We start from the raw sequence: 57,671 nt of genomic DNA, 5'->3' as shown, positions 1-57,671 counted from the left end.
CACTGTCTTATCGCCAACCGCAGCTTGCCATTCAACACGATCAAGGTCTTCTTGCGATGGGAATAGCGCAGGGCTATCTTTGAACTTCTCGTTAGACGCTTTAACGGCCGTTAGGTAGCCTGTGTCACGAGAAATTTGCTCAGCAATTTCAGGGCGAAGTAGGAAATCAATCATCTTATGAGCTGCTTCTACGTTTACCGCACCAGAGCTAATCGCAAAGTTATCAACCCAACCGATACCGCCTTCTTTAGGGAAAACCAGTTTGATTGGTAGACCTTCGTTTTGCGCTGCAGCAGCAGAACCGTTCCACAGCATACCAAGACCCACTTCACCAGACATGTAAGGCGCGCCTGGGTTGTCTGAGTTAAATACTAGAACGTTTGGCATAAGCTTTTGTAGCTCAGCGTACGCTTCGTCGATCTCTTTTTCGTTGGTTGTGTTACCAGAGTAACCTAACTTACGCAGTGCGATGTGGAACACTTCACGAGTGTCGTCCATCATCATCAGTTGACCTTCAAGCTCTGGCTTCCATAGATCAGCCCAGCTTTGGAAATCTTCTGGATCGTACATGTCAGTGTTAACAGCAAGACCTGTGATCGCAACTACGTGTGGAATAGAGTAGTCGTTATTTGGGTCGTACGGCTTATCTAGGTAGTTAGTATCTAGATTCTTAAAGTTGTCCAGCTTAGTTTTGTCGATCTTTTGTAGCATACCTTCGTCACGCATCTTAGATACGAAGTAAGTCGACGGCACAACTAGGTCATAGCCTTTGTTGTGTGTTTTTAGCTTTGCGTACAGGGTTTCGTTCGACTCGTAAGTCGAGTAGATCACCTTGATACCAGTTTCATCAGTGAACTGTTCTAGAATCTCACTGTTGATGTAAGGTCCCCAATTCATGAATACCAATTCTTTGTTATCTTTTGCAAATGATGGTGCAGATAACATTGAAAGCGCACATGCACTACCAGCTAATAGAGTAGCCCATTTTTTCATTGACGTTAGCTCCAAACTAAACGTTGCCCGAAGGCAGTAGATAGAAAAACAGAATGGCAATTTACCATTCTGTTTATGATTAACACTTTTTTTGAACTTGAAGTCTCTTAACTTCTTAATCAAGCCAGTCTCTATATAGAGTAGGAGACTTACTTGATTTTTTCTCTCGCTAATGACTGAGAAATGATCACCAGTATTAACGACACCACTAACATCACTGTTGCTAGGGCGTTTACCTCAGGAGAGATACCCACTTTAACCATTGAGTAAATCTTCAGTGGTAAGATTTCATACGTTGGGCCGGTTACGAAAGAGCTAATGATTACATCGTCCAAAGACAGAGTGAAGCTCAATAACCAACCCGCAGCAACCGCTGGCTTAGCAAGAGGCAGAATGATCTGTTTTAGAATCGTCCATTCACTTGCACCTAAGTCTTTTGCTGCTTCTAGCATCTTCACATCAAAGCCATTCAAGCGACTGTATACCGTTACTACAACAAACGGTAGACAGAAGGTAATGTGAGCAGCAAGTAGGGTAAAGAACCCAAGTTGAACACCCATTACCAAGAATAGCGCAAGAAGCGAAATCGCCATTACGATATCTGGTGACATCATTACGATGAACAACATGCCATTTACGATGCCTTTACCTTTAAATTGGTAACGGAATAGGGCTACTGCTGTAAGGCTACCGACAATCGTTGCGGCTGTTGCTGAGAACACCGCTACATTGATCGAGTGCCACGCAGCCTGCATTAGGCTGTCGTTGTTAATAAGCGCGTCATACCATTTAGTCGTGAAGCCACCCCATTTCATACCAAACTTATTGGCATTAAATGAGTTCGCAATCAATACGATAATAGGTAGGTATAGAAAGGCGTATACCAGCGCCATAAAGCTGAACTTAACTGTGCGACCCATTAGTCTAGCTCCACTTTCTTGTTCAATAGCTTACCTGCTCGGTAGTAGGCATACAGCATCACAGCCATTGCCATGGTCAGTGCGATACTCGTCGCTGCACCAAACGGCCAGTCTCGAGCGTTGAGCACCTGGCTCTTAATCACGTTACCAATCAATAGGTTCTTAGCTCCGCCTAATAGGTCAGAGATGTAGAACATACCTAACGCTGGCAGCAGTACTAACAAACAGCCGCCGATAATGCCCGGCATTGTTAGTGGCAGTACCACTTTCAATAGCGTTTGCAGTTTGTTCGCACCTAAATCTTTAGCCGCTTCTAAGTACGTATCGTCCAGTTTTTCAATCGCTGAATACAGCGGCAGAATCATAAACGGAAGTAGGATGTACACTAAACCGATCATTACTGCGGTTTCTGAGTACATGATACGTAGCGGTTTATCAATGATATCTAGCGTTAACAAGCTTTTGTTCAAGACACCTTGCGTACCCAGTACAATTTTTAATCCGTAGGTACGAATCAAAGAGTTAGTCCAGAATGGCACTATCACTAGGAACAACATGATTGGACGCCACTTCGTAGGCATTTTTGCCACGATGTAAGCGAACGGGTAACCAATAATCAAACAAAGTAGGGTTGCGACAATTGCCATATAGAAAGAGTGCATCAACACTTTAAAATACAGCGGGTCAGCCAAACGCACGTAGTTATCGAGAGTGAAGGTCATCTCGATCAAGTTCGCTTCATCACGAGTAAGGAAGCTAGTACCAATGATCATGATGTTTGGAATCATCACGAACAGCACTAACCAACCTGTGATTAAAGCAACAATTGCGTTTTGTAAATTAAACTTCTTGCTCATCTTCTAATACCACTTCCCAGCTCTCAACCCAAGTTACTGCAACTTTTTGGCCCAGTGAGTGATCAACATCAGGGTCATCTTCGTTGAAGAATTCGCTAACCATGACACGCATACCAGATTCAAGTTCTACGACTGAATCTAATGTCATGCCTTTATAGGTTCGCTCGACAATGTGGCCAACAATACCGCGTTGCTCAGACTCTTTAATTTCTTCGATACGAAGATCTTCAGGGCGAAGCAATACTTGCAGTTTTTGACCCGGTGTTACGTCTTTATCGTGATAGATAATGGACTCTTCACCTTCGATTGTCGCAACAATGCGTTTTTCATCTTGACGAGATTTCGCTGTCGCTTCGAATACGTTAATTTCACCAATGAAACGCGCTACAAATAGGTTCTTAGGCTCTTCGTAGATCTCTCTTGGTGTTCCGTCTTGTTCAATCACGCCATCACGCATAACAATAATACGGTCAGACATAGACAGCGCCTCTTCTTGGTCATGCGTTACAAAAATGAACGTGATACCAAGTTGGCGTTGTAATTGTTTCAGCTCGATTTGCATCTGTTTACGCAGTTTGTAATCCAGAGCAGATAGAGATTCATCCAACAAAAGAACTTTAGGCTTATTAACGACAGCACGAGCGATTGCAATACGTTGCTGTTGACCACCAGATAGCTGGTGTGGCTTTCGTTGTGCCATTTGTTCTAGGCGCACCATTTTCAAAGCATCCATTACACGAGGTTCAACCTCGCTGTTTGGAACTTTCTGCATGCGTAAGCCAAATGCCACATTGTCGAAAACAGTCATATGTGGGAATAGGGCATAGCTTTGGAATACAGTGTTTACATGCCTTTGTTCAGCAGGAACTTGGGTTACGTTTTGTTCAGCTAATAATATTTGACCACTATCTGCCGTTTCAAAACCCGCAATCATTCTTAGTACGGTTGTTTTACCACAACCTGATGGGCCTAAAATCGTGAGAAACTCACCATGATTTACGTTTAAATCCAGATTGCCGATGACTTCCTTACCATCGAAACTTTTACTGATGCCAGTTAGCTGTACTACTGGCTTTCCTACTGATTTTTTAGCGTTCAACGTCTGTTTTTCTCCACCTTGGTTCTATTTGAGACCTGTTGCTATACACCTTTAAGGCGCGCATCATAATCACCAAAAACGTGAATTCAAAGCATTTTTTACCTTTCGAAGATAAAAAATTTCGCAGGTAAAAGTAAACATCCTTTACCATACTGTTATTTACTGGGATTACACCCCAACAAGTGTCTAATTATTAACCATTAAGACGCAAAAGCAAGCCTTGTTACAGAATCATATTTTAGTTTGTATCCGACATATGAGTATAATGAAGGTAATTTTTTATCAATAAGTTAGGTGGTTTCGCTTAATCGGCGCACCTAGGTATCAATATGAACAACGACATCGAAAAAGATTTTAATTTGGGCGGTAGTATTAACCGTGCACTTTCTGGCGATTATGAGCTCAAAGCAACGGCTGTATTCCAAGAAGCTTGGAAACATACGATAAGTCACTTTCTTTCGTTTTCCCCTGCGATTATTGCTTTGATGTTTGTGCAACTCGCTATCTTTTATATCGCACTTAAACTACAGCTTGGTGATCCCGCGGTTATATTGGATGCGGTTATCGACCCAGAGTCGTTTACACCACAAATCGTTGAATCGATTTTTATTGCGAACTTTAGCTATGAAGTGATCAGTGCACCTATCTATGCTGGTATCTGTTTAATGGCCATGAGCCACGCTGCTGGTCTACAAACCAAAGTACGCCACATTGGTAAAGGTTTGCAGTTTACGGTTCCCGTTATCCTAGTGACTTTATTTAGCCTAATGCTTCAAGGCATCGCAGGTATGATTCTGCCGTTCTTATCTATCTACTTCTCACTTGCGTTCAGTCATTCGATTCTGCTGATTTGTGATAAGAAAGTGCCGCCAATGCAATCGCTTCTGCTTTCATTAAGAGCGGTAAACAAGAAGATCTTCGTGGTCGCGTCTATTTACCTAATGGTTATGTTGATGTTCATCGTGGCTGCGATGATGTACGGCATTGGCTTAATCTTCGTTCTTCCATTCTTCTTCCACGTGAAAGGTATCCTTTACCGTGAGATGTTTGGCATCAAGTTGAAACTGATTGCTTCAGATCGTCCAAAGAGCGACGACGACCACAACGGTAGCAACAATAAAGACCCACAGGTATTCGATGCATAACAACTCTAAATTAAGCGCAAGTAAATCACTTGCGCTAAAAGTGACAGCATTAGCCTTAGTTGGCTCGATCTCGTTAGTTGGCCCAATGCTTTACCAACAAGAAGAAGAGCGCAGGCGAGCGGGGCAAAAGGCTTCAGACTCAGAGCAAAACTTTGGTGACTTGACCGTCTCTTCTGATAAGCCAGATTTCGCAGCGATTGAAGATGTAAATAAAAAGAAAGACACCTTCTTTTCTTATCTTCGCCCAAGTATCAACATCGAAAACAAGCGAATCACCAAAGAACGTGCGTTTCTAACCAAGCTTTCAGAGACGGGGTTGAACAATGTTGACTCTGAAGACGCGTCATACGCAAAGAGACTAGGGAAGCTGTATAGCCTGCCTGTACCTTCATCGGGCTTAGATGACGCTTGGCTGAAAGAAATGTTGAATCGTGTAAACGTGCTACCTGAAGCGCTTGTGTTAACTCAGGCGGCCAATGAATCAGCTTGGGGTACATCTCGTTTCGCCACTAAAGCAAATAACTATTTTGGACACTGGTGTTACACCAAAGGTTGTGGCCTTGTTCCGCTACAACGTAACGAAGGTAGCTCGCATGAAGTCGCAACATTCTCTTCAAGCCAAGAATCCGTACATCGGTATTTCATGAACCTTAATCGTAATCGTGCTTACGCCGATCTAAGAGTGATTCGTGCAAAACTTGATGCGCAAGGTGATGATCTTTTAACAACCGCAACGGCGACAGAGCTCACCAATGGCTTGTTAAAATATTCTGAGCGAGGTTCCGACTATGTGACTGATTTACAAGCTATGATCCGTCACAACGAGGTATACTGGAAAAAGTAACTCATTTTGATACCAACTTGGTTGCCTTCGATAGTCGGCTTATACCAGTAATATCACAAAAAGAGCAGCTCATTGGCTGCTCTTTCTATTTATAAACGCTCAACTTCGACAAGATTATAATAATGAAAAAGACAGCACTCGCTTTATTAGCCTCATTAAGCCTTGGGGTTTCTCTTCCTGCTTCAGCGCAAGAATACATGTTCACGTATTCTAAGCTTTATACTCAGCTGAAAAACAACACCAAAGAAGGGCATGATGATGTCAAAGTTGCGGTCTTCTTTGTTGATCAACAAGCTCAGCAAACCTGTCACATCAGCAAAGCTTGGATGGAAAAAGAAGAGCACTACGAAGAGCTAAAAGTCTCTCCGGCCAATGAACTGCTTCTACCGGTAGATCAAAACCTACGCTCAGCAAACCCTCTTATCTTTGTACAAACTCAAGAACAGGAATGTGCGTATTCTTTTGTGGTGATGACTCAAGAGCCTTTAGCTGGCACAGTAGAAGTTGCACAGATAGAAAACCTATTGCCACAGATGCAGGCTATGCTTGAAGACGTCAGCGGTATGTTCTCTGGTTGGTTCACGCCAGATATCCAAGGGTTAACGCTAGAGTTCGCTAATAAGCTGGAAGGCAACATCGAGCTTTCAAATGGCAAGCAACTACCAATCAAAGAAGGACGTGCGAAATTCACCTTAGAAGAACTGAATGGAAGTGACAGCATCACGTTGCCAGAACCAACAGTTCGCGTATTGCCGTACATTCCCGCGCAATAATTTTTAACAGAATCATTGTTAGTGAAGTAAAAGCTTAGCGAAATCATCCCCCTAAGTTTTTGCGACATATCTTAAAGCAGCCTCATCGAATAAGATCAGGCTGCGTTTCTTTATCTATGATACCAACCGAGAGCTTGTGAAGCCGCGTTTCTCTGCCGTTTAGGCGCTTATCGAACAATAAAAGCAGAATCTTTCTATTACTCAGCTTGTTTATCCGGCCGTTACTATTTCAACATCAAATAAAAATCCGTATAATCCACGCCCTAAAACAGTCCCACTAGCAATCTACAGTCGGTAATACGACGGTGTGAGAGTCGCAATGAACCAAAACGATAATAGAAAAGAAACACTTGAATTCAACAAACTTCAGAAACGTCTGAGAAGAAATGTTGGAAATGCCATCATCGACTACAACATGATCGAAGAGAATGACGTAGTAATGGCATGTATTAGTGGCGGTAAAGATTCATTTGCGATGTTAGATATTTTGCTACGTTTACGTGAAGCAGCACCGATCAAATTTGATGTTGTGGCAGTAAACCTAGATCAAAAACAACCTGGGTTCCCTGAACACATTCTTCCTGAGTACTTTGAAACGCTGAACATTCCTTACTACATCGTAGATAAAGACACGTATTCAGTGGTTAAAGAGAAAGTGCCAGAAGGTAAAACAACGTGTGGCCTATGTTCTCGTCTTCGTCGTGGTACTTTGTACTCATTCGCAGAGAAGATTGGTGCAACTAAGATCGCTCTGGGTCACCACCTAGACGACATCGTTGAGACCATGTTCCTAAACATGTTCCACGGTGCACGCTTAAAGGCTATGCCACCAAAGCTTCGTTCAGATGATGGTCGTAACGTTGTTATTCGTCCACTGACTTACTGTCGTGAAACGGACCTAATCAAATACGCAGAACATAAAGAGTTCCCAATCATTCCTTGTAACCTATGTGGCTCTCAAGAGAATCTACAGCGTCAGAACATTAAAGCGATGCTAATTGATTGGGATAAGAAAACGCCAGGTCGTGTTGAGAAGATCTTCAAGTCAATCCAGAACGTAAGTCCAAGCCAACTGGCTGACCGCGAGCTGTTTGACTTCGTGAACCTTCCACTAGACCGTAGTGAAGACCGCAAAGCGTACGAATTCGAAGAAGCTGAAATTTCATCTTCTAACATCGATGAGTCAATGTTCATCGACGTAACGAACGTATAATAAGAATAATCGTTGTAGAGCAATAGATGCGCCTACAACAGACAAACAAAAACGCCTCAAGCAATGCTTGAGGCGTTTTTTTATAAGTTAAACTATCCCTGACCTAACCTTTCGAAAGGTTAGGGTCTAGTGGGCTGACGTAACCAGACGGTTTAAGAGCCAACACATCACAGTTAATCTTATCGATAACATGTTCCGCGGTATTACCAATAAACACGGCAGACAAGCCAGTACGACCCGTTGTACCCAGAATCACCATCGCAGCGTTATTTTCAGAAGCGACGCGAGGAATAACATCTTCTGGCAAGCCTTGTTCAACCACAGTTTTTTCTTCACACATACCGTGCTTCTGGCGCAATGCTTTCATTGCCGTTAAGTGATGGCCACGAACCGCATCGGTATAAGACGTTGGATCAAACTCTGGCAGTTCAATGGTAATATTCGCAGGTGTCACAGGGTAGGCATTCACCAAGAACGGTTCCGCATCCAAACGACCGGTGATCTCTAGCAATCTGTCGACCATCGTATCGTTAAGCTCTAAATGAGCTTCTGTTTCAGAACCTACATGAACTGAAGCAAAAATCTTCGCGTGATCTGGCCAGAAATCGTTTTTAACCAATAGCACTGGGCTAGGGCACTTTCTCAACAGATGCCAATCGGTTGGAGTGAAGATGACAGATTCCAAAGTATCGTGTTTACGCGTACCTTTGATTAAGATGTCGTGCTCGCCGCTGTAAACCTCAGCAATGATCGCTTCGTACGGGCGGTTATGCCAAACCACTTGTACATTAAATTCAATAGAATCATCTAGGTAAGGTTCTGCGACTTTATTCATCCAAATTTCGCGTTGGTGAATTACGCCTTTGCGCATTGCGTCTCTTTCATCGATAGAGAGCATAGATGTCATTTCATACGAGAAGTCGTATATCGACAAAAAGAAAGTGATGTGGCTTGTTGAGGTGCTTTTCTTAGCAAGTTGGATAGCACGAACTAGAGCAGGTTGCTCATCGTGATTAATGTCTGCGACAACTAAAATTTTGTTATAGATACTCATAACTAAGCCTACTTTTCAGACCGAACATATAAATAATGTAGCGTAGTTATGGAGAGATTAAGAGAAATATAAGAGGTTTTAAGAGAGAAACATGATGTAGCTCATTATTGAACTACATCATTGATATCTAGACTATTCTTTTGAAACGCCAGCAAGTTCCATCAACGCATCGTGATCTTCGATAGTGATATATTTGCCTTTAACGCTCAAGATGTCTGCTTTTTGGAAGCGACCTAGAAGACGGCTGATTGTTTCAACAGTCAAACCAAGGTAGTTACCAATATCGCCACGAGTCATCGTTAGGCGGAACTCACGCGGGCTGAAGCCACGTTGAGAGAAGCGAGTCGAAAGGTTGTAAAGGAATGCAGCAAGACGCTCTTCCGCGTTCTTCTTAGACAGAAGCAGAATCATTTCTTGGTCACCTTTAATCTCGTTACTCATCAGGCGCATAATTTGCTGACGCAATTTAGGCATTTTTCCTGATAGGTCATCAAGAATCTCATATGGGATTTCACATACCATAGAAGTTTCTAGCGCTTGTGCAAAACTAGGGTGTTGGTCACCAGTAATCGCATCGAAGCCAACAAGATCGCCCGCTAGGTGGAATGCAGTAATCTGCTCATCACCTTGCTCGGTAATCGTGTAGCTCTTGATCGTTCCAGAGCGAATAGCATATAGAGATTTAAGCTCGTCACCGGCTTTAAATAACTCTTGGCCTTTTTGAATAGGCTTTTTTCTCTCAATGATCTGATCAAGTTGATCGAGTTCAGATTCATTCAAAGTAAACGGAATACAGAGCTGGCTAATACTACAATCCTGGCAATGGATCGCACAGCCACCAGACTGAACACGTTTCGTCACAGGCTTTTCAGAAATCATAACAATCTTTCACTATTTGATATACGTCAATATTTTAGCATTCCTTTATCCAGTTGGGTAGTAAAAAAACCGGATTTAAAGAATGGCTATACGGTATAAATAATGAGCTGTAGTGCCATATAACCGGTATAGAAACCGTAAATGAGGATTAAAATTGCGCCTAGTTGGCGAAATAAGTCAGCTTGTTGCAGTTTCTTGAGGAAATTAGCACCCATACCAACCGTCAGCATCGCTGGGAGCGTCCCTAAACCGAAAGCAAGCATAATACCTGCACCGTTGTACCAACTTCCTGATACGGCCGCCCACGTAAGCATTGAGTAAACTAAGCCACATGGTAGCCAACCCCAAATAAAGCCAAACGGCAAAGCGTGGCTAGGGTGCTTCAAGGGTAGAAATGATTTACCTAAAGGAGAGATATAACGCCATAGCTTCTGTCCGACTTTTTCAAAGAACAACAAGCCGAACCACCATTTACCGATATACAAACCTAAGACGATCATAAAGGCAGCAGCAAATAATCGCAGCCAACCTAGCAGAGCGTTAAAATCGCTTAGCTGACCTATCGAAGAGATTGCACCGCCAATCACACCACCAATCACGGCATAACTCAGCAAGCGCCCTAGGTTATAAAGTAGGGGAATAACAGGGGAAGGTTTACTGTTGCCAATCGAAAGAAGCGACGCAATACCACCACACATTCCCATGCAATGGCCTGCGCCGATCAATCCAACAACAAAGGCTCCGATCCAATCAGGCGTCATCGTTCTTTTTGTCTACGTTAGTTTGGTTTTCGCTGTTAGCTTTCTCATTCTTGACAGGTTTACTATCAGAATGGTTGTGAGCCTTTGCGTCTTCATCAAACAGTATATTGTGACCTTGACGTTCTAGGTCTTCAAACTGTTCGCTCTTCACCGCCCATAGAAAAATACCAACAGCGATGCACACCAGTACAATCGCAATGGGGATCAGGATGTATAAACTTTCCATTATTTACCTTGCTCTTTTAAAAGCCTTAACGAGTTAGACACAACAATAATAGAGCTGGCAGACATGCCCACAACGGCAATGTATGGAGCAACCAAACCCGCGACAGCCAATGGAAGGATAAGTAAGTTATATCCTAATGACCAAGCTAGGTTTTCACGAATTATCTTACGTGTTTTTAACGCCAAAGTACGCGACTTAAGTAATCTATCGAGCTTATCACCCAGTAACACCATATCCGCAGAAGCTTTCGCGACATCCGTACCGCCGCCCATAGCAACTGAAAGGTGGGCACCCGCAAGAATAGGGGCATCGTTAATACCATCGCCAACCATCATGGTAATATCACTTGCATCTCGAGAGTTCAGGTAAGCAAGCTTATCTTCAGGTTTTGCGTTAGCAACAATGTCTGTAATACCGATCTCTTCAGCAACAGGCTTCGCGTTAATCAAAGAATCGCCAGTAAGCAGAGTTGTTTTGATGCCTGCTTCTTTAAATTGCTTAATAAACTCTATGCTTTCTTTACGAATGGGATCTTCATAAGTGAATGTCGCGATATGACGACCCGCCATCGACAAGTAAATGCCGTTGCTTTCCGATGGTTGAGCTTCACCTAGAATGAATTCACTACTACCAATCGCAACTTCTTGGCCATTCCACTCACCAGTGATACCTGAACCAATCACGTTATTAACTGACTCTACTTCGATCTCATCAGAAAGATGAGTCTTGAACGCTTTAGCGATAGGGTGGTTAGCGTGTTGTTCCAGGCTCGCCGCTACTTTGAGACAAGTGTCTTTATCAAGTTCAGCGAAGGTTTCAACTTGGCTGATACGAATATCACCCTCAGTCAATGTACCTGTTTTATCGATGATCAAGTGATTCACTTTGCACAAGGTTTCGAATACGTGGCCTTTGCGCAGCAAAATACCGAAGTTACCCATGCGAGACGTTGAACAAGTAATCGCCGTCGGTGTTGCCAGTGACAGAGCACAAGGACACGTTGCTACCAATACCGAAAGCATGATCCAGAAAGCGTCTTCTGGTCGTGTTTGGTGCCAGTAAAACCAAGTACCGAATGAGATGATTAAGATCACCGCAACAAAGTATCGAGCCACAACATCAGCAATTTCTGCAATGCGGGGTTTAGACAATTGCGCTTCGTCTTGCAGGCGAACGATATTGGAAATAACCGAATCCGCTTTTGACGTCATTACTTCCAATTCAAATGATTCATCACCATTCAATGTACCAGCAAAGACGGTATCGCCTTCGTTTTTGACCACATGGATAGATTCGCCAGTCAGCATCGATTCATCGATATGAACTCTGCCAGACAATACTTTGCCATCGGCAGGAATGTGCTCACCCGGTAGAACGCGAATTTGGTCGCCAACTTTTAAGGTTTTGACTGGAACTTGTTCGCCATCTAACGTTGTTGCCATAGCAGGAACGAGCTTAAGCAGGTTACCACTAGCAGCGGCGGCTTTACGACGAGCGCGCATTTCAAGGAAACGACCAAGCAGTAGGAAGAAGGTAAACATCGAGATAGATTCGAAGAATACTTCACCTTTCTCTGTCACCGTTGCGACCAAACTTGCAACGTAGGCAAACAAAAGAGCGATCGACACAGGTACATCCATACCCAATGTTCGACCTTTGAGGCTACGCCACGCGTTGATATAGAAAGGCAATGCAGAGTAGAGCAGAACCGGTGTTGCAAAGATTAAGCTCACCCAACGGAAGTAGCTTTTGAATTCGGGCTCAAGGTTACCAAAGACTTCAAGATAAAGCGCAACAGCCAGCATCATGACCTGCATGGTTGCTAAACCAGCAATGCCAAGACGATAGAGATAATTCTTCATCGATCGATGATAGGCGGCTTCTTGTTGATCAGCCTCAAAAGGTGCGGCTTTGTAGCCTAAGGTATGGATTGCAGACAACAGCTCGCTCAGTTTCGTCTGAGTGTTGTCCCAACTGAGCAGGGCGCGGTTAGTCGTGGTATTAACACGAATACTAACAACCCCTAACTTTGAAGAGACTTGCTTTTCAATAAGCCAAGCACAAGCAGCACAAGAGACACCTTCTAGTGACAATGTCACTTCAGAGGTGTTTTCAGAGTTACGGACGAACTCCAATTGAACATCTTCGTTGTCGTAATGACTGAGTGCCAGAAGTTGCTCTGGCACGAGATCCGCTTTTTCAGCTGGAGCGGTACGATATTGGTAGTAAGAGACCAGACCGCTATCAACGATTGTCTGGGCTACGGTTTCGCAACCCGGACAACACATAGGTCGTACCGATCCTAAGATTTCTACTTTAAAATCCGTTTCCGCTGGTACATCTTCACCGCAGTGATAACAGGATTCACACATAAGATTTAGTTCGTTAGTTGAGTAGGAGTATCAATAGGGAAGTTCATGCGACCTTGCACTAACCATTCAGAATCATGCGGAGAAAGCTCGATAAACCATGGACCTTGCATTTCATGATCCAGAGTCAACGTGTAGTTGCCTCTCGCATCAGCGGTCAGTAGCTGAGTAAAATCACGGTCAGGCAGCGTTCGGTGCACGAACATTGCGCTAATAGCAGGGAAGTGGTCTAGTTTGCCTTTGTCGAGAGTAATGATAACTGAGTTACCTTTCTCGCTAACTGAAGCTGATAAGCCAAGCTCTTTAGCAACATTTACTTTCGAAATGTCGACATTAATACCTTTACCTTTTTTATAGTAATCTTCAGTGACAACGTTAACTGAATGGTTGGTAAGTATCGCGACTCGAACCAATGTTAGCATAGAAACGCCAACGGTTAGGAAGATCAAAAACCACGGCCAAAACTGCTTATACCAAGGTTGTTCCATATTATTATTCTCAATATATACAATGAAATAAAACTAATTTTTACAAACACTTAAGGTTATAACTGTAAAAGAAAGACAGCCCCTTAAGAAGGGGCTGTTATTATTATGTTACTCTTTATCTGAGTTGCTGAGGCTCCAGACGTAGGCAGAGACGAGCTGAACCTTATCCTCACCGAGGATGTCCTTCCAAGCCGGCATTACACCAGAACGTCCGTACATGACTGTTTCCGTCACATCAGCGCGAGAATCGCCAAATAGCCAGTCGCGGTCAGTCAAGTCAGGTGCGCCAACAGCAGGGTTACCCTTACCATCAGTACCGTGACAGGCTGCACACACTACAAAGCGCGCTTTACCAGCCTCTGCTTCACGTGCGTTTACGCTACGACCAGAAAGGCTAAGCGTGTAGCTAACTACTTCTTTTACGCCTTCTTCGCCAAGAGCGTCTTTCCAACCTGGCATTTGACCGACACGACCATGCATGATGGTAGTAACGATAGCTTGTGGTTCACCACCATATAGCCATGCGTCATCAGTTAGGTTCGGGAAACCTTTCTGACCACGTGCATCAGAGCCGTGACACTGAGAACAGTTTTGTAGGAATAAACGTTGGCCCACTTTGATTGCATCGGCATCTGATGCAATGTCAGGGACAGAACGTAGACCGTTTTCGTCGTGAGCTAGCTTTCTGAAAGCTTCACCAAAGTAGGTGTCAGCATCATCAAGTTCTTTCGCGTATGCGTCTAACTGTTTGTTTGCTTGCGCAGCAGCGATTGCAGAGCGAGACTCTTCTACGCTACGAACTGTTTGGTTTGAACTCGTCCAACCTAGTAGACCTTTAAAGTTGCCAAGGCCTGGGTATAGAGCTAGATAAACAGCTGCAAACACAATTGTGCTAACGAAAAGGTATGTCCACCATTTAGGTAGCGGGTTATTAAGCTCACGAATACCATCGTATTCATGGCCCATATCCTGACCTTCTTCTACACCTGTTTTATCGTTGGAACACCAACGAAGTAAGGCTGCACAGCCAATCAATGTACCGATTGTGATTACTGTTACCCAAATACTCCAGAATGTACTCATTACTTCGTCACTCCTTGATTTTTATCTTTCGCAGGTGCTTCATCAGCGAACACTAGGTTTGCATCTTCGTCGAAGCGCGACTTACGATTTTTACCGAAAGCCCACCAAACGATGCCGATGAAACAAGCAAAAACAGTAACAGTCCAAACACTTTGAAATGTAATAATGTCCATAATTATTCCTTATTTCATTGCGTGGCCAAGCGATTGAAGGTAAGCGATGATTGCATCCATCTCTGTTTTTCCTTCAACATCTTGTTTAGCGTTAGCAATTTGTTCGTCTGTGTAAGGAACACCAAATTGATTACGGAAGATTTCAAGCTTCTGTTTAGTCAATTTGCCATCAAGTACATTCTCAGCAAGCCATGGGAAACCAGGCATGTTTGATTCAGGAACAAGTTCGCGAGGGTCGATAAGGTGAACACGGTGCCACTCATCAGAGTAACGATCACCAACACGCGCTAGATCAGGACCAGTACGCTTAGAACCCCATAGGAATGGGTGTTCCCAAACACTTTCGCCAGCTACAGAGTAGTGACCGTAACGTTCAGTTTCAGAGCGGAAAGGACGAATCATTTGGCTGTGACATACGTTACAACCTTCGCGAATGTAGATATCACGACCTTCCATTTCCAGAGCAGAGTAAACACGTAGATTTTCTACAGGTTCAGTAGTCTGCTTTTGGAAAATAAGTGGGGTAATTTCTACTAAAGCACCAAAACTGATAGCAATAACGATAAGAATCGCTAGTAGGCCAACGTTCTTCTCTACCAACTCATGGCGATTATTTGAATTTGAGCTCATTCTAAATCTCCTTAAGCCGGTTGAGGGATAGCTTTAAGGCTATCTTTAGGTGCAGAAACAGTTTTGTACGTGTTGTATGCCATTAAGAACATACCAGATAGGAAGATGAAACCACCTAAGAAACGTACAAAGTAGAACGGGTAAGATGCTTCTACAGATTCAACGAAGCTGTAAGTTAATGTACCGTCAGAGTTAACTGCACGCCACATTAGACCTTGCATCACGCCAGAGATCCACATTGCAACAATGTAGAAAACCGTACCAATCGTTGCTAACCAGAAGTGAACATTGATTAGAGATACAGAGTACATACGCTCTTGACCAAATAGTTTAGGAACTAAGTGGTAAACCGAACCGATAGAAACCATTGCAACCCAACCTAACGCACCAGAGTGAACGTGACCGATAGTCCAGTCCGTGTAGTGAGATAGTGCGTTAACCGTTTTGATTGCCATCATTGGGCCTTCGAAAGTCGACATGCCGTAGAATGATAGAGAAACGATTAGGAAACGTAGGATTGGGTCGTAGCGAAGCTTATGCCACGCACCAGATAGAGTCATAATACCGTTGATCATGCCACCCCAAGATGGAGCAAACAGAACCAAAGACATAACCATACCTAGAGATTGAGTCCAGTCAGGAAGTGCAGTGTAGTGTAGGTGGTGAGGACCAGCCCAGATATACAGAGACACGAGAGCCCAGAAGTGAACAATCGACAAACGGTAAGAGTAAACAGGGCGACCAGCTTGTTTAGGAACGAAGTAGTACATCATGCCTAGGAAACCAGCTGTCAATAGGAAGCCTACCGCATTGTGTCCGTACCACCATTGCACCATTGCATCGATCGCTCCGGAATAAATCGAGTACGATTTAAACGCAGAGACAGGAACAGCTAGGCTGTTAACGATGTGCAACACGGCAACCGTGATAATGAAGGCTCCGAAGAACCAGTTTGCTACGTAAATGTGCGATGTCTTACGTTTAATCATGGTTCCGAAGAACACGACCGCATAAGCTACCCACACAAGAGTAATAGCAATATCGATTGGCCATTCAAGTTCTGCGTATTCTTTACCAGAGGTTAAACCTAACGGTAAAGTAATTGCAGCGGACAGGATAATCGCTTGCCAACCCCAAAAGGTAAAGGCTACGAGAGGGCCACCAAAGAGACGCGTCTGACAGGTACGTTGTACAACATAATATGATGTTGCAAACAGCGCACTTGTACCGAACGCAAAAATAACCGCATTAGTATGCAGGGGACGTAAACGACTGTACGTCAACCACGGCGTATCAAAGTTTAGCTGTGGCCAAACTAATTGAGCGGCAATCAAAACACCAACGCCCATACCGACAATACCCCACAAAATTGTAACTAGGGTAAATTGACGGACGACCGTATAGTTGTAGTTTTGTTCAAGCTGCTTTTCTTGGCTCATTTGCATGCTTCCAATTTCTTATTTACTACACTTTACTTCCAACACGACTCACGTCGTAATGCCACCCAAATTAGAAAAGGAAATTCAGCCTATTCAGGGCTTTATTTCCACTTGCTGATTTTAAAAAAAAGTGGCATTTTCAACGCGACACTATACTTGAATTAACAAATCAATGACAGAGTAGTAACCTTACGCTTGGTCTGGAATTGGATTTTTATTTAAAAACTTTGAACTTTGTAACAAGGAGTAAAGATTATAATGGCGGCACAAAAGCTAACAAAAGGCAGGCTTGTTCAAATTATCGTCATGTTGGTTATTTTAATAGCTGCATTTACTTGGAGAACAGTAACATACGATAATAACGAAACAGTAAACTGTATAGTTTCAAAACCTTGTAAATTTGGTATTGATAATCATAATGTTTCAGTTTCAAGCAATAACCTAGGGTATTCGATCGAAACATCTAAAACTGGCAAATTTATCATTAGCTATAATGAAAGCGGAATTCTGGAAGAAAAAGGACCATCAAATTGGCTGTTACAAACTAGTGATAAGACCTCCTCAATAACGGTTACATTTCCACAACAGGTGAGCACGTTTTCTGTAAACCTTTCTAAGGAGTAACAGAGAGAAACTGGGGCACACCTCGGTTCTTTTGATAGAAACATGTACCAAATCAGTGAAACACAATGCATTAAAGTGTTATAAAGAGAGCATTAATAAAGTTACCCAGAATCTATGAAATTTCTATCAAAAGTCTCTTACTCCCTAGACGATAAAATCGCAGTAGATGAGTTGCTCAGCGGGGTGGAAAACCCTGACGATATTGCTTGTCTTATTTGCTACTGCACAGAAGAGTATTCGACACTCGCTGTGCAGAGATATTTCGTAGATGCTCTCCCGAACACTCCCATACATGGCTGTACTACTTGTCACGGCATTATGACCGAAACTGGTTTTCATTCTGGTCCAGTCATTGGCGTCCTCATTATTCATGACTCGGGGATCAACGCCTATGGTACGGGAATCGAACATTTCAGCGACTCCATAGACCGCAGTACCTTCAGCGCGATAGACAAAGCACTCAAGAACGCCAACCGAGAAGGTGAAATTCCTGATCTTATCTTGCTGCATTCCACACCGGGTAACGAAGAAAAGGTGATGGCGGCTATCGATAAGAAATTTGGTACTGAAGTGCCAATTATTGGTGGCAGTGCTGCAGACAACCAGGTTTCCGGAAATTGGAGTATCTTCACCGAAGAGTCGCTGTCTATAAATGGTGTGTCTTTAACGGTAGTGTTTGCGTCTCAGTCCATCTATTCCTCTTTCAGCGCGGGTCATACGCCTACGCGGTATTCAGGCACCGTTTCCAAAGTAAGAAACCGAATTTTGTTGGAGATAGACCACAGGCCAGCCGTCACCGTTTACAACGAATGGACTAATTTCCACTTAGATGGCAGTGATGATGGCTACATATTCGAAAAGTCGTCAGTCTACCCATTAGGCAGGAAAGTCGGCTCTTCTTACGATTACCCATATTTCAAATTGTCTCATTCGATCAGAGAGACGGAGTGTAATGGGATTGAGCTGTTCACAGACATCAGTGAAGGCGACACCATCTACCTGATGCAAGGGTCTAAGCAGCAGTTGATTAGCCGCGCCGCGAATATCATTCACTCCTCATACTACAACGACATGGATCTTGAAGAGAAACTAGGGGCGATCAATATCTTTTGTGCAGGCCCAATGTTGAACCTTAAACAAGATATGGATGAGGTTTGTGACCAAATAAATCAAGCACTTAATGGGCTCCCATACATATGTCCATTTACGTTTGGTGAACAAGGCAGGCTCTCTGGTGGCGAGAATGCACACGGGAATTTAATGGTATCGTCTGCAACGTTTTATAGGTTGAAAAAGTAATGGGTTCTGAAGGTCAAGAAGCGCTGCAAGAAGCACGTATTGAACTGCAAAAACTAAAAGCCCGTGAGCGAAAGCTGGCTGAAGAGAACAGGGTGATCTTATCAACCATCTCTGCGATCAGTAAGGCAAGTAACATATCTGAGATATTCTCCAGTCTCGAGTTCGTGCTCAAAAAATACATTAAGTTTGATGACTTTATCGTGGTATCAAGGGTAGGGAACGAAGGCAGTTTCAAAACCCTGCTAAGCAATAACAAAGTCTTCGAACAGATGAATTGGAGTGATTGTGGCAAGTTATCTCGAGTGATCAATGGAGAATGCGCCATCCTTTTTGAACCCAAGTCTCTGGGTGAATTCAATTCCTTACATCCCATTATCCTCGATCAAATCAACTCTGTTCTAATTACTGGTATCGATAGCGGACTAACACAATCCGTCATCATCTTTATCCACTCGAATACCAAGCACTTTAGTATTGAAACTAAGGCCACACTAAACCGTTTTCGACCGTTGATAGAGCGTGCTGTTTTCGATATTGAGAACAAAGAAAAGCTTGAAGCAACCGTTCGAGAACGTACCGCAGAGCTTGTCACAGCAAGAAAAGACGCAGAAAGAGCCAACAAGGCCAAGTCTGAATTCCTCGCGATGATGAGTCATGAATTAAGAACACCGCTAAATGCCATAATTGGCCTAATAGACACCCTAAAATCCACATCATTGAACGAAGAACAACAGTCTATACTGCTTAATATGAGCACATCATCTGAGCTATTGCTGGCAATTATCAGTGACGTATTGGATTTTTCTAAGATTGAATCTGGGTGTTTCTCGTTGGCTCCTCAATGGAGCAACGTAAGAGACACTGTAACTTTTGTATTATCTGAACAAAAGAAGACAGCAGACGATAAAGGTTTGCCGCTAACAGTAACTAGCGATATCCCTGAAGGTGAACTTCATTACATCGACCCAAGTCGCTTGGCACAGATCCTATTTAATTTGATCGGTAACGCGATTAAGTTCACTGAGCGTGGGCATGTCCATGTTTCTATAAAGTACCAGCAGAGCTCTTTCTATATAACGGTGGAAGACACAGGGATTGGCATTAGCTCGCAACAACTTTCGTCGCTGTTCAGTCCATTTGTGCAAGCTGATAGCACAATCACACGTAGATTTGGTGGCACAGGTTTAGGCTTGGCCATCACTAAAAGACTGGTTGAACTGATGCGCGGGCGCATATCGGTAGAGAGTGAGCCTGGAAAAGGCTCCAAATTCGAAGTACAGTTGCCAGTGCTTACTAGAGTTACGAATAATCTGGCTAACAAAGAAGACGAATCTTCACGAGAGTTAAGAAGCCGTTATTCCGTGTTAGTTGTCGAAGACAATCCAACGAATCAAATGGTGATAAAGTTAATCCTTACAAGACAAGGCCACGAGGTTTTCATCGCAAGTAATGGTGAAGAAGCGATTGGCTTTATTGAAAGAGGCAACGAATCAATAGACATTATCTTAATGGATGTGTCGATGCCGGTCATGGATGGATTAACCACAACCAAATACATGAGAGACGCAAACATCAAAACACCAATCGTTGCGCTAACAGCACACACATCAGTAGAAGACAAATGTTCGTGCTTAGATGTCGGCATGAATGATTTCGTGACCAAGCCAGTAAGAACTAAAGAGATCACAGAAGCAATTGATCGATTAATGCTTGAAGTCTAATAAACGTATTCTTAATCGAAGATTAGGAAATATGTTTATTAGGTATTTTATGGTAAATAGCCTTACTGTTAAATAGAACATCGATTTGGTAGATAAACAAGAGGCAGGGCATCGCACAAAGATACCTGCCTTATAAACACCAAACACCATTTAACATAATATACATAATACGCACCAAAAAGGAGATTGAAATCTGAGAGGTTTCAGGGCCTGTTACTCGCGTAATTTTACGTACAGCGCCGCATGAATCTATCTATTTAATTACTGGCTGGCTTTGACTCCGCGTTAATTGGATTAAATCGTGATGGCTTTATCACATGTCTGCTCAAACTTAATTAAGACTTCTAATTACGGATGCCTCTCCAAAGTTAGTCCAGAGTCTCTGCTGGTTGAGTGTTAAAAGCTATTACCCTGATTTTGCTTACCAAAAGAACCTAGATGATTAACGCTTCCACTAACTCTCGGTCTATTGTCCGTACTACCAATAAACTGAAAAGACTTGGTTACTCTTGTTCGCTAGATTTAACGGTCCCAAAAGACCAAGCGAACTCCCGAATCATCTAGTCTTGTTTACCTATGTTGGCTTGTTCTTCACCAAATTGAATCAACTATCAACGTCATCAGTAACATCCGTACTCGTTTTTCAAACCACTAACTTTGAATTTTCTGATGCCCAACGGTCATTGTTACCAAACTGCGTTGCCATCCAAAACGAACTTCTATAAACGACTTGGCTAATCGTAAGTTACAGTGCAACATAAATTCTATTAACCTCTGTCTGGACTATATTAACTTGTCTCATAACTGCGATAATGACACTTCTATTACCAACAAGTCTTTAAAATCAGATCTTTAGGCTAGTTCTCAATTAGTTAGAGTATCTTTTGTTTGTTAACATATTCTGGAACAGAATAACTTATTATCTTAGAAGGCTTTACATGAAAATCAGTACAATCGCCCTATCGCTATTCACCGCTTTTTTTGGCATCAGCTCGCAGGCGCTTGCTAGTGAAAACGAAAACTCACCTAGAGAGCATGGTCATTTTTATGCTGGTGTTGATATCGGCTTTTATAATGAAACTGAATTAGAATATCGTGGCAGCGCCATTGAAGATTCATCTGATCTATCAGACTTTAGCTATAACTTGGTTGGAGGCTACGAATTCAATACACATGATGTCGTCAAACTGGGGCTAGAAGCCGAGTACCGAAAAATCGGAAAAGTTAGCTATAACGACTTAATGGATATTGAAGGCCATGCTTTCTTCGTAAACATTAAACCAAAGTTTATTGTTGAAGGTGACGTATTAGATCTGTATGTATCTTTATTAGCCGGTGTTGGCTCTATGGATATGGAAGCGAAAGCTTTTGGAGTATCAGACTCTAAGTCTGAAGCAGCCTACCAAGTTGGTGCTGAGCTTGGTGCGATGGTAACAGACAACATCGATATCCATATTGGTTACCGCTATGCAAACGTTGAAATTGAATCCATCGATGTGTCACCTCAAACCGCTTACCTAGGTGCAAGGTACCACTTCTAAACTTGATTCACTCGTAGGCTCAATACTACTAAAGCCGTCCTTTTAAAGCTCGGCTTTAATTTTGATCACCTATTTCCCTACTCGACCTCTACTTTGACAAGACAATTCAACCATAAATAAAGTTACGTTGTATCTTCTGTAAAAAGTTACAACTTGAAAGCTTTGCCCTAACGCAAAATAAACCACTTTAACAGGCTACTATTTCGTGTTTAAATTTTGATCTATCAAACAGTTATACGAATAAATTTGGTGATTAAGCAATCAAATGCTATGCATTCAATCCTTAAAAATAAATTAAAGTGTTAACATCAGGCAATTTTGTAAACTAGGTGTTTGATATGTTGCCTAAACTTTATAAGTTCAGATCACTCCACGACAGAAACATACAATCTATTTCCGAGTGTTCGTTGTGGTTTGATTACGCTAAAACTTTTAATAACCCTTTTGAATCTAACCACGCATTCAACAAAGAGCTTCAACAAAACTTTAAGATCATGTGTTTCTCTCAGTCGAACGACCACCCAATACTATGGTCGCAGTATGGTGACAACTTTAAAGGCATGTGTATCGAGTATGATCTCAACTGCTATAACGGTGAGGCCAATCTCAACTGTTTTGAAGTCCAGTATGAAGACGAACCGAATATGTTCCGCCCGGCATCGCTAAGAGGTTTACAAACATCAAGACTGGGAGCTGAGATATTCAAAATTAAGCATTCTAATTGGCGTTATGAAAAGGAATACCGCTGGGTATTACCTGATGACGAGATGATCGGAAATAAACTCTACCTTAATAGAGAGTGCCTAAGCTCGGTGATTCTGTCAGAGCACGCTCCTGCCGACAGGAAATTGAAAGTTCTGATGACTTGCCAGCGCCTTGGTATCCCTGTTAAACACGCAATAGCAAAGCAAGAGTCGTTTACCTTCGAAGTGGTCAGTTAAGTAGAGTGTAATCCTACTGTTTAGCGCCAAAACAAGACATTCACATAAAGTTACAGCGCAACAAAAAAGAGAGCGACATTAATGAGACTCTCTCTTTTTATTACATGTTCACCGTAAGCTTTCCCAATCCTTTATCTTGCATCTGCTCAATCGTCGCGATAGACATTTGAACAGTTGAAAACCAATAAGGTCGGTGCTTAACGTTAAATAGTTCACTATTATCTAACGCCTCGAAAACAGAATATTTTCTACCTTGAGCCAAAGCTGCACCATAAACCGTTCGCTCAAGTACTGGAATGTCATTCACTTCCTCTAGAAGTGCCCTCTTGATGAACTGATTTCCAGGGCTCCAATCTATAAATTCAACGAGGTTTTTTAGTAGCTTAAGCTCTAGCTGCTCGACCATTGATTCAAGAAACTGTGTGTTTGGCATCACCTCAGTACAAGCATAATATTCGTCATGCTTGTCACTTGCTTCACGATAACCAAGCATCGTTTTTACCAATGCGTCTTCAAACGTTGAAGAAAAGTGGTTACAAATTAAAAAAAAAGGCAGAACTCTCAACACACCAAGTAAAATGCCTACGTTAGGATCTTTAACCGACGTTTCTTGAAGTCGAATTCGAGTCGCATTTGACGTCACGACCAAGTGTTGCCAAACCTTAGGTGTGATGTGTTTAATGTTGCCATCATTCCACTTAATCAGCTGTTGACTCATTAACAATGGGAACAATAAACGACAATTTTCTATTCCTATTTGTCGTGCTGCAACTTTTGGATCGAGAATTACCTTAGATTTCTTTCCATATTTATCTGCAAACTCTTGATTGGAAACAAACTCGATTAAACTTGAGCTCAATGGCCTACTTTTCGCGGATATTTCATGGAGTTTGGAAAAGTTTAAAGATGGCGAATACGCAACACTAGCGAACTGATTGTAATCGGGTAAGTCTGAAAACAACGAACTTATTAAGGTACCTTGAAGCTTCTCAAGCATTAGCGCAGAAGCGGCATTGCTGACATCATCGATAACGTATCGTAAGGTTTGTTGCTTCGCGTCGACTTTTTCACGATGAGCATTGACTCTATCCTGCTCGCAGCGCAATAAAATACGTTGATTGTGAGATATGCGGTCAGATTCATCAAATATGACACTATCACAATACCTATTTTCCAAACTTAGTAACGTGTCTACTGTAGATTGTGCGAGCTTATATTCAGGTGAGATTAACCATCGATTAAAGCGAGCTTCAACATTGATTGAGACCTTCCTTGAGATCTCAACTACTTCAGGGGTATAACTTTTATTTGCTAACAACAACCGTGACTTTCCTTTGCCGTAAATGCTCTTGTATCGGCATATCCTGCCTTTATAACAAAACTAATATTAATAGAAATTAGAGATTGGTTCACGAAATTGTTTCAATAAAATTAAGGATATTTAGTTATAGTGCGTTGAGAGTGGCTAGTGTGTGATATGTAGCCGGATATACTTTTCTGGAAAGCTGTATTTGAACCTTTTCTTCGTCGGTAGGTGTTTTTTCGCCTGCTTGCAAACTTTACTATCTCCAGACGTTCTCACCTTTTTGATTCTTGCATAACCTTTAGAGTGCTTCATCTCAATCATCAGATCGCAATAACCCTCGAAATCAACATTACTCTTGTTGAGCCCTTTCATGACGGTGACTTTTATCTTTTTAGCTACAGGATTAACCAATGCATCGTCGGGAAAAGCGACTGGGGATAAAAAACATAATAGTAATACTAGATATCTCATACTGCTCTCTCTTTGTTGAGGGTGAGAACAGTATGCGGAGATTTAAGAGAAATGAAGGATTAACTTAGTATGAGGATTGACCAGCTAACGCGTAACTCTCAACGATTACGCTTTCTTTGAGCCTTTAGACTTAAAACCATTATGCGGGAACACGTTACGAATACGTTGCTGTACGTTTTTAGGAACATCTTTAGTGAACTTGAGATTGTAACCAGAACGTTTTGCATACACTTTTAGCTCGCCTTTAAAGGTATTGTTATGACCAATCTCTTGAAGGTTGTGTTTAAAGCTCGGTGGAAGATGCCCTTTAACTTGTTCGATCGCCCCGTCGCTAAATTTAATTTTCAATACCGGTCGGTCGACTGCTACTAACCAAAAAACTAATACCGCACCGATTAAGATTACGTACATCATAATGTCACCACTACTGTTGATGGTTATTTATCGTCAGAAAGGAGCTTGCTTAAGTCTTCTTTGAGGCTAGTCACCGTCTTGCTGGCCTGCTCACTACGAGACGCTTCGCTAACCAAATACTCGATGGCATCTGAGAGCGTACAACCTAGCTCGTTCGCACGTTGAGATAGCTTTTCCCATACACGGTAATCAAGGTCGATTGATTTCTTCTTTGTATGAACTTGTTCAGCATTGAAGTGGCGTTTTCGCTTAGCTCTGATCGCTTGTTTAAGCTTGTTATCGAGCTCAGGAGACATGTTGTTAGATATCCACTCAGGGACACCTGTAGGTTGGTGTTCAAGCTTCAATAAGGCTTTAACAGCAACGTCAGCTTCGCTTGAATCTATGTGGCAGGTGATCGACTCGCCTTCTTTCCATTTTTTGACCAGATAGTTCCATTTCCAACCACATTCCAAGTTTTCAAGTTGCTGATATTTCATGTCTAATCTCGAGAGTTAATCCTAGTGACAGCGTAACCCAAAATAGGCTATTTAACAATTATGATCTTGAAAGAATAGACCAAGATCATACTTATATTAGCTTAGTGATTAGTAACTACAACATAGAGCTACAAGCGAGATCGGTTTTTCTATATACTCCCTACCTCATTATCATAATCAGAAACTTAAATGACTCAAGTAGATTGGCGACATGTTACGCCTCAGTACGACGAATATAGCGCTCAATTAGAGCAATTCCCTGACATCTCGCCTTTCCCGTTTTCAGATATTCAACATAGATTCAAAGATGCGCTAACCCGCTTTGTCCGTTTGTCTAACCTTTCGCGTGTTTTACTTGTAAACGCTCCAGACAATTCGATCTATCGTCAAATGATTGTTGAATCTCTAGTCACTGCTTTAGATGATCACACTCTACCGGTTATAAAAACTGAGTCTTTAAATGCTGTCTCTCTGTTTGACCAAGTTCAGTCAAAAGACGGTAAGGTTGTAGCGACAAAGCCCGGCCTACTGGCTAGAGCAAACAACGGCTATCTGATCGTTTCAGCAAACTTGATCTTGGCCAACCCAGGAAGCTGGTTACTGCTTAAATCAGCACTGCTTGGTGAAGTCGTAGAACCAATCAGCAGTAATCCAGAGCACTTGAACCAATCCCCGACTTTGCCTTTGACTTACAACATTAAGTTGATTGTGGTTGGAGACAGAGCTCAACTAGGTGACCTTGATTACCTGGACAGCGATATTCAAACCGGTTTTTGCCTATTTAGCGAAATTGAACAAGATATCAAGCTCTCTGAAGAGACTTTGACTCAATATCTTGGTTACCTTAAGTGGCTTCAACAACGTTATGAATTGCCAACCATCACGCAACAAGCGTTGACTGGCATTCTTACTGCCGGAGCAAGAGAAACCGAAGATCAAAGCTATATCCCACTGTGCCCTATTTGGCACAACGCGTTATTGAACGAAGCTTTGATTGAAGCCGACAATGGTGAGATTGATATTCACCATATCCAGCAAGCTCAACAGCACAAATACAACCGTGAATCTTATCTACCAGAACGCGCCCTTGATGATATTCGTGATGGCCAAGTCATTATCGAAACTGAAGGTGAACAAGTTGGTCAAGTTAATGGATTGACGGTCATCGATGTACCGGGACACCCAATATCGTATGGTGAACCTGCACGAATTTCCTGTGTTATTCACTTTGGTGATGGTGATATTGCCGATGTTGAGCGCAAAGCCGAGCTGGGTGGTAATCTTCATGCTAAAGGCATGATGATCATGCAAGCATTTGTGAGCAGCGCACTAAACCTTGAAGATCCGTTGCCATACGCTGCTTCTGTTGTGTTTGAGCAATCGTATTGCGAAGTAGACGGCGATAGTGCTTCTCTTGCTGAGCTTTGTTCTCTGGTGAGTGCTTTGTCTGAATACCCTATCAATCAACAAATTGCGGTTACAGGTGCAGTTGACCAATTTGGACGTGTGCAAGCTGTTGGCGGGCTAAACGAGAAAATCGAAGGCTTCTACCATGTGTGTAAGCACAACGGCTTAACAGGCGAACAAGGTGTGATCCTTCCAAGATCGAACTTAAGGCATCTTGCACTAAAGCCTGACCTTATTGAAAGCATTAAGAATGAAGAATTCCATATTTGGTCTGTGTCTAATGTAGACGAAGCAATTCCTCTCATTATGAACAAGCCATTTAGAGACGATGAACAAGAAAGCGTTCTGAGTAAAATCGCGGAACGTATTGAAAACTTTGAAAGACATGAGCACCCTATTGGAATCGTTGGACGCATTAAAAACTGGTTTGTCTAGTACTGATCGGACTTGTTTAGCGTACACCTGTTCACTAATATGCACCTATCAAAAATCGGAGTAATTGATAATGCAAAACAAACGTGATTCTTACACTCGCGAAGAGCTTCTAGCATCAAGCCAAGGCGAACTATGGCCACAAGGCCCTCAACTACCAGCACCGAACATGCTAATGATGGATCGCATCACTAAGATGTCTGAAACTGAAGGTGATTACGGTAAAGGTTTAGTTCTTGCTGAGCTGGATATTACTCCTGACCTATGGTTCTTCGATTGTCACTTCCCGGGTGACCCAGTAATGCCTGGTTGTCTAGGTCTTGACGCAATGTGGCAGCTTGTTGGCTTCTACCTTGGTTGGGTTGGCGGCGAAGGTAAAGGCCGTGCTCTAGGTGTTGGCGAAGTGAAATTCACTGGTCAAATTCTACCTACTGCGAAAAAAGTAACTTACGAGATCCACATGAAGCGTGTTGTTAACCGTCGTCTAGTTATGGGCCTTGCGGATGGTCGCGTACTTGTTGATGGTAAAGAGATCTACGTTGCTAAAGATTTGAAAGTTGGCCTTTTCCAAGATACGTCAGCATTCTAATCTAATAGTTAGATTTTTAGTAAAGCAGCCCATGGCTGCTTTATTTTCGTTCCAATAAGTTTAGTTATAGTGCATTAAAGTATCCCGTATTAAGCTTGAAACAGGATAAATCCACCAGCGATACGCTTATGATAGCGAAACTAGAATGCTACATAGCTCTGGGAGTCTTTGTGTTGTTCTGAAACTAACAAGGCTCCAGCCGTTGTAATCAACAGACAATGGAGCCCTGACCTTGAATTCTTTACGCCCTATCTACTTATAGAGACCTGATTGCTTGTCATCTTTGGCGTCACGCCATCCACCTAACCAATAAGACCGAGAATCCATTTGGCTATATGGGCAAGCTTCTTGCGACCGTCCATTTAAACCAGCCTTGTAGCCTTGAGATTGTGCTCGTTCTAGTCGATCACGCTTTTGTCTCTTCATAGTGCAGTCCTCATACGGGTGTTACATTTACTAACATACAATGATTACAACTTTACGGAGTTTTTGTGACTCCAACTTTAAGAATCGGTCAAATTTTCACTTTTCTCAAGGTGAAAAAAAGCCCGAGTTCAGAATTGTGAACTCGGGCTCAGGAGATAAAATTATTTAAATTTTCTGCGGAACCCTAATAGACCAAGCACAGTCAAAGTTAACCAACCTAGGCTACCACCTTGGCGCTCAACTTTCTCGGTGTCGGTGCTACGAGTTACTACGCTATCAATGTCAGAGCCAGTGTCATACCTTGCTCCCTTGATTGGGATAAGCTTAACAGCTACAACCTTTTCGACTGCGTTAGATGAGGCACCACCACAGTATGAGTTGTGTGATGTTGTGTCATAAGGCTTATCATTACCGTCGACTGTACATTTGATAGCCGTTGCTGAAATCACGCCAGCATCATTGATATCCGTCGCATCAATGATTCTAAATTGGTTATTGTGACTAGACGCATCACCATCATTTGTTAAGTCATCTAACCACCATGCTTTACCACCAAAAATATCAACACGGCGTTCATCAGTTGAAGACGGGAGATCGTAAGGGTAAATAAAGCCTCTGTGTCTTCTTTCGCTGCCATCGACTTCACGCGTCGTTTCCGCATCGATCTGGCCAACAAGTTCATTGTAATTATTTACCGCTTTAGCTTCACCGCTTGAGCCACTGAAGAAGATACCGCCAGACAAATACGTTGCTGTTGGGTTTTTAGCATCCGTTACAATAAAAGGCTTATTACCGGCACTACCATTTTCAGGAACATAACCGTTACGTTTTGAATATCCAACTGCAAACAAGTTGTCGTTAATATCGGTTGCTACTGAGTTACTGTATCTAGCATCATCGTTAGATGAACCAGACTTAACCTCTGCACCGCTAATAACTTTCGTTGACCAAGAGCCTGAAATGTCTAATGAATCACTAACAAAAACACTTGCGTTCATGTCTTGAAGGTCGCCATTCCCATCTACAGTGTTGTAACCGACACCATAAAAGATCGAACTCGACTCAACAATTGAACGCATACTGCCTTGAGCAAAATAATCGCCTTGTTGGGCATTACCACTTCTGACCCAATCAATTTCTTTTGTTGTTGTGCCACCCCAAATTGCCGCTTTAGAAGCAAACGCCTTATCTGGTTCAGAAGTGTCAGTCGGATCAAACTCTTCAGAGATACTACCTACATTGTAAACGGTACCGTTGCTTGCCGTTATCGCTTTCCAAGCACGAGTTTCTGAAGCTCCAGTTGGCGCCGCTGTCGTCGTAAACAATGCATTATTGCGAATATCATCTTTGGATTTGATCCCCACAGGTTGGGCATTCTCATCTAAAGAATTGATTACCGTATTGCGAGTTTCAAAAGTATCCCCACCTTCAACAAACGCTTTCGCATTTACGTGAGTAAGGTCATTTCTTTCCTTACTCCAAGTGTCATTCCAACGGTTTTCAGCCCAACTTTCACATGTAGAATATCTCAGCTCTCGATAACAATAGTTTTCGAAATCATCACGCTCTTGAATGTACTGAAATGGTGCATCCATTGCGAATGGTACTTCTTCACGATAACTTACCGCTTCAAGCGTATCGCGAGTCTCACCAGCAAGTTTAAATGCACTATCGGTACAGTTGGTTGCAGCTGAATCGAAGCAACCTAACGCAAGCTCATTCGTTCCGTCTGTCGCAACACCAGGTTGAATCGCCACACCATAGATTTCAGAGGCACCTGTAATTGAAGGAGTGACTTCAACGACCTTGTAAAGCGCAGCGTTGGCATTAGTTGCAGCCAAAACTAGGGCTGCAACAGTTGTTAATTTGAATTTAGTACAAGTCATTATTACTTCTTAACTTTCCTGTTGTAGTGCCTCGAGCTCTTCCCAGCGCTCAAAAGCAACTTCAAGCTCCTGCTCTGCTGCAGATAGCTTATCTAATACTGGTTGTGTCTGCTCTACAGATTTTGAAAAGAAGCTTGGATCGTTGACTTCTTCCTGAAGAGTTTCAATTTGAGTTTCCAATTCTTCCAAACGCATTGGTAACGCTTCTAGCTCTCGTTGTAGCTTATACGATAACTTCTTAGGTTTAGCTTTAACTGGTGCAGTTTTGGGAGTTTCCTCAACTACTTTCGCTGGCTTTGATGGCTTTTCAACCTGTCGGTACTCTAATGCTTGCTTTCTTTGCTGCTGAGCATCGTGGTAACCACCAACAAATTCTTCAATAACGCCATTACCCTCAAAGATCCAACTTGTCATCACTGTGTTATCAACAAACTGACGATCGTGACTCACTAAAAGCAGCGTACCCTGATAGTTGGCAAGCAAATCTTCTAAAAGTTCCAAAGTTTCGATATCTAGATCGTTGGTTGGCTCATCGAGAATCAACAAGTTGTTCGACTTAAGGAAAATACGCGCCAATAACAGACGGTTTTTCTCACCACCAGATAGTGCTTTAACAGGAGTGCGAGCACGTTTTGGAGAGAATAAGAAATCTTGTAAGTAGCTTAGAGCATGACGCTCACGGCCACCTACGGTCACTTCTTGCTTACCATCCGCGAGGTTATCAATTACAGACTTCTCAGGGTCTAGAATTTCGCGGTATTGGTCAAAGTAAGCGACTTCAAGCTTAGTGCCACAATGCAAACGACCTGAATCAGGCTTAAGCTGGTCAAGAAGCAGTTTAAGTACCGTACTCTTACCACAGCCATTCGGGCCAATTAGAGCGATACGATCACCACGCATGATATTGAAGCTGAAGTCTTTAACAATCTCTTTGCCTTCGAAGCCAAAGTTAATGTTTTCAGCTTCAAATACAATCTTGCCTGAACGCTGGCCATCGTCGATTTGGATAACGGCTTTGCCCTGCACTTCTCGACGGTTTAAACGCTCTTCACGTAGCTTCTTAAGCGCACGCACACGGCCTTCGTTACGAGTACGACGAGCTTTAATGCCTTGACGAATCCAAACTTCCTCTTGAGCAAGCTTCTTATCAAATTCAGCGTTTTGCATTTCTTCTACACGAAGCGCTTCTTCTTTCTCAACAAGATAGTTTTCGTAATCACCCGGGAAAGAGCTCAATTTACCGCGATCAAGATCGACAATACGTGTTGCCATCGATTTAATGAACGCACGGTCATGCGAGATAAAGATGATTGAACCGCGGAAGTCTTTCAGGAAACCCTCTAACCATTCAATGGTCGCAACATCCAAGTGGTTAGTCGGTTCGTCAAGTAGAAGCACGTCAGGGTCACATACAAGCGCACGAGCAAGCGCCGCTTTACGTTGCCAACCACCAGATAAATCAGTCAGCTTTGTTTCAGCTGTCAACTTAAGTGCAGCCAATACGTTGCTTACGCGATCTTCAAAGCGCCATGCATTCGCATGATCCAATTGCTCTTGAACACGAGTAAGACGATTTAGGTTCTTTTCACTAGGGTCAGTACCGATGAGATCCAGAAGATCATGATAGATCTTCAGCTGTTCACCGATTTCCGCTAGGCCACCAGCAACGTAATCATAAACGGTACCTTGCTCATTGCGCGGTGGATCTTGCTCAAGGCGAGATACAACCACATCTTGTGTGATTTGCATCTTGCCGTCGTCCATGATGATGTTCCCAGACAGGATTTTCATCAACGTAGACTTACCAGCGCCATTGCGCCCTACTAAACACACACGTTCGTTTTCTTGCAGTGCGAAGTCCGCACGATCTAATAACGGGTGATCGCCAAACGCTAATTGCCCATTATGAATTGTAAGTAATGCCATTCTTCTTTAACCAATCATTAAGTTCTAACAAGCCAAATGGCCAGTTAAGCTCTGAGCTTTGAGAAAGATCAGAGCTTTCAAATTTGAGCACCGGAATAGTGACCCCGTAACGGGAAAAGAGCTCATCATCGAATGCAATGTCGACAACGTTGACGTGATGGCTAATATTTAACTGTTCCGTGAGTTGGAATGCCATCTCACATAGATGGCACCCTTCTGTACTGTAGAGAGTCAGCACTATATATCCTTATACAATCTCTTAACTACTTGTGAGTAATCAACCAGCAGTTATGAATGTGCTTATTGCGAGAGAAGTCCAATGGAAGTGTCTTAGCAGAAATGTTCTGAGCCTTAAGACCTAATTCATCCAGAGCTTCCAAGTCCATTTTGAAGTGACGCTTGTTGTTAGAGAACACAATCGTGCCTTCTTCAGGAAGAAGACGCTTAAGGTTTTCCATCAATTGAATGTGATCACGCTGAACATCAAAAGATTGATCCATACGCTTAGAGTTTGAGAACGTAGGTGGATCAATAAAGATCAGGTCGTAAGAACCCTGCTCTTTAACCAACCACTGTAAGCAATCAGCTTGCACAAATTGATGTTGACGACCAACACGGCCATTAAGCTCCATGTTCTGTTTTGCCCACTCAAGGTAGGTATTAGACATATCAACCGTTGTTGTAGAACGAGCGCCACCTACAGCAGCATGAACAGATGCACTGCCTGTGTAAGCGAACAGGTTTAGGAAATCTTTACCTGCGGCCATCTCACCGATACGACGACGAGTGATCTTATGATCTAGGAACAAGCCTGTATCTAGGTAATCATGAAGATTAACAATCAGCTTAACGCCGTATTCGTTCACTTCTAGGTTAGATGAGTCTTGAGCCATCTTCTGGTATTGAGAACGGCCTTTCTGCTTCTGACGAACCTTAAGAACCACATTGTTTGCTTCAACGCCCGTTACTTGAATAGAAGCACGGATGATATCGGTTAAGCGACGTTTTGCCTTCTCTTCCGGAACATCTTTAGGCGCTGCGTATTCTTGAATCACAAGGTGACCTGGGTATACGTCAATCGCTACATTGTATTCTGGTAAGTCAGCGTCGTAGATACGGTAACAATCTAATTGCTCTTTCTTAGCCCACTTGCCAATTTTACCGATGTTCTTTTTAAGTCGGTTTGCAAAGTCAGGAGCAATCAGCTGTTCTTGCTCGCCCGTTGGACGTTCTGACATCGGACGATCTGAAATTGAGTAGTTCTTTTGGTGACACGGTAACGCACCGTTATTCAATTTGAACTGTTTGTCTGCACGCATGCGTAAGCAGCTAAGTAGTTCGTCTGAACTAGAGAAGATAGACGCGTTACAACCGCCAAATTCAGCTTTAAGCTGTGCGCCGAATGCCGTGTACAGTGCAATTAGGCCAGGCTCTGTACCCAGACGCTCACCATAAGGTGGGTTAGAAACAATCACACCATCAACAAATTCTGTAGGGCGTTTAAGCTTTGCAGCGTCACCTACTTCGAATTCAATCAACTCTTCAACACCAGCACGACGAGCATTGTCGCGCGCTGTTTTGATCATGCGTTCATCGTTGTCGTAACCATAGAACTTACATTCTACTTTCTTAACGCCACGACGACCTTGAACGTTCGCTTCAGCTTTAACTTCAGCCCAAAGCTCTGGTTCGAAATCTTCTAGTGATTCAAAACACCACTTCTGGCGTTTAACACCAGGAGCCATGTTTGCAGCCATCATTGCCGCTTCAATCACTAACGTACCTGAACCACACATAGGGTCTAGGAAAGGCTTAGTTGCATCCCAACCACTACGGAGAAGAATCGCTGCAGCAAGCGTTTCACGCAGAGGTGCGCGACCTGATTCTGGACGGTAACCACGTTGATGAAGACCGCTTCCCACCATATCAACACCAAGAATCGCTTTATCACGGTGTAGACGAACGTGAATACGAACATCTGGGTTCTCTTTGCTGATAGAAGGACGAGGCAAAGACTTCTTCTCGAAGCAATCAACAACGGCATCTTTTACTTTCATCGCACCGTATTGGCTGTTACGGATTTCGTTGTTCGTACCATTAAAGTCAACAACGAAACGCTTAGAGCTATGGAATTGATTTACCCAGTTAACCGCAGTGGTTGATAGGTACAAATCCATGTCGTCCATACAAGTGAATTCAGAAAGGACACGTACAAATCGAGAAGCCAAACGGCTCCACAAACAACAACGATAAATTTGCTCATTGGTCGCTTTGAATTTAACACCTGCTTGAACAGGTTTTGCGTTTGTAATCCCTAGTTGGGTTAGTTCTTCAACTAATAAATTCTCAAGGCCGTTTGAGGTAACCGCTAGATATTGATTCATAGTGTTCTTTTATTGATAAAAATGAGTTCGATTATACCTGAATTTGTAACTAGAGCATCACACTAAACACGTCTTTTCATTGAATCTTTCGACTAACTGGCTAGCAAATGCACAGTCTTGAAGCGATCGCTTACCCACATCCCCTTAGAACATAAGACCTATCAAACCAACTTCATTTCTGACCACTTATTAACCAAAGTAGCAATGTGAATTTATATTCACCTCAAAACTGGTATATACCAAATGAGATTTATGGATGAAATTTAACTACAAAAGACCAAAAACAGGGAATAAAGACGGTAGATTTACTCTTCTGGCGATGAAAACGGGCAGAAATTAAGGTGAAAAAATAGTCGTAAGTTCACTATTTAAATGGTTAAGCCGTGATGTATTTATCAGGATGAGGTTTTTTAGGCACAAAAAAATCGGCTAATGAGCCGATTCTGAGGAAGGTTTATACGTTTGTGTGCTGCGATGCGTGGTTGAAATGATGTGCTAGATTAGAGGTTAACCTACCATCGCTATGTGTGTCTGATGAAGGATAGCGTTCGCGTCTACCATTCTATCGTGCATCACCTTGATTGAGTCTCCAAATCGCAGTCCTTTTGAAGGTGTAAGCAGAAACTCTTCTAGGTCGACAAATGCACATAGGCTCGCACACTCTCCCACTTCTAATACAATGAAATACCCTAAGCTATGCTCGTTATTCATTTGTACGATATCCCCTTCTTGAGGGTATTCGTGGCCAGCGCCCTGTGAGTCGAAGAACCAACTCTTAGGCTGTACAGGCTTGTGGAAACGCTTTGCTGCCACACAATAAAGCGCGAGTTCAGCTTGACGAGGCTCAGACAGTTCTAAGCCAGAAATTTGTTCTTTGAAGGTTTGGTATGAAGATGCGTCATCAACGGTGAATTCATTATCTCGAAACGCGCAGTCCACCAGCTTATTGCGGACCAGATTCGTTTTGAAAATCATATCCTCTCCGAGGTTTAGCATTAATGAACATTGCTGCTCATCGTAATACCAACTCCATGTATCGCTAGGTTTAAGCATCATTTCGTCTCACACTGTTGAACCATTCCATTAGGTAAAACGCAAAATTACCTTCAATTACAGTAATTTTACTGAGCAATAGGCAAAAAAAAAGAGGAAATGAATTCCTCTTTCTTGTCGCTTTTCTCTACAACTCAGTGAGTTACAGTGTCTCTTTTATTAAGACGATGCCAGATTGTCGCTTTTCAGAAATAAAAGCGTCTTGCCGTTTAAAGATTTTTAACGATGTCACCTACAAGGCCTGGACCTTTGTAAATGAAACCAGAGTAAACTTGTACAAGCTTAGCGCCTGCCATCATTTTCTCTTTTGCAGCAACATACGAATCAACACCACCTACCCCGATGATCGGCAGTTGGTCACCAAGCTCTTGATAAAGTTTACGAACTACTTCAGTACTACGAGATTGAACAGGACGTCCACTTAGGCCACCCGCTTCATCATAATGTTTCATACCTTCAACGATTGAACGATCCAATGTCGTGTTTGTTGCGATCACACCATCGATCTTATTTTTGATCAATGATTCACAAATTTGGCGAATTTCGTCGTCGCTTAGATCCGGAGCAATCTTAAGAGCAAGAGGAACATATTTACCATGCTTCTCTTCCAGTTCAGATTGTTTCGTTTTAAGTTCAGACAATAGATCGTCTAGAGCTTCGCCGTATTGTAGAGAACGAAGTCCTGGAGTGTTTGGTGAAGAGATGTTCACAGCAATGTAACCAGCGTATTGATATACCTTCTCCATACAGATCAAGTAATCTTCAGCGCCCTTTTCAATTGGTGTGTCTTTATTCTTACCAATGTTAATGCCTAAGATGCCATCGTAGTTCGACTTCTTAACATTCTCAACAAGGTTGTCGACGCCTAGGTTGTTAAAACCCATGCGGTTGATGATACCTTCAGCTTCAACAAGACGGAATAAACGAGGTTTGTCGTTACCCGCTTGCGGACGTGGAGTCACTGTTCCTACTTCTACGAAACCAAAACCCATTGCGCCAAATGCATCAATACATTCGCCGTTTTTATCTAGGCCAGCAGCAAGGCCAACTGGGTTTTTAAAAGTAAGACCCATGCACTCTACAGGTCGGTGAGGTAATTGTTGGCGATACAAAAGATCAATAGGTGTGCCTGTGAAGCGCTTGAAATTTTGAATTGCAAGATCATGTGCCTTTTCGGCATCAAGTTGGAAAAAGCCAGTTCTGGCTAGACGGTAAAGCATTGTGCCTCCGATAGAAAAAAGCCCCGTGTAAACGGGGCGCTATTATTTACTTATTTACCCAACTATTCAATCTATTACTGTCTGTAAGGGTAAGATAATCAAGTTTGCTAACGAATGAGGTTCATTATTAAGCAAACGTTATCGTTTCTTCAAGTTATTAAGCCATTTCTAATCTCAACCTTAGTACAGCCATCAGGTCACTTAACAACAAACAACGTTTGCGTCGAAGTTTGTTCTTCAAAAGTCGTTAGGCCTATTGTTTCCACTTTACCGAAACGAAAAAGGCAGACCTTTTGGCCTGCCCTTATACTTTTTCGTCTTATCTAGTAACTAGTCTTTTGACATGCAGTTTAGATTCAACAGCATCAATTCACGCAGTGCTACTGAGAATTTAGCAAACTCATGAACAGAACCTACTTTGAATTCGTTTAGGATGCTTTCCCAACGATGTAGAGAAACAGAGTTACTTTCCATCCAGTCATCAAGCGCTTTAATCACATCGATATCTGAAGCACAACCACAGTTAAGTACTTGACCAGTTAACTGGCGTTGCTGCCAATCCAGATCTTCTCTGAATGCTGCACGCGCCAGTGCTTGCCAGTTGTTGTCTATAGCTTGGCCATTGATTTGCTTCAAGAACCAGTGCAGTGACAAACGGTCGCCTAGGTTGAAGTAAAGCTTAGACGCTTGCTGTACTGTTTTACCTGTTTCACGAGCCACTGTAGATATATCCAGTGCTGAGTACAGGCTAGACAAACGAGCCACTGAATTAGCCAGCTCAGCGTTTACACCTTGGTCAATCCATACTTGAGCCATTGCTTGATGCTCTTCTACTTCTGAAGCCACTAGGTTTTCATCCAGCTTCTCAGTAATTGCGACGACATCACCTTGGTAAAGCTCAATCAATGCATTCACTGACTGTTTACCGGTACGGTTTCTTAGCAACCAGCGTGCTAGACGACGAAGCGTACGACGTACATGGTAAAGCAATTCGTATTGAGCTTCAGAACTTGAGATGTTGTCCAGTTCACGGATGCTCTTCAATACCTTACCCAGGCCGTAGATTTCACGTGATGCCGCGTAAGCATTCGCAATATCAACAATGTTCGCGCCCGTCTCTTCTTGCAAGCGAGTCACGAAGTTACAGCCCATCTCGTTAACCATTTGGTTAGCAAGCGCAGTCGCAATGATCTCTGCACGAAGTGGATGGTTATCCATGTGCTGAGAGTAGTTACGGCGTAACTCTGTTGGGAAGTATTGCATCAGTTGTTGAGCATGGAACTCATCATTCGCAATGTCATCACTCACAAGATCTTCTTTTAGAACCATTTTACCGTAAGCGATCAATACTGATAGCTCTGGTCTTGTTAGTGCTTGGCCCTGCTTCTCACGTTCTAGCAGCGTTTCGTCATCTGGGATGTATTCCAAACCACGGTCTAAGTACCCGGCTTTTTCCATTGTGTGGATAAAGCGGATTTGCTCTTTCACTAAGCCTACACCTTGATGCTCAGTAACAGAGATAGACTCAGCTTGGCAGTAAGCGTCGTCTAGTACGATTTCACCTACTTCATCTTCCATAGATTCAAGAACTTGGTTACGTTGCTTAACGGTAAGATCACCATTAGACACCAAGCCATTCAAGAAGATCTTAATGTTAACTTCGTTATCCGAGCAATCTACACCACCAACGTTATCGACAAAGTCAGTATTAACTCGACCGCCCGTTAGAGCGTATTCAATACGACCCAATTGAGTCATACCCAAGTTACCGCCTTCACCAACAACCTTAGCTTTCAGGTCACGGCCATCGATACGTAGCACGTCATTTGCACGGTCACCCACATCGGTATGAGTCTCACTAGAAGACTTAACGTAAGTACCAATACCGCCGTTCCAAAGTAGATCAACTTTCATAGACAAGATCGCTTTGATCAAGTCGTTTGGTGCCATTGATGCTTTCTTGGTACCCAGCATTTTCTGAATTTCAGGTGTCAAAGAGATAGACTTCGCTCGGCGAGAGAAGATGCCACCACCTTGAGAAATCAGGTCTTTATTGTAATCTTCCCAACTTGAACGAGGCAGATTAAACAGACGGTCACGCTCTACCCAGCTTGATGCTGATTCTGGATTCGGGTCAATGAAGATGTGCATGTGGTTAAACGCAGCTTGCAAGCGAATGTGCTTAGATAGCAGCATACCGTTGCCAAATACGTCACCCGCCATATCACCCACACCAATGGCAGTGAAGTCTGTGCTTTGACAGTTAATACCCATTTCGCGGAAGTGACGTTTAACCGATTCCCAGCCACCTTTCGCCGTGATACCCATGGCTTTGTGGTCGTAACCGTTAGAGCCACCCGATGCAAACGCATCACCTAGCCAGAAGTTGTACTCTTCAGCTACTGAGTTCGCTAGATCTGAGAATGTCGCGGTGCCTTTATCGGCTGCAACAACCAAGTATGGGTCATCTTCATCGTGACGAACAACGCTCTTAGGTGGGATAACCTCACCTTCAATGATGTTGTCTGAAACGTCTAGCAATGCACGGATGAAGCGCTTGTAACAACGTTGACCTTCAGCAAAGATCTCGTCTCGGCCAGACATCATGTGTTGACGCTTACAAACGAAACCACCTTTAGCACCAACCGGTACGATAACCGTGTTCTTAACTTGTTGCGCTTTAACTAGGCCTAGAATCTCAGTACGGAAGTCCTCTTGACGGTCTGACCAACGTAAACCACCGCGTGCTACTTTACCGCCACGTAAATGCACACCTTCAATGTCTGGTGCGTAAACGAAGATCTCAAACGCAGGAACCGGCGCAGGGATATCTGGAATCTCGCTTGGTCTCATTTTCAGAGCCAACCAAGGTTTAGACTGCTTATTCTCGTCTACTTGGTAGTAGTTAGTACGAAGCGTTGCAGTGATCATTTCCATGTAGCGACGAATGATACGATCATCATCCAAGCTTTCTACATGATCCAACTGTTCAGTGATCTTCTTAATAAGATCTTGTTGGCCTTTTACGCTGCCCTTCAGTTTCGGGTCAAAACGCTTGCCGAATAGGCTCACTAGCCCTTTCGCTAATTCTGGGTAATGAGACAATGTGTCTTCAATGTATTGTTGGCTGAATGGGAAACCAACTTGACGCATGTAACGAGCATAAGCACGTAAGATTGAGATTTCACGGCCAGAAAGACCAGCGCCAAGTACTAAGCGGTTGAAACCATCGCTGTCTAACTCACCCGCCCAGATTGCCGCAAAGGCTTGTTGGAAAAGATCGCGAGCTTCACGAAGATCAATGGTCTTATCGCTCTTGTGCAGCATAGAGAAATCAAGGATCCAATAGGTCACACCGTTGGTTTTACGCACTTCATATGGAGATTCACCGATAACGCGTAGGCCAAAGTTTTCAAGCATTGGCATAACATCAGAAAGGTGAATTGGCTCATCGCTGTGGTAGAACAACTTCAAACGAACGGCTTTTGAATCTGCCGCTTCTTCTTGAGGACGGTAGAAAAGCATACCCAGTTTGTTGTCTTCACTTAGCGCTTCTAAACGTTCAATGTCGGCAACAGCAGAACCTGGCATCATGTCTTCTTTGTACGAACGTGGGAATGCACGCATGTACTCTTTCGACAATGGAAGACCTTTGCTTTCACCGAAGTTTGCAATGATAGATTCAGACAGACGGTCATCCCACGTAGACGATACTTCCATTAAATTTTGCTCAATTGTTTTCACGTCCACATCCATGTTGTTGTTATCAACACGAACAATATAGTGCGTTCTTGCTAGCGGGCTTTCAGAGAAGTACGTTGTAAATTCAACCTCTTCTTCACAACCAAAGTACTGTTTCAAGATGCGCTGTGTTTGGCGACGAAGCTCAGTGTTGTAACGATCTTTTGTCACGTAAACCATGCAGCTAAAGAAACGACCAAACGGGTCTTTGCGAACAAACAGACGCAGGAGATCGCGATCTTGCATTTGAACCACACCGGTACCCACTTCAAGTAGCTCTTCTTCTCGTGCTTGAAGCAGTTCATCACGTGGGTAATTTTCAAGAATGTTGTGCAAAGCTTTGTAAGAGTATGAACCCTCACGGTAACCACTCGCATCTAAGATTCGCTCTACTTTCTCACGAACAAGAGGAATCGTTTCAACGGTTTGGTTATAAACGGCAGATGTGTAAAGACCAGTAAAGCGGTGCTCACCAATGACCTTACCGTTCTTATCGAACTTCTTAATACCAATGTAATCATTGTAAGCTGGGCGGTGAATGCGTGAAGCCGTGTTGCCCTTGGTTACGATAAGAACATAAGGCTTTTTCGCTTCAAGGCGTGCCGAATCAGAAAACTCAGATAACTTAACGTTACGTACACGGTCTGAGTTCGCAAACAAACCAAGACCTTGCTCCTTGGTCGGTTGCAGCTCAGTGTCGCCGTTAACTGAAACTAGGTCATATTCCTTATAACCCATGAATGTAAAGTTGTGTTGGCCTAACCAACGAAGAAACGCCAACGTTTCATCAAAGCGCTGGCCGTCTACTGGAATGCTCTCTTTTTGCTGTTCAACTTGATTGGTCACTTCTTCAAGTCTTTCAACCATCTTCAACCAATCGTTCACGACTAAGCTAGTGTCGGTAAAGATATCCAGCAACTCCGTTTTAAGTGCTGTCATTTCAGCTTTACTACTCAGACGGTCAACTTCGATATGGAAAAGCGATTGGAATGCACCTTCGTTATTGCTTACACCGACAACACTGCCCTTATCTGAGCGAGAGATTTGTGTTGGGTTATGAAGCATAAGGTGAGAAGAAAGGTCTAGGCGAGTCAATGCCATTTTTACGGAATCAACAAGGAATGGACTGTCTGGAACGACTATCTCAACGATAGTATGAGTAGACTGCCAACCTTGACGACTTACCGTCGGGTTGAATACGCGTACAGAGATTTCGTCGGCTTTCTTTTCATTGATGTGATGCCATAAGCTAACTACAGCACCATATAAATCGGATTCGTTTCTCTGAGTTAGATCGTCGTGAGAAACGTTACTAAACAAGTGTTGAGCAAGTTGAGTTACGAGAGGTCGATGAGCAAGGTCAAGTTTGTCTTGAATCAGCTTGTAAACTTTTTCAAGTAAAACTGGAACCACAGTTTCACGTGCGGTCATAGTCACACTCCACAATTAGAATTATATTTTATTATTAGGGGGATCACTTAATCTGGTGTTTGAAACGTGCCGTTGAGCGCTTTTCTACTAACGAGTTAAGCAAAGGTAATGCATTCATTTATTGTAAAAGCATTATTGAGAAATAGTTAATTGTTTTGGAGGTGGTAAGAGGTGAAATGTTTGATTATGTGATTAAGATTCCTTTTAACTCACTAGGCATGCCAAGGTTTACAGAGCTTCTAACTTAATAAACTTATTTTTTTGGTCAGTTGTCAGCCTAAACTGCCCTCTAACCCCTATTTGTGTAAGAAATGGTCTGAATCGAGTTGCAGGTAACTGTAAGCGTAAACCTGTTGTTGTTATCACTTGAACTTTACTTGCCGTACCAGAATAGCTGGCCAAAAACTGCTGATATGAGATGTTAAGTTGGAAAATATAGCGATTCATACGATACCTGTATAAATATACAGTGCCAGTGTTTTTTGGCACTTTTAGATGTCTGACGGTGAAACTGAACTTGAAGCTGCTCTAGCTTATCGAAAATTCGATGAACCAGAAACAAAAAATCAGTGGCAGATATTCTCTACCACTGATGACCTTTCGTTGTAGCAAACAGTTACCTGAATGCGCGCTGACTTAAGCCTCTAGTGCTTTCGTCACTTTCTCAAACAAGTCTTTTGCTAGGTTGTCCATGTTCTTTAACGTCTCTAGTTCTTTTTTGATCAGAGCTTGGCGTTCATCGTCGTACTTACGGAATTTAAGAAGTGGATCAATCAGACGTGAAGCCACTTGCGGGTTGCTGCTGTTCAGTTCACGTAAGATCTCGCCTGCAAATGCATAGCCTTGACCAGACTTGTCGTGGAATTGAACCGGGTTCATGTTTAAGAATGAACCGACCAAGTTACGGGTACGGTTCGGGTTCTTCAAACTGAACGCCTGGTGCGACATCGACGCTTTGATCACTTCAAGTGCGTTTGAACTTGGGTTTGTACCTTGCAATGCAAACCACTTATCCATAACAAGACCATCGTGTTTCCACTTGTCACTGTAATCCACCATCAAGGTTTCACGACATGGTAGTTGTGCACTGTTTGCCGCGCCCATTGCTGCCATCGTATCTGTCATGTTATTCGCTTGTTGATACATCGCAACAACCAAGTCATTACCCTGCCCAGTATGAGCTAAGTAACTTAAGCAAACTTTACGTAGAGTACGCTTACCAATCGAATCGTGATCGATCGTGTATCCTGTTAGTGCGTGGCTGTGATAAACCGCCGCTAACTCGTCTTCAAGTTCTGCAGCTAATGTAACTTTCATCGAGTTAAGAACCGATGCGACCGCATCAATATCAACACGCTCATACCAACCCGATACTTCATTGTGGCTTGGTAAAGAAAGCATTTCTGCAATAAACGCAGGCTCTAGTGAATCACTCAACAGTACGCCACGGAATGCATCAACAACAGAATCAGAAAGCTCAAACGCTTGACCCTGTTGAACCTTCTCAACGTTGCTGCGAATGTACTTCGCCAATAGCATTTGACCCGCATCCCAACGAGAGAACTCATTGCGTGCATTTACCATTAGGAAGATCAGTTCTTCATCTGAATAGTTGTACTCCAGTTTCACTGGCGCAGAAAATTCACGAAGTAATGATGGGATCGGTTGCTCAGAAACGTTTTCAAACACGAACGTTTGCTCTGCTTCTTTCACATCTAATACATTATGAACTGGCTTACCGTTACATTGTAACTCAACAACTTCACCCGCAGCTGTGTACAGCTCGATATCAAGAGGAATATGAAGAGCCTGTTTTTCCGTTTGCTCATGAGTTGGCGCTGTTACTTGGCGAGTTGTTAACGTGTACTGTTTCTTCTCTGCGTCGTACTTACTTTCAACAGACAGCGTCGGCGTACCAGACTGGCTGTACCATAAGCGGAACCGAGATAAGTCAACGCCCGACGCATCTTCCATTGCCGCGACGAAGTCTTCACATGTTGCAGCCGTACCATCGTGACGTTCGAAGTACAGCTTCATGCCTTTTTGGAAACCATCTTCGCCCAACAATGTGTGGATCATACGGATCACTTCACTGCCCTTTTCGTACACGGTCAAAGTATAGAAGTTATTCATTTCTATCACTTTTTCTGGACGAATTGGATGAGACATTGGGCTAGCATCTTCTGCAAATTGTGGACCGCGAATGATACGTACATTGTTAATACGGTTTACTGCGCGAGAACCAAGATCAGATGAGAATTCTTGGTCACGGAATACCGTTAAGCCTTCTTTCAGACTTAACTGGAACCAATCGCGACACGTCACTCGGTTACCTGTCCAGTTGTGGAAATATTCATGGCCGATTACTGCTTCAATACCTAGGTAATCTGTATCCGTTGCAGTTTGGTCGTTTGCTAGAACGAACTTCGAATTGAATACGTTCAAGCCTTTGTTTTCCATCGCACCCATGTTGAAGAAATCAACGGCTACGATCATGTAGATGTCTAAGTCGTATTCAAGATTGAAACGTTCTTCGTCCCACTTCATTGAGTTAATCAAAGAAACCATCGCGTGGCTCGCACGGTCTAGATTGCCTTTATCAACAAAGATTTCTAGGTCAACTTTACGACCCGATTGTGTAGTGTATGCGTCACGAAGTACATCAAAGTCACCCGCTACTAAAGCAAACAAGTACGCTGGTTTTGGATGTGGGTCTTGCCACTTCACCCAATGACGACCGTTTTCACCTTCACCTTCATCTACACGGTTACCATTACTTAATAAGAATGGGTTCTCTGCTTTGTCTGCAATTACCGTTGTAGTGAATTTCGCCAACACATCTGGGCGATCCATGTAGTAAGTGATACGGCGGAAACCTTCAGCTTCACATTGAGTACAGAACGCGCCACCCGACTTGTACAAGCCTTCAAGTGCACTGTTCCCTTCAGGGTTAACTTCGGTAACGATGGTTAGAGTAAATTCTTTTGGAAGGTCATTCAGCGTAAGTTGAGTTTCAGACTGCTCGTACTGAGTCCATTCGTTGCCTTCAACCAAAACAGAAACCAACTTCAAGCCTTCACCATCAAGTACTAATGTCGTGCTGTCTTTCTCCTGCTTAACACTAGAAACAGCCGTAACAATGGATGCTGAGTCGTACAAATCGAAAGTAAGATCGATTTCAGAAATCGTGTGAGATGGTGATTGATAATCTTTACGATACTTGGCTTGAGGTGTATGTGCCATGACGGGTTCCTTTTGATCGTTATACGTAATTATTTTTTAACTGTATATATCTAAAGGTTGAGCGCCAATAAAACAAGGGGAATATTAAAAAAAGGAGGCATTGTAAGAAAATGCCTCCATGTTTTGCTATTTTATCAATCAAATCAGACAGGAACGCCTAAGAAATGAACTGTGCACAATATTATCAACGAGTACGCCGTTACTGCTAAAACTCACGATTATCGAATGCGATTGAGTACCGCAAACATATCTCCCTCTTCACCTTGCAGCGTTAACACATCGCTGTTCAGTGTATATCGAGTGCCGTGTTCACCGTTCTCATAAAGTAACACTAGTTGATCGCCTTCTGTGTAATACACCCCGCGACGAATGACTTCACCACCTTCTTCATCTGATACTCGGAACATGAATATAAAGTCCGGCTGAAGGACTAAATCCATTTTTTGAATGTTACTCGCACGTAGATCGCTTCCAGACAGTTGGGCACTGGACCAGATTCCCGCCAATGCATTTGGCAAGGCCTTGGTGAACATAACACCGTTAAGATTCAGCATGTTGTGATTACTGCTGTACGCGTAAACCTGAGGTTCTGAGGTATTCAAACCCAAAATAATCGTGTCTTCATTGGCGTTATACAAACCTTCCCAATGATCGACACTGTAGTCTTTCTTTTGGATATCGATAGTGAATGAGTAGTTTGAATCAAGAGTGAGCTTGATCGCTCTAAAGTTTTCAGTGCCTTGCTCAGGATCAGGATTCATCAAATACCAATCACCAAGCAGCAAAGGAAGGTCAAAATGAGATAGATTACTATCACTTTTTGATTGTTGGCTACTCGAAGCGACCTCGCTCCCAAAAGCCACAAAACTTAAACAAGATAAAAATAGTAGAATCCATTTCATAAGCGTCCCCTCGTTTTCTTTAAGCTTAGGCACGTAATGAATAGAAAGCGAAAAAATATGATCTAAGTCACTAAATTTTAAGTGCGAAGTAACTTAAATGTCATTATCAATCGAAAAATAATACTTAAGTTTAGTTATTTTTACAGTGTACTTCACAGCCGAAAATCAAATAACAGTGGTTCTGCAGCAAGTTAAAAAGCGAGGAAGCATGCCGTTAACATGACATTATTCGAGGCAAGAACACAGGTACAAAAAAAGCGAGCCTAAGCTCGCTTTTCAAATAGTACGTCTTTAAACAATCACCTTATAACAGGTATTTTGTTTATTTCTTGATCATATCCAGCATGATAGCAACTGATTCATCAAGATAAGCATCCGGGGCTTCGTAGTCTTTTGGAATATCATCCAACGTTTTAAATGCCTCTAACTTAGCGGCTTTTTGACGTTGGTTAATACGCTCTAGACGAAGCGCATCCGCATCATCACTCTCTTGTTGACGAACCTTTTCATTCAGAGAAAGGTCATTGTCGTCTTTATCTGCCTTATATTTTTCAATATCTTGCGCGATAAAGCCAAATTCCATGTCTGTTGCGATACGAGCTTCGTGTTTAGCCGTCAACGCTGCGATCTGCTCATCGTTACGCTGTAACACTGAGTACTTCGCTTTGTCGATGCTGTCCCAAGGAAGAGCGTTGTCTTCAACACTTTCACCAGTATCTGCAGGATCAATTGGCGTTGGGTAAGCAATATCAGGTACTACACCCTTGTTTTGCGTACTACCACCATTGATTCGGTAGAATTTTTGGATTGTGTATTGAACGTAGCCTAACTCTTTATCGAACAAATCATAAATATGATTCAAAGAGCGATGCTGTTGCACCGTACCTTTACCGAAAGAGTTTTCACCCAAGATAATTGCACGGCCATAATCTTGCATCGCTGCTGCAAAGATTTCAGACGCTGAAGCACTGTAGCGATTCACCAATACCGTTAACGGGCCTTGGTAACTGATTTGACCATCAGTATCGCTGTTCACTTTGACACGACCGTAGCTATCACGAACCTGAACAACAGGTCCTTCTTTGATAAACAAACCAGAGAGTTCAGTTGCTTCAGTCAGTGCACCACCACCGTTGTTTCGGAGGTCAACAATAATACCTTCAACACCTTGCTCTTTAAGCTCGGTGATCAGTTTATCGGTATCTTTAGAAAGGCCAACGTAGAAACTTGGTACTTCTAATACACCAATTTTCTTGCCGTCTTTCTCGATCACTTCTGATTTAACAGCGCGGTCTTCTAAACGAATCTTATCGCGAACAATTGTGACAACGTGACTTTTTGCATCTTTACCATCAGGCAAGATCTGTAGCTTAACTTTGGTCCCTTTAGGGCCTTTAATAAGTTGTACTACATCGTCTAAACGCCAGCCGATAACATCAACAATTTCTTCGCCATCTTGACCAACACCAACAATGCGGTCTCCATCACTCAATTGTTTGCTGTTTGACGCAGGGCCACCAGCAACTAAAGAGCGAATAACGGTGTAGTCGTCTGTCATCTGAAGCACAGCACCAATACCTTCTAGAGATAGGTTCATCTCAGATTGGAATTGTTCTGCATTTCTTGGAGAAAGGTAACTTGTGTGAGGATCAACTTCACGCGCAAATGCGTTCATGTAGATCTGGAAAGCATCTTCATTATGCGATTGCGTAATACGCTTCATCGCATTGTTGTAACGCTTTTCCAAAACTTCTTGAATCTCTGGCCACTCTTTACCAGTAAGTTTTAGATTCAACGCATCATATTTAACGCGTTTTCTCCAAAGCTCATTCACTTCAGCGATATCTTTTGGCCACTCAGCTTCACTACGATTGAGCTCAATACTTTCATCGGTATCAAACTTAATCTCTGTATCTAGCAAAGACAATGCATATTGAAAACGTTCAAAACGCTTCTGCATAGACAGATTATAAACATCGAATGCAATCTGGTTATTGCCCGATTTCAGCTGATCATCAATTTGTTTAGATGACGCAGAGAAAGAGTCAATATCAGCTTGAGTGAAGATATTACGATTATAATCCAGCATCTCTAAGTAACGATTAAAGATAGCTTGAGAGAAATCATCGTTGAGATTGAAGTGTTTATAGTGAGAACGAGTAAATCGAGAAGTAACACGTTTACTAGCAGTTTCGTGTTGGACCTCAGGAGCGAGTAGAGGTAAATCGTCCTGATCTAATTTGGCTTCAAGAGCCTGAGCTGAAGCTGCTAGCCAAAAGCTAGCAGCAATCAGTGTCAATTTTGAACGGCATTTCATGCGTAGGAGTATCTCCTTTAAGCGCGCAAGTGCTCCGCTTTAACAACCATTTGTAGGCCGTTTGCTAACTGAACACGCACATCTTCCTTATTGATTTCAACAATGGTCGCAGCCATGTTTCCTTTACCCATGTTCACATTTACTTCTTTGCCAGCGATGAATTCGTCAGCGTTCAAAGCGCGTGTTTCTACAGGCTTTTCTACTTTTGGTGCTTTAGGCGCTTGACGACGAGGCTGTTGAGCTTTCTTCGCCTTAGGTTTCGCTTTGCCTTCTTCACGAGCTTTTTGTGCTTGTTCTTTACGACGAGCCTGAACTTTCGCTTTGCTTTCTGCAAGTGTAGCTTTAGCGTGTTCAACGTGCTCTTCTTCTAGTGTGCCACACGCGTTGCCGTCTAGGTCAACACGTTCTGCGCCAGCTTTTACGCCGTGCAGGTAACGCCATGATGATGTGTACTGTCTTAACGCTGCACGAAGCTGAGTCTTACTTACTTTTTCGTCTTCATTTAGACGTTCAGCAAGATCTTGAAAAATACCAATTTTAAGTGGCTTCGCTTCACCTTCTAGAGTAAAGCATTTAGGGAAACATTCAGCAATATATGCGATAACTTCTTTGCTGTTTTTTAACTTTTCAGTGTTTTCCATGTGGGTTCCTGGTTTTTGCGGTTTTCCGCGAGCATTAAGAAAATATTTTTACGTATTATAGAGAGATGCTTGGGAAAAACCACAGTAAGAGAATAATTTATGCCTTGTTCGCGTGCGAATTAAGCAGCTTTTCCACTTCTGCCATGAAAAATGTCAATCCGTCCTCGTCAATTTGAGAAAAACGACCAACATTTGGGCTATCAATATCAAGAACGCCCGCGATTTTTCCGCCAATCGAGAACGGAATAACGATTTCTGAGTTACTTGCAGCGTCACAAGCGATGTGACCTTCGAACTCATGAACATCATGAATGCGCTGAACTGTATTCGTCGCAACCGCAGTTCCACACACACCACGCCCGACCGGAATTCGCACACAAGCAGGTTGACCTTGGAAAGGACCCAGTACAAGTTCGTCTTTTTCCTTAGCTAAATCCTGCTTCATTAAATAGAAACCCGCCCAATTCAAGTCATCCAATTCCATGAATAATAATGAACTGATATTAGCAAGATTAGCAGTTAGATCGGTTTCTGATTCAATTAATGCAACGGCTTGTTTGGTTAAGCGTTGGTAATGTTCTATTTTCATATTAACTTCCAATTAAATTGAGACTTCCATTATCAAGAGAACGCAGTAGAATGCGGCCATCAAACTAAATAGGACTTATTCTCATTACAATGAACAATTCAGAAGACACTATTAGCCGTTCTTGGTTAATAACTCAAGTAAAAAAACACAAGTCCAAATTACTGTTTGCTAACATTATTGCCATATTTGCAACTCTCATTAGTGTCCCTATCCCGTTGCTCATGCCATTAATGGTTGATGAAGTATTACTCGATAAGCCCGCTTCAGGCTTAGAGATGATGAACCACCTACTTCCATCTTCATTACAAACACCGACTGGCTATATAGCACTAACTTTGTTGTTAGTGATTATCATGCGCTCCGTTAGCCAAGCGTTGAACATTCTGCAAGGGCGCCAGTTTACGCTTGTGTCCAAAACAATTACCTATCAAATGCGCAGCAAGATGATAGATAAGCTTGGTCGCATCAGTATTAGACAATACGAAACCAAAGGCAGCGGCGGTATCAACGCCCACCTAATAACAGACATAGAGACAATAGATAAGTTCATTGGCTCGACTCTTTCTAAATTTATCATCAGCTTCCTGACCGTGTTCGGTACAGCGATCGTGCTGTTGTGGCTAGAGTGGCGTTTAGGGTTGTTCATTTTACTGGTCAATCCTGTTGTGATTTATTTCTCCCGTAAACTAGGCAGCAGGGTCAAACACCTTAAGAAATACGAAAACCAATCTTTTGAGCGCTTTCAAAACCGTTTGGTGGAAACCTTAGACGGCATTTACCAACTGCGTGCGGCGAATAAAGAACGTATCTTTCTCGATGAACTTAAGGTTCAAGCAAACCAAGTAAGAATCGATGCCGACAAATACGCTTGGCAATCTGAAGCTGCTGGCCGTGTTTCGTTTCTGCTGTTCTTACTAGGTTTCGAGCTTTTCCGTGCCGTCGCTATGCTAATGGTGTTATTCAGTGACTTAACCATTGGTCAGATTTTCGCGGTATTTGGCTACTTGTGGTTCATGTTAGGCCCGGTCCAAGAGCTACTAGGGATTCAATTCTCTTGGTATAGCGCGAAAGCGGCACTGCAACGCATCAACGATCTTCTTCAGTTAGAAGAAGAGAAGCGCCCTATCAGTAAAGTGAACCCATTTACTGAAGATCAAGAAGTGACAGTTGACATCGAAGACGTTACATTCTCTTACACATTAGAAAACACTGTTTTAAATAGGCTATCGCTGCACATCCCTGCAGGTAAGAAAGTCGCTTTGGTGGGCGCAAGTGGCGGTGGTAAATCCACGCTAATCCAGTTGCTGATTGGGGTTTACCAAGCAGACTCAGGTTGCATTCGCTATAACGGTGAAACAACCGATGACATCAGCTTTGATGTAATACGCAATCAAATTGCCGTTGTTTTACAACAACCTATACTCTTTAACGACACATTAAGGCATAATCTGACCCTTGGTGCTGAATACGACGAAATGTCGTTGTGGCGTGCGCTTGAAGTCGCTCAAATGCAAGATGTCATCAAGCAACTGAGCAATGGCTTAGATACACAAATTGGTAGGAATGGCGTTCGACTGTCTGGTGGTCAACGACAACGCTTAGCAATAGCTCGTATGGTGCTGAGCAATCCTAAGTTTGTTATTCTTGATGAAGCGACATCTGCACTCGATACAGCAACAGAGTCAGCACTGCATAAAGCGTTGAGCGAGTTTTTGAAAGATCGCACAACTTTGATAGTGGCTCATCGATTATCAGCGGTGAAACAAGCCGATCTAATCTATGTTTTAGAAGATGGACAAGTCACACAGACGGGAACACATGGTGAATTGGTTGAACAACAAGGACTCTATCAAACACTCTACGGCAGTGTGCAATCGCACGCCTGATGTTTGTGGCTCTGAGTCTTTAAGTCGGGTTGCTCACCTAACTTACTTTTCAACTTGGGAGGTCGCGTGACCTCCCCATCTGTAACCAACCCTTTATCAACAAAACACCAATGCGACAGCAGCTCAGTGCGTCTTTGCCAGGGCTGCGAACTTCCCGTAGATAAAATGGACATCCCTTTAGGGAAATCTGCTTACTGCCCAAGATGCGGAACTCAGCTTTATAGAGGCGGGACCCCTAGCCTCTCTGGAAACCTAGCAATTGCAATTACCTGCTTATTGCTGTTTATCCCATCGCACTTTTTTGAATTCATCAGTATTCGCCTGATTGGCGTCATGATACCCGCGACGTTACCATCGGGTGTTTTTACCTTAATGGGCGAAGGCTTTCCTCTACTTGGTTTGCTGATCCTGTTCTGCAGTTCGATCGCTCCGTTGCTGGTGTGCACCTCGGTACTCATCACTCATGCATCACTGCGTTTTAAGATCTTCACACCCTTTCGTTATGCATTAGCCATTATTCAGACTCTCAAACATTGGATGATGTTGGATGTGTTTCTGGTAAGTTTGGCAGTCTCATGTTTCAAACTGCAAGATTACTCAGACATTTTCGTCGGCCCTGGTTTGATTGGCCTGATTCTTCTGCAGCTATTCAGCGTATTACTAGTAAGCCGTATCAGTGTGCGTCGCTACTGGGAAGCTTGGGCAAAAGAATCTGAGTACTCTTTTGATGAGAGTAAGAACGTACACTGTCACAACTGTCACCTATCTCAGCCTGACGGTCATACTTGTGTGCGTTGTCACCATGACTTATACCACCGCAAACCCTACTCTATACAGAAAACTTGGGCTCTGCTATTTGCCGCATCCGTGGCTATCGTGCCAGCCAATGTCATTCCTATTTCTATTCTTATTACCAACGGTCAAAGGCTAGAAGACACCATCATTTCCGGTGTCGCTTCGCTGATTAATAGCGATATGTACGGCATTGCAGCGATCATTTTTATTGCCAGTATCGTCGTGCCCGTCGCGAAAATACTCGGCCTCGCGTACATCTTAATCTGTATCAAGATGAAGCGCGCCGTTTACCACAGACAACGCATGACCATCTATTTCATTGTGAAATGGGTGGGGAAATGGTCGGTGATGGACCTGTTCGTTATTTCGATCATGATGACCTTGGTCGACCGTGGACAGATTTTAAACTTTACACCAGGTTATGGTGCAGTCGCTTTTGGCGTCGTAGTTGTTCTCACGATGCTGGCAGCGGAAAGCTTAGATCCTAGGCTAATTTGGGATAACTACACCTCTAAAGATGAGTCAGTGAATGAACAACGATAACCAATCACAAACGTCATATTCACCAGAAGTAAGGAAAAACAAAGGCATCTCACCTTTGTGGATTCTACCGATATTAACCGTTGCATTAGCCGGTTGGTTGGTCATGAAATCGATACACGATGCCGGGCAACGTGTGCAGATATACTTCTCAGATGCCGCAGGTTTAGTCGCAGGTCGAACAACGATTCGTTACCAAGGCTTAGAGGTGGGTATGGTGCGTGACATCACCTTGTCCAAAGATTTATCGAGCATCTACGTTGATGCTGACATCTACCCAGAAGCTAAGAAGCTTCTCTCAAAAGGCACTCGTTTTTGGCTTGTGAAGCCAACGGCAAGTTTGTCGGGTATCTCAGGGTTAGACGCTCTTGTTTCAGGTAACTATATTGCTATACACCCGAGCGAAACCAAAGAAGACCCAGAAACCGTTTTCCAAGCCTTAGAATCATCCCCTTCCGACTTACTGGCTTCTGAAGGTTTGAATATTTCACTGACGACCAAAGATCTAGGCGGTGTGTCTGTTGGTTCTCAAATCGTTTACCGCAAAATTCCAATTGGTGAAGTTTACAACTACCAACTAAACGACAACGCTAAATCCGTTACGATTCAAGCGTCGATTAAAGACGAATACAGCCATATCATCACCGACCAAAGCCGCTTTTGGAATGTCAGTGGTTTGGGTGCAAGTATTGGTTTTTCTGGTGTTGATGTTCGCTTAGAAAGCCTAAGTGCATTGCTTGGCGGTTCAATTGCGGTCGACTCTCCGGGAGAAGGCCAACCGGTTAAGATGAATACCAAGTTCAAGCTCTACCCAGATTTGAAAACAGCGGGTCGTGGTATCTCTATCAAGATCGCCGTTCCCGATGATAATAAGATCAGTGCAACGGGTGCTCCGATCATGTATCGAGGAATCGAAATCGGTCAAATCACTGACTTATCCTTAAGTGAAGGGCGCGAAAACGTCGTTGCATCTGCCGCTATCCAGCCTGCATTCAGTGACTTTTTGAATAGCGGCAGTAAATTCGTTCTAGAAGAAGCAGAACTATCGCTTACAGGCATGAAAAATATTGCCAACTTAGTGACAGGTAACTTTTTAACCTTGGTACCGGGTGAAGGTGAAAAGGCGCGTCGATTTACTGCAATCCGCAAAAATGAATTCAGTCAGGAACAAGAGAAATCCGTTGCGATTCGCTTAACGTCGAACAATTCGTTCGGGTTAGATGTCGGTACACAACTTCTCTACAAAGGCATTGCCGTTGGCTCTATCATCCATGTGGGATTAGTTGATGGTGTTGGTACGGGCTCTGATAAACACGAAGTCTTCATGGATGCACTTATCGATAATGAGTACGCGCACCTTATCAAAAGCCACAACCGTTTCTTTGTGACAGGTAGTGCGACTGCAGAGCTAACCGAATCAGGCTTGAGTGTTACGGTCCCACCAGCAAAACAGCTTCTTACCGGCTCGATTAGCTTTGTGAGTGAAGGTAAATCTGAAGCTCGAACGGACTACCAACTTTTCCAAAGTAAGTCGTTAGCAGAAATTGCTAAGTTTAATCAGTCTGGTTCAAAGACACTTTCTTTGTTTGCCAGTGAGTTACCTTCAATTTCTAAAGGCAGTCCACTCCTCTACCGCAACCTACAAGTGGGTAGTATTTCTGATTTTCAGCTTGCCGACGGTGGCGTAAGAATCAAAGTCACAATCGAAAATCGTTACACGCACTTACTCAACAAGCACACTGTTTTCTGGAACCGATCAGGCGTTGAGGTTGATGCGTCGCTATCGGGTATCAGCATTAAAGCGGCACCAGTTAAAACCCTTATCCAAGGCGGTATTGCTTTTGACTCTCTGCCGGGAATCGACAACAAACTTGGTGACGTGTGGAAGCTTTACAAAGATTCAAAATCTGCTCGAAAATTTGGCCGCGCGATTACTATCACCTCTTCTGGCGATCAAGAAGTCAACAAGGGCATGGCGATCAAATATCAAGGTGTCACTGTTGGTGAGGTTACTTTGGTGATTCCGAACTTCAACAAGGGCGGCATTGAAATTACTGCGCGTATTTTACCTGAGTACGTCGACAAGATTGCCGTGACGAACAGTCACTTCTGGTTGGCAGAACCTGAGATTGGCCTTAATGGCATCAAAAACGTCTCTGCGCTGCTCTCTAAACACATCAACGTAGACCCGGGCAAAGGTGAAAGAAACACGAAATTTGAGCTTAGCAAAGGACCTGTGCAGCCTGAAGGCAAGATATTCCAACTGCAAAGCGAAACGCGCGGCTCAGTATCTGAAGGTACACCTATCCTATTCCGTGAACTAGAAATTGGCAGTGTTATAGATGTTCAGCTGGGCGAGTTTGCTGATCGCATCATATCTACGATTCAAATAGAACCTGACTACGCGTATCTAATCCGCGCAAACACCGTGTTCTGGAACGTGTCGGGCGTCGATGTCTCTATCGGCCTGTCAGGCGCAAACATCAAAGCCGGAACGGTAGACAGCTTGTTAAGAGGTGGTATTACATTCTCAACGCCACCGACAAATGAACTTCAACCAGTAGCAAGCGAAGATCAGTCTTTCTATCTCTATCCTCAAGCCGAAGATGAGTGGAAATCATGGAGAACCGCAATTCCTCGTCCATAGAGTGAACTCTCTGACGTTTCTGGAAGATTAATTCTTCATCAAAATGCAGCCATTAGGCTGCATTTTTGCTGTTTGCTGCAAATATGGTTTAGGACGGCCTCATTTTGCTTTAAACTCCCCGCATTAATGCAATAAATCGAGATACTCTTTTGCACGCTAACGTATATATTCCTGAAGAATTCCTAACGCACATCGAAGCAATCATGCCTAGTCATCTAGATATGGCTTCTTTTGTTGCGTCATGCCAAAAACCACTTCGTAAAAGTATTCGAATCAACACATTGAAAATCAGTGTTGAAGACTTCCTAGTACGAGCAAAAGAGAAAGGCTGGGAACTGGAACCTGTACCTTGGTGTGAAACGGGCTTTTGGATTACAGCGGACGAAAGTGAAGCGCCACTAGGTAATACGGCAGAACACATGTCTGGTCTTTTCTACATCCAAGAAGCCAGCTCGATGATGCCACCCTCGGCACTTTTCCAAGGCGAAGCTGATTACCAAGCGGTGCTAGACACTGCGGCTGCACCCGGCTCTAAAACAACGCAAATCGCTGCGCTAATGAATAATCGCGGTGTATTGGTTGCCAATGAGTATGCAGCAAGCCGTGTGAAAGTCCTTCACGCTAACATCGAACGTTGTGGCGTTCGTAATGCCGCTCTAAGTAACTTTGACGGTCGAGTTTTTGGTGGTTGGTTACCAGAACAGTTTGATGCTGTGTTGCTAGACGCACCCTGCTCTGGCGAAGGTACCATTCGTAAAGACGCCGATGCGATGAAGAACTGGACGTATCAATCTGTGGTCAATATTGCCGACACGCAAAAAGATCTGATTGAAAGTGCATTCCATGCTCTTAAACCTAATGGTGTTTTGGTTTACTCAACGTGTACGCTTAGCACCGAAGAGAACCAACAAGTGTGTCATCACTTAAAAGAAACCTTTGGTGATGCGGTTGAATTTGAATCTCTTGAATCACTATTCGACAACGCAAAAGCAACCACGACAGAAGAAGGCTTTCTTCACATCTTCCCACAGGTCTATGACTCTGAAGGTTTCTTTGTTGCACGTATCCGTAAACTAGCGTCTGTTACTCCACCAGAAGTTAAAAAACGTATGGGTAAATTCCCATTTGAAAAAGCATCAAAGAAAACTCAGCAAGAAGTCGCTGAACAACTAATGAGTACTCTCGATATCGAATTGTCAAGCGATACTCAGGTTTGGATTCGCGACAAAGACGTTTGGCTATTCCCAGAAGCGCTAGAGCCGATGATCGGTGAGTTCCGTTTTTCTCGCATGGGAATCAAGATCGCTGAAACCCATAAAAAAGGTTACCGCTGGCAGCACCAAGTAGCGACAACGCTCGCAACAGGTAATGAAACTAATGTTGTAGAGCTTAGTATTGAAGATGCTCGTGAATGGTTCATGGGCCGCGATGTTCGCCCTGAAAACTTGTCAGGAAAAGGTGAAGTACTAGTGAAGTACAATGGTGCAATCATCGGCCTTGGTAAGTGGGTTGGCAACCGAGTGAAGAACGGTTTACCACGCGAACTCGTGCGCGATAAGAACCTTTTCTAAAAGCGTTCGCACTGAATACACCTTAATAAACAAAAAGCCCAAACAACGTTAATTGTTTGGGCTTTTTCTATTCTATCGGCCATATAAGTCAGTGTGCAAGCGCTTGTAAATCAACAGCTAATTATATAAATATCAATTCAAGTCACTATTTCCAAAAAGAAAAATCGCACTTTAGAGAATCTAAACTAGACTTCAATCTAACAGTCAAAAGATTAAAACGATTAGCGTAGGCTCTTCGGAGCCCTTTCCCCTAAGCCCAAACAGGAAGGTTTGGGCTTTTTTTTGGTTCATCGCGGATTAGCG

The 57,671-nt window shown here is 43.1% G+C and carries 47 protein-coding genes (1 of these 47 running past the window's edge); 15 read left to right on the top strand and 32 right to left on the bottom strand.

What is annotated here, in order from left to right:
- The 4 genes from AB4307_RS16450 to potA all read right to left on the bottom strand — a co-directional run.
- Positions 1-993, bottom strand: partial view of an extracellular solute-binding protein gene (locus tag AB4307_RS16450; protein WP_265974036.1) — the 5' portion only. 42 nt of this gene lie to the left of the window's left edge; the window shows 993 of its 1,035 coding nt (coding positions 1-993); its start codon is at positions 991-993; its stop codon lies beyond the left edge, outside the window.
- 149 nt (positions 994-1,142) lie between these two features.
- Positions 1,143-1,913, bottom strand: coding sequence for a spermidine/putrescine ABC transporter permease PotC (gene potC / locus AB4307_RS16445; RefSeq protein WP_017059629.1), 771 nt, complete (start codon positions 1,911-1,913; stop codon positions 1,143-1,145).
- Positions 1,913-2,770, bottom strand: a complete 858-nt coding sequence (potB, locus tag AB4307_RS16440; protein ID WP_372132571.1) for a spermidine/putrescine ABC transporter permease PotB — start codon at positions 2,768-2,770, stop codon at positions 1,913-1,915. Before potB ends, potC begins: the two co-directional genes overlap by 1 nt.
- Complete coding sequence (gene potA / locus AB4307_RS16435) at positions 2,754-3,869, bottom strand: spermidine/putrescine ABC transporter ATP-binding protein PotA (protein ID WP_017070545.1); 1,116 nt, start codon at positions 3,867-3,869, stop codon at positions 2,754-2,756. Before potA ends, potB begins: the two co-directional genes overlap by 17 nt.
- A gap of 329 nt (positions 3,870-4,198) precedes the next feature.
- Here potA and AB4307_RS16430 point away from each other — a divergent pair, with 329 nt between their 5' ends.
- From AB4307_RS16430 to ttcA, 4 genes are all read left to right on the top strand, one after another.
- A complete protein-coding gene (locus AB4307_RS16430) occupies positions 4,199-5,014 on the top strand; it encodes a DUF2189 domain-containing protein (RefSeq protein ID WP_017068198.1) in 816 nt (271 codons plus the stop codon).
- The gene (locus AB4307_RS16425) at positions 5,007-5,858 is read left to right on the top strand and encodes a glucosaminidase domain-containing protein (RefSeq protein ID WP_102393736.1); all 852 of its coding nucleotides are present in this window, start codon (positions 5,007-5,009) and stop codon (positions 5,856-5,858) included. The genes AB4307_RS16430 and AB4307_RS16425 overlap by 8 nt, the downstream gene beginning before the upstream one ends.
- A 122-nt stretch (positions 5,859-5,980) precedes the next feature.
- Positions 5,981-6,631 carry a DUF2987 domain-containing protein gene (locus tag AB4307_RS16420; protein ID WP_017063862.1) on the top strand — a complete coding sequence of 217 codons (651 nt, stop codon included), beginning with the start codon at positions 5,981-5,983 and terminating at the stop codon, positions 6,629-6,631.
- Between the two features lie 319 nt (positions 6,632-6,950).
- On the top strand, positions 6,951-7,844 hold the full coding sequence (gene ttcA / locus AB4307_RS16415) for a tRNA 2-thiocytidine(32) synthetase TtcA (protein WP_017059635.1): 894 nt from the start codon (positions 6,951-6,953) through the stop codon (positions 7,842-7,844).
- Positions 7,845-7,947: 103 nt separating this feature from the next.
- Here ttcA and uspE read toward each other — a convergent pair whose 3' ends face one another.
- The 10 genes from uspE to ccoN form a co-directional block, all read right to left on the bottom strand.
- Positions 7,948-8,898: a universal stress protein UspE gene (uspE, locus tag AB4307_RS16410; protein WP_372132567.1), complete on the bottom strand. Its 951-nt coding sequence runs from the start codon at positions 8,896-8,898 to the stop codon at positions 7,948-7,950.
- 132 nt (positions 8,899-9,030) lie between these two features.
- On the bottom strand, positions 9,031-9,777 hold the full coding sequence (fnr, locus tag AB4307_RS16405) for a fumarate/nitrate reduction transcriptional regulator Fnr (protein ID WP_017059637.1): 747 nt from the start codon (positions 9,775-9,777) through the stop codon (positions 9,031-9,033).
- An 86-nt stretch (positions 9,778-9,863) separates the two neighbouring features.
- A complete protein-coding gene (locus AB4307_RS16400; RefSeq protein ID WP_372132564.1) occupies positions 9,864-10,538 on the bottom strand; it encodes a sulfite exporter TauE/SafE family protein in 675 nt (224 codons plus the stop codon).
- Positions 10,528-10,764 (bottom strand): cbb3-type cytochrome oxidase assembly protein CcoS, encoded by a 237-nt coding sequence (gene ccoS, locus AB4307_RS16395; protein ID WP_372132561.1) that lies wholly within the window; start codon positions 10,762-10,764, stop codon positions 10,528-10,530. The genes AB4307_RS16400 and ccoS overlap by 11 nt, the downstream gene beginning before the upstream one ends.
- Entirely contained in the window at positions 10,764-13,136 is a 2,373-nt protein-coding gene (locus AB4307_RS16390; RefSeq protein ID WP_029235846.1) for a heavy metal translocating P-type ATPase, read from the bottom strand. The genes ccoS and AB4307_RS16390 overlap by 1 nt, the downstream gene beginning before the upstream one ends.
- Before the next feature lie 5 nt (positions 13,137-13,141).
- Positions 13,142-13,621, bottom strand: a complete 480-nt coding sequence (locus AB4307_RS16385; RefSeq protein WP_017059641.1) for a FixH family protein — start codon at positions 13,619-13,621, stop codon at positions 13,142-13,144.
- A 108-nt stretch (positions 13,622-13,729) separates the two neighbouring features.
- Entirely contained in the window at positions 13,730-14,704 is a 975-nt protein-coding gene (gene ccoP, locus AB4307_RS16380) for a cytochrome-c oxidase, cbb3-type subunit III (protein WP_017063857.1), read from the bottom strand.
- Positions 14,704-14,877: a CcoQ/FixQ family Cbb3-type cytochrome c oxidase assembly chaperone gene (locus AB4307_RS16375; RefSeq protein WP_004733679.1), complete on the bottom strand. Its 174-nt coding sequence runs from the start codon at positions 14,875-14,877 to the stop codon at positions 14,704-14,706. The genes ccoP and AB4307_RS16375 overlap by 1 nt, the downstream gene beginning before the upstream one ends.
- 9 nt (positions 14,878-14,886) lie before the next feature.
- Entirely contained in the window at positions 14,887-15,507 is a 621-nt protein-coding gene (gene ccoO, locus AB4307_RS16370; RefSeq protein WP_017059643.1) for a cytochrome-c oxidase, cbb3-type subunit II, read from the bottom strand.
- Between the two features lie 11 nt (positions 15,508-15,518).
- The gene (gene ccoN / locus AB4307_RS16365; protein WP_009846707.1) at positions 15,519-16,952 is read right to left on the bottom strand and encodes a cytochrome-c oxidase, cbb3-type subunit I; all 1,434 of its coding nucleotides are present in this window, start codon (positions 16,950-16,952) and stop codon (positions 15,519-15,521) included.
- A 252-nt stretch (positions 16,953-17,204) separates the two neighbouring features.
- On the opposite strand from ccoN, the gene AB4307_RS16360 reads away from it, so the two are divergent.
- The 5 genes from AB4307_RS16360 (at position 17,205) to AB4307_RS16340 (ending at position 23,072) form a co-directional block, all read left to right on the top strand.
- On the top strand, positions 17,205-17,570 hold the full coding sequence (locus tag AB4307_RS16360) for a hypothetical protein (protein ID WP_017059645.1): 366 nt from the start codon (positions 17,205-17,207) through the stop codon (positions 17,568-17,570).
- Between the two features lie 114 nt (positions 17,571-17,684).
- Positions 17,685-18,869, top strand: coding sequence for an FIST signal transduction protein (locus tag AB4307_RS16355; protein WP_372132557.1), 1,185 nt, complete (start codon positions 17,685-17,687; stop codon positions 18,867-18,869).
- A complete protein-coding gene (locus AB4307_RS16350) occupies positions 18,869-20,590 on the top strand; it encodes an ATP-binding protein (protein ID WP_372132554.1) in 1,722 nt (573 codons plus the stop codon). The genes AB4307_RS16355 and AB4307_RS16350 overlap by 1 nt, the downstream gene beginning before the upstream one ends.
- A gap of 938 nt (positions 20,591-21,528) precedes the next feature.
- On the top strand, positions 21,529-22,131 hold the full coding sequence (locus AB4307_RS16345; protein ID WP_017059668.1) for a porin family protein: 603 nt from the start codon (positions 21,529-21,531) through the stop codon (positions 22,129-22,131).
- A gap of 338 nt (positions 22,132-22,469) precedes the next feature.
- A complete protein-coding gene (locus tag AB4307_RS16340) occupies positions 22,470-23,072 on the top strand; it encodes a DUF2971 domain-containing protein (RefSeq protein WP_017059669.1) in 603 nt (200 codons plus the stop codon).
- A gap of 100 nt (positions 23,073-23,172) precedes the next feature.
- On the opposite strand, the gene AB4307_RS16335 is transcribed toward AB4307_RS16340, so the two are convergent.
- The 4 genes from AB4307_RS16335 to matP all read right to left on the bottom strand — a co-directional run bounded on the left by AB4307_RS16335 (position 23,173) and on the right by matP (position 25,742).
- Positions 23,173-24,393, bottom strand: a complete 1,221-nt coding sequence (locus tag AB4307_RS16335; protein ID WP_372111311.1) for a hypothetical protein — start codon at positions 24,391-24,393, stop codon at positions 23,173-23,175.
- A gap of 144 nt (positions 24,394-24,537) precedes the next feature.
- A complete protein-coding gene (locus tag AB4307_RS16330; RefSeq protein ID WP_017059671.1) occupies positions 24,538-24,849 on the bottom strand; it encodes a hypothetical protein in 312 nt (103 codons plus the stop codon).
- A 105-nt stretch (positions 24,850-24,954) separates the two neighbouring features.
- A complete protein-coding gene (locus tag AB4307_RS16325; protein WP_017059672.1) occupies positions 24,955-25,263 on the bottom strand; it encodes a DUF3634 family protein in 309 nt (102 codons plus the stop codon).
- 23 nt (positions 25,264-25,286) lie between these two features.
- A complete protein-coding gene (matP, locus tag AB4307_RS16320) occupies positions 25,287-25,742 on the bottom strand; it encodes a macrodomain Ter protein MatP (RefSeq protein ID WP_102321156.1) in 456 nt (151 codons plus the stop codon).
- A 189-nt stretch (positions 25,743-25,931) separates the two neighbouring features.
- On the opposite strand from matP, the gene AB4307_RS16315 reads away from it, so the two are divergent.
- Both AB4307_RS16315 and fabA read left to right on the top strand, forming a co-directional pair.
- Positions 25,932-27,584 (top strand): AAA family ATPase, encoded by a 1,653-nt coding sequence (locus tag AB4307_RS16315; RefSeq protein WP_102321155.1) that lies wholly within the window; start codon positions 25,932-25,934, stop codon positions 27,582-27,584.
- Positions 27,585-27,654: 70 nt separating this feature from the next.
- Positions 27,655-28,170 (top strand): bifunctional 3-hydroxydecanoyl-ACP dehydratase/trans-2-decenoyl-ACP isomerase, encoded by a 516-nt coding sequence (fabA, locus tag AB4307_RS16310; RefSeq protein WP_017059675.1) that lies wholly within the window; start codon positions 27,655-27,657, stop codon positions 28,168-28,170.
- Positions 28,171-28,422: 252 nt separating this feature from the next.
- Here fabA and rmf read toward each other — a convergent pair whose 3' ends face one another.
- The 14 genes from rmf to msrC form a co-directional block, all read right to left on the bottom strand.
- Positions 28,423-28,596, bottom strand: coding sequence for a ribosome modulation factor (gene rmf, locus AB4307_RS16305; protein ID WP_017059676.1), 174 nt, complete (start codon positions 28,594-28,596; stop codon positions 28,423-28,425).
- Between the two features lie 161 nt (positions 28,597-28,757).
- The gene (locus AB4307_RS16300) at positions 28,758-30,482 is read right to left on the bottom strand and encodes a DUF3466 family protein (protein ID WP_102321154.1); all 1,725 of its coding nucleotides are present in this window, start codon (positions 30,480-30,482) and stop codon (positions 28,758-28,760) included.
- 9 nt (positions 30,483-30,491) lie between these two features.
- Positions 30,492-32,408 carry an ABC transporter ATP-binding protein gene (locus AB4307_RS16295; RefSeq protein WP_372132223.1) on the bottom strand — a complete coding sequence of 639 codons (1,917 nt, stop codon included), beginning with the start codon at positions 32,406-32,408 and terminating at the stop codon, positions 30,492-30,494.
- The gene (locus AB4307_RS16290) at positions 32,386-32,646 is read right to left on the bottom strand and encodes a glutaredoxin family protein (protein ID WP_019823251.1); all 261 of its coding nucleotides are present in this window, start codon (positions 32,644-32,646) and stop codon (positions 32,386-32,388) included. The genes AB4307_RS16295 and AB4307_RS16290 overlap by 23 nt, the downstream gene beginning before the upstream one ends.
- Positions 32,647-32,671: 25 nt before the next feature.
- Positions 32,672-34,792, bottom strand: a complete 2,121-nt coding sequence (gene rlmKL, locus AB4307_RS16285) for a bifunctional 23S rRNA (guanine(2069)-N(7))-methyltransferase RlmK/23S rRNA (guanine(2445)-N(2))-methyltransferase RlmL (RefSeq protein WP_372132550.1) — start codon at positions 34,790-34,792, stop codon at positions 32,672-32,674.
- Positions 34,793-35,299: 507 nt separating this feature from the next.
- On the bottom strand, positions 35,300-35,848 hold the full coding sequence (locus AB4307_RS16280) for a cell division protein ZapC (RefSeq protein ID WP_055318434.1): 549 nt from the start codon (positions 35,846-35,848) through the stop codon (positions 35,300-35,302).
- A 206-nt stretch (positions 35,849-36,054) separates the two neighbouring features.
- On the bottom strand, positions 36,055-37,065 hold the full coding sequence (gene pyrD / locus AB4307_RS16275) for a quinone-dependent dihydroorotate dehydrogenase (RefSeq protein ID WP_372132547.1): 1,011 nt from the start codon (positions 37,063-37,065) through the stop codon (positions 36,055-36,057).
- Positions 37,066-37,395: 330 nt separating this feature from the next.
- Positions 37,396-42,237, bottom strand: a complete 4,842-nt coding sequence (locus tag AB4307_RS16270) for an NAD-glutamate dehydrogenase (protein ID WP_017066961.1) — start codon at positions 42,235-42,237, stop codon at positions 37,396-37,398.
- A 228-nt stretch (positions 42,238-42,465) separates the two neighbouring features.
- Positions 42,466-42,684 (bottom strand): DUF2835 domain-containing protein, encoded by a 219-nt coding sequence (locus AB4307_RS16265; protein WP_081325156.1) that lies wholly within the window; start codon positions 42,682-42,684, stop codon positions 42,466-42,468.
- Positions 42,685-42,873: 189 nt separating this feature from the next.
- A complete protein-coding gene (gene pepN / locus AB4307_RS16260) occupies positions 42,874-45,480 on the bottom strand; it encodes an aminopeptidase N (protein WP_372132545.1) in 2,607 nt (868 codons plus the stop codon).
- A 218-nt stretch (positions 45,481-45,698) separates the two neighbouring features.
- Positions 45,699-46,382, bottom strand: a complete 684-nt coding sequence (locus AB4307_RS16255; protein WP_017059686.1) for a hypothetical protein — start codon at positions 46,380-46,382, stop codon at positions 45,699-45,701.
- A gap of 322 nt (positions 46,383-46,704) precedes the next feature.
- Positions 46,705-48,699, bottom strand: coding sequence for a carboxy terminal-processing peptidase (gene prc / locus AB4307_RS16250; protein WP_017068919.1), 1,995 nt, complete (start codon positions 48,697-48,699; stop codon positions 46,705-46,707).
- A 17-nt stretch (positions 48,700-48,716) separates the two neighbouring features.
- Positions 48,717-49,340 carry an RNA chaperone ProQ gene (gene proQ, locus AB4307_RS16245; protein WP_017057223.1) on the bottom strand — a complete coding sequence of 208 codons (624 nt, stop codon included), beginning with the start codon at positions 49,338-49,340 and terminating at the stop codon, positions 48,717-48,719.
- Positions 49,341-49,437: 97 nt separating this feature from the next.
- Positions 49,438-49,929: a free L-methionine (R)-S-oxide reductase MsrC gene (gene msrC / locus AB4307_RS16240; protein WP_017059689.1), complete on the bottom strand. Its 492-nt coding sequence runs from the start codon at positions 49,927-49,929 to the stop codon at positions 49,438-49,440.
- A gap of 89 nt (positions 49,930-50,018) precedes the next feature.
- Here msrC and AB4307_RS16235 point away from each other — a divergent pair, with 89 nt between their 5' ends.
- The 4 genes from AB4307_RS16235 to rsmF all read left to right on the top strand — a co-directional run bounded on the left by AB4307_RS16235 (position 50,019) and on the right by rsmF (position 57,368).
- A complete protein-coding gene (locus tag AB4307_RS16235; protein ID WP_017059690.1) occupies positions 50,019-51,815 on the top strand; it encodes an ABC transporter ATP-binding protein in 1,797 nt (598 codons plus the stop codon).
- 54 nt (positions 51,816-51,869) lie between these two features.
- On the top strand, positions 51,870-53,153 hold the full coding sequence (locus AB4307_RS16230; protein ID WP_372132542.1) for a PqiA/YebS family transporter subunit: 1,284 nt from the start codon (positions 51,870-51,872) through the stop codon (positions 53,151-53,153).
- Positions 53,140-55,797 carry an MlaD family protein gene (locus tag AB4307_RS16225; protein WP_372132539.1) on the top strand — a complete coding sequence of 886 codons (2,658 nt, stop codon included), beginning with the start codon at positions 53,140-53,142 and terminating at the stop codon, positions 55,795-55,797. Before AB4307_RS16230 ends, AB4307_RS16225 begins: the two co-directional genes overlap by 14 nt.
- A 149-nt stretch (positions 55,798-55,946) precedes the next feature.
- On the top strand, positions 55,947-57,368 hold the full coding sequence (gene rsmF / locus AB4307_RS16220) for a 16S rRNA (cytosine(1407)-C(5))-methyltransferase RsmF (protein WP_372132537.1): 1,422 nt from the start codon (positions 55,947-55,949) through the stop codon (positions 57,366-57,368).
- The last annotated feature ends 303 nt before the right edge of the window (positions 57,369-57,671 follow it).

Origin of the sequence: Vibrio sp. 10N.261.52.C2 (assembly GCF_041471425.1) — a bacterium.
GTDB classification, from domain to species: Bacteria; Pseudomonadota; Gammaproteobacteria; order Enterobacterales; family Vibrionaceae; genus Vibrio; species Vibrio crassostreae_C.
The sequence above is the reverse complement of the archived record's forward strand: the minus strand, read 5'-3'. Positions and strand labels throughout refer to the sequence as shown.

Coding starts and splice junctions, on each gene's coding strand:
- potC (WP_017059629.1), bottom strand. CDS start 1,913: ATGGGTCGCACAGTTAAGTTCAGCTTTATGGCGCTGGTATACGCCTTT.
- potB (WP_372132571.1), bottom strand. CDS start 2,770: ATGAGCAAGAAGTTTAATTTACAAAACGCAATTGTTGCTTTAATCACA.
- AB4307_RS16430 (WP_017068198.1), top strand. CDS start 4,199: ATGAACAACGACATCGAAAAAGATTTTAATTTGGGCGGTAGTATTAAC.
- AB4307_RS16425 (WP_102393736.1), top strand. CDS start 5,007: ATGCATAACAACTCTAAATTAAGCGCAAGTAAATCACTTGCGCTAAAA.
- AB4307_RS16420 (WP_017063862.1), top strand. CDS start 5,981: ATGAAAAAGACAGCACTCGCTTTATTAGCCTCATTAAGCCTTGGGGTT.
- ttcA (WP_017059635.1), top strand. CDS start 6,951: ATGAACCAAAACGATAATAGAAAAGAAACACTTGAATTCAACAAACTT.
- uspE (WP_372132567.1), bottom strand. CDS start 8,898: ATGAGTATCTATAACAAAATTTTAGTTGTCGCAGACATTAATCACGAT.
- fnr (WP_017059637.1), bottom strand. CDS start 9,777: ATGATTTCTGAAAAGCCTGTGACGAAACGTGTTCAGTCTGGTGGCTGT.
- AB4307_RS16400 (WP_372132564.1), bottom strand. CDS start 10,538: ATGACGCCTGATTGGATCGGAGCCTTTGTTGTTGGATTGATCGGCGCA.
- ccoS (WP_372132561.1), bottom strand. CDS start 10,764: ATGGAAAGTTTATACATCCTGATCCCCATTGCGATTGTACTGGTGTGC.
- AB4307_RS16390 (WP_029235846.1), bottom strand. CDS start 13,136: ATGTGTGAATCCTGTTATCACTGCGGTGAAGATGTACCAGCGGAAACG.
- AB4307_RS16385 (WP_017059641.1), bottom strand. CDS start 13,621: ATGGAACAACCTTGGTATAAGCAGTTTTGGCCGTGGTTTTTGATCTTC.
- ccoP (WP_017063857.1), bottom strand. CDS start 14,704: ATGAGTACATTCTGGAGTATTTGGGTAACAGTAATCACAATCGGTACA.
- AB4307_RS16375 (WP_004733679.1), bottom strand. CDS start 14,877: ATGGACATTATTACATTTCAAAGTGTTTGGACTGTTACTGTTTTTGCT.
- ccoO (WP_017059643.1), bottom strand. CDS start 15,507: ATGAGCTCAAATTCAAATAATCGCCATGAGTTGGTAGAGAAGAACGTT.
- ccoN (WP_009846707.1), bottom strand. CDS start 16,952: ATGCAAATGAGCCAAGAAAAGCAGCTTGAACAAAACTACAACTATACG.
- AB4307_RS16360 (WP_017059645.1), top strand. CDS start 17,205: ATGGCGGCACAAAAGCTAACAAAAGGCAGGCTTGTTCAAATTATCGTC.
- AB4307_RS16355 (WP_372132557.1), top strand. CDS start 17,685: ATGAAATTTCTATCAAAAGTCTCTTACTCCCTAGACGATAAAATCGCA.
- AB4307_RS16350 (WP_372132554.1), top strand. CDS start 18,869: ATGGGTTCTGAAGGTCAAGAAGCGCTGCAAGAAGCACGTATTGAACTG.
- AB4307_RS16345 (WP_017059668.1), top strand. CDS start 21,529: ATGAAAATCAGTACAATCGCCCTATCGCTATTCACCGCTTTTTTTGGC.
- AB4307_RS16340 (WP_017059669.1), top strand. CDS start 22,470: ATGTTGCCTAAACTTTATAAGTTCAGATCACTCCACGACAGAAACATA.
- AB4307_RS16330 (WP_017059671.1), bottom strand. CDS start 24,849: ATGAGATATCTAGTATTACTATTATGTTTTTTATCCCCAGTCGCTTTT.
- AB4307_RS16325 (WP_017059672.1), bottom strand. CDS start 25,263: ATGATGTACGTAATCTTAATCGGTGCGGTATTAGTTTTTTGGTTAGTA.
- matP (WP_102321156.1), bottom strand. CDS start 25,742: ATGAAATATCAGCAACTTGAAAACTTGGAATGTGGTTGGAAATGGAAC.
- AB4307_RS16315 (WP_102321155.1), top strand. CDS start 25,932: ATGACTCAAGTAGATTGGCGACATGTTACGCCTCAGTACGACGAATAT.
- fabA (WP_017059675.1), top strand. CDS start 27,655: ATGCAAAACAAACGTGATTCTTACACTCGCGAAGAGCTTCTAGCATCA.
- rmf (WP_017059676.1), bottom strand. CDS start 28,596: ATGAAGAGACAAAAGCGTGATCGACTAGAACGAGCACAATCTCAAGGC.
- AB4307_RS16300 (WP_102321154.1), bottom strand. CDS start 30,482: ATGACTTGTACTAAATTCAAATTAACAACTGTTGCAGCCCTAGTTTTG.
- AB4307_RS16295 (WP_372132223.1), bottom strand. CDS start 32,408: ATGGCATTACTTACAATTCATAATGGGCAATTAGCGTTTGGCGATCAC.
- rlmKL (WP_372132550.1), bottom strand. CDS start 34,792: ATGAATCAATATCTAGCGGTTACCTCAAACGGCCTTGAGAATTTATTA.
- AB4307_RS16280 (WP_055318434.1), bottom strand. CDS start 35,848: ATGATGCTTAAACCTAGCGATACATGGAGTTGGTATTACGATGAGCAG.
- pyrD (WP_372132547.1), bottom strand. CDS start 37,065: ATGCTTTACCGTCTAGCCAGAACTGGCTTTTTCCAACTTGATGCCGAA.
- AB4307_RS16270 (WP_017066961.1), bottom strand. CDS start 42,237: ATGACCGCACGTGAAACTGTGGTTCCAGTTTTACTTGAAAAAGTTTAC.
- AB4307_RS16265 (WP_081325156.1), bottom strand. CDS start 42,684: ATGAATCGCTATATTTTCCAACTTAACATCTCATATCAGCAGTTTTTG.
- pepN (WP_372132545.1), bottom strand. CDS start 45,480: ATGGCACATACACCTCAAGCCAAGTATCGTAAAGATTATCAATCACCA.
- AB4307_RS16255 (WP_017059686.1), bottom strand. CDS start 46,382: ATGAAATGGATTCTACTATTTTTATCTTGTTTAAGTTTTGTGGCTTTT.
- prc (WP_017068919.1), bottom strand. CDS start 48,699: ATGAAATGCCGTTCAAAATTGACACTGATTGCTGCTAGCTTTTGGCTA.
- proQ (WP_017057223.1), bottom strand. CDS start 49,340: ATGGAAAACACTGAAAAGTTAAAAAACAGCAAAGAAGTTATCGCATAT.
- msrC (WP_017059689.1), bottom strand. CDS start 49,929: ATGAAAATAGAACATTACCAACGCTTAACCAAACAAGCCGTTGCATTA.
- AB4307_RS16235 (WP_017059690.1), top strand. CDS start 50,019: ATGAACAATTCAGAAGACACTATTAGCCGTTCTTGGTTAATAACTCAA.
- AB4307_RS16225 (WP_372132539.1), top strand. CDS start 53,140: ATGAACAACGATAACCAATCACAAACGTCATATTCACCAGAAGTAAGG.